Below are 57,671 nucleotides of genomic sequence, written 5' to 3'. Positions count from 1 at the left end.
GAAGAAATCGTAATCGCTTCACCGCTGTCGAGCACAGTGCCACTGATTTTGAGTGTACCGCCATTCTTAAGTTTGCCGATCATGTCGGCATTGAACTGAACTGGCACGACGCAGCCTTGCGGCACACAGGTCGAAAAACCGAACGTCGCGTCTGCTGGAGCATCGTCAATGCTGATTGAAATCCCTTTGGCCAAGGCAAGACCAAATGGCATCAGTACAATGCCCTGTAGACCATTTGCATTCGGTGCTGTGAGCTCAACGGACATCACGCGTTGACCAGAGTCCTTTGAGACCTGATTTTGCAGCATGGAACAGCGATCCGTTTCACCATCGCTCACACAAGCAACGCGCCAGTCCTGATATGTCTCATTCAAAGAGTTAGCACCGTCCGGCAATGCGGAAAACGCATTCGAAACGGGCATGACACTCAATAATGTGGCAAATGCGATTGCGACTGCATGACGCGACTTCATTATGTATCCCTCCAGGTAAAGCAGATGAGATGCACCACCCAGCGGTGCGAATCCGGCTTTCATCTTGCGTGGATTTATGCCACGACCAGTAACGAAACAAAACATGCTCTCGTAAAATTGCAATAACATATTTCTGCAACGCTGAGTTTTATTGAGGCTCTTTCAGACAGGACCTGTGAGATTATGTCCACGAATTCGGACAGCCATAATAAAGGTATTGGCGAAGAGGGAGCGCAGCGCCCTGCTCCGCAAATGCCCGATATCAATGCGATTCTGGGCAATAACAAGCCGCCGCGCAAACCAGTGAATTTTCCCTGGCGCTGGTTGTTGGTGGTTGTTGTGGCGGGCTTTATCATTTTTGCCGGCTATCGGTTCTGGCCTGCCGATCTGGCCGTCGGCAGTCCAGCACAGCAATACGCAACCGAAGACGTGATTCGCGGCAGCATGACGGTTACAGTCACGGCGACCGGTTCCATTGAACCGACCGATCAGGTTGATATCTCCAGTGAGCTTTCCGGTACTGTACGCGATGTCTACGCGGATTTTAACGACACTATCAGCGCCGGAGATGTGCTGCTTCAGCTTGAAACAGACGAACTTGAAGCCGATATCCAAAGTGCCCGCGCCCGCGTTTCCGCCGCTCAGGCCGATATAGCGGCCAGCAGCTCGGATCTTGAGGCCGCAAAGGCTGATATGGAGCGCACAGGAAAGCTTGTGGAGCGCGATGTCGCACCGCGACAGGATCTTGAGGATGCCGAGTTCAAGCTGAAAGCGATGCAGGCCGCCAAAGATAGTGCCGAAGCGCAATTATCCGTTGCGCGAAGCGATCTGGAGCGCGCCCAGCTGCGCTTGACGAAAGCGGAAATCCGGTCCCCGATTGATGGTGTGGTTCTCGAGCGCAATGTCGATGTTGGTCAGACAGTGGCCGCATCGCTGGAAGCCCCGACACTGTTCGTGATCGCGGGCAACTTGAAACAGATGGAGTTGCGTGTTGATGTCGATGAAGCCGACGTTGGCCGGGTTAAGGTCGGGCAGACCGCCAGCTTCACCGTTGAGGCGTTTCCGGATATGAGCTTTCCGGCCGAGATCAAATCCATCCGTTATGCTTCTGAGATTAACAATGACGTGGTTACATACAAGGCGGTGCTGGGCGTCGATAATGAAGACCTGCTTCTGCGTCAGGGTATGACCGCAACGGCTGAAATCGTCGCTGACGACGTGGAAAACGCACTTCTGGTGCCAAATTCCGCCTTGCGTTTCCAGCTGTCACCAGAAAGCAATCAGCCCAAGGCCGGTCAAAGCTCAGGCCCCGGCAAGGGAAGAACAGTCTGGCTCATGCGCAATGGTGAGGCCCAACCTGTCGAAATTGTCACAGGGGCAACAGACGGACGCTACACACAGGTGGTCGAGGGCGATCTCAGGGTTGGTGACAGACTGATTACCGGCACTGCCGGCTAACAGGGGGATGTGTCCATGAATAACGCTCCGCTCATTGCGTTTAAAGATGTCTTCAAGACATATGGCAGCGGCGAAGCGACCGTGGATGCGCTTGCCGGTGTAAATTTTGAGATTGAAGCCGGTGAATTCGTTGCCATTCGCGGCCCTTCCGGCTCGGGCAAATCCACCGCGATGAATATCATGGGTTGGCTTGATGCGCCGTCCAGCGGCGAATACCTGTTCCAGGGTGTGCCGACAGGTGAACTCCCCTCCTCCAAGCTCACCCTTCTCCGGCGATATCTTCTGGGCTTCGTGTTTCAGGGTTTTAATCTTTTGCCGCGCACCTCCGCGCTCGATAATGTTGAGCTACCGCTCATTTATCGTGGCATTAAGCGCAGACAACGCCGGGAGCTTGCCGAACAGGCGCTCATCCAGGTCGGTCTCGCTGACCGTATGCATTACAGTGCCCAATCGCTCTCCGGCGGCCAGCAGCAGCGCGTCGCAATTGCAAGGGCGATTGTTACAAAGCCCGGCGTGCTGCTGGCTGATGAGCCAACCGGTAATCTTGATACACGCACCAGCGAATCCGTGATGGACCTGATCACCGGCCTGAACCGCTCCAACGGCATTACAGTGATCGTCGTCACCCATGATGATATGGTCGCGGCCTATGCTGACCGGACGATCCGCTTCCTTGATGGCCACCTTGAAAGCGACCTGCGCACCCGTGCGGCCAGGGAGACAAGCCATGTTTCTTGAAACTGTAAAGCTAGCGCTGCGGGCCGTTCGCAAGAACTTTCTGAGATCTTTTCTGACGGTTATGGGCGTTGTGATCGGCGTATCGGCTGTGATCGCAATGGCAACAATCGCCGAGGGTACAAGTCAACAGGTAAAAACCGAAGTATCCGAATTGGGAACAGATCTGTTGTTTATCCGGCCCGGTCAGCGCAGCCCCGGTGGCCCGGCAGAAGCGGCAAAAGGCTTTTCGGAAAGTGACGTTGCCGCCATCCGCAACCAGATCGCCGGTCTGCGCGCTGTCGCGCCGCAAAATACGGCCAGTGTTACGGTAGTTTCCGGTGGGCAGAACAGAAAAACCACGGTGGTTGGATCGACCAATTCCTATCTCGATGCTCAGGACTGGCGCATCATATCAGGCCGCGCTTTTTCTGACGCCGAAAATGAGGGAAGGGAAACAGCCTGCATTCTCGGCAATACGGTCTCCAATGCGCTGTTTGGTGAAGCAGAGCCTGTCGGGCAGTCGATCCGTGTCGGAAATATCGCCTGCAATGTTGTCGGCGTTCTGGGCGCCCGTGGCGAAAGCGGCATGGGGCAGGACCGGGACGATATTGTCCTAATGCCGATCAAAACGTTCCAGCGGCGTGTTGGCGGCGAAAGCTATATCGACAGCATCATACTTTCCGCACGCGATACCGCCTCAAAGGCACAGGTTGAGAAGGACGTGTCAGCATTACTGCGTGAGCGGCGCAATCTCGCCTCCGGTCGCGACAGCGACTTCGTGGTGAACGACATGACGCAGATTGCGGACACAATGGACGGCACTACACGGCTTTTGGCGGGCCTTCTCGGCGCGGTGGCTGTAGTCAGCCTGATCGTCGGTGGCATTGGTATCATGAACATCATGCTGGTGTCGGTGACCGAGCGAACGCGTGAAATCGGTCTTCGGCTGGCGATTGGTGCTTTCCGGCGGCAAGTCCTCATGCAGTTTCTGGTCGAAGCCGTCGTTCTTTCGGTGCTCGGCGGGATTGGCGGTATCGCTCTCGGCCTGGGCGTCGGATATGCCGGTGTTCAGTATCTTGGTGTCCCTTTTGCACCCAATCCATACCTCATCATCGTGGCATTTCTTGTCTCCGCCCTGATTGGCATTGTCTTCGGTTATTTCCCTGCCCGGCGCGCTTCGCGGCTGCAACCGATTGATGCCCTCAGACATGAATAACCAAGGCAGCGACAGCATTCACTGAGCATGAAAAAGGGGAGCCTGTGCTCCCCTTTTTCATTATCTTATTGTCGGAATAATTCAGCCCACAAACGCACGTTCGATTACGAATTCGGACGGCTTATTGTTCGCGCCTTCTGTCATTCCGGCCTGTTCAAGCAGCGCCTTTGTATCCTTCAGCATCTCGGTCGAACCACAGATCATACCGCGATCTGTTACCGGATCCAGCGGCGGCACTCCAAGATCGCTGAACAGTTTGCCACTGGCAATCAGATCGGTGATACGACCGCTGCGCTCGAACGGTTCGCGTGTAACAGTTGCGTAATGCGTAAGCTTATCGCCAACGAACTCGCTCAATAGCTCGTCATTGCGGATTTCGCTGACCAGATCGAAGCCATACTGAAGCTCGGCAACCTCCCGGCAGGTATGTGTCAGGATCACTTCATCAAACTTTTCATACGTTTCCGGATCACGGATCAGACTTGCAAACGGAGCAATGCCTGTGCCCGTCGAAAACATATAAAGGCGCTTCCCCGGCGTCAGCGCGTCCAGAACCAGTGTTCCGGTCGGTTTCTTGCGCATCAAGACGGTGTCACCAGTTTCAATTTTCTGCAAATGCTGCGTCAAAGGGCCATTGGGCACCTTGATCGAAAAGAACTCCAGTTCGTCAGCCCATGAGGGGCTTGCAATCGAATAAGCACGGTAAACCGGCTTGCCTTCAACCATCAGGCCGATCATTGCGAATTCACCGGAGCGAAAACGAAACCCTGCTGGCCGCGTCATCGAAAAACGAAACAGGCGGTCCGTGTAGTGATTCACGCTGAGCACCTTTTCAGCGTAGACGCCTGCGGGCAGCGTCTCTGCAAATTCCGCGGTCTTGGCTTGCACGTTCATGCGGATTGTCGTCCTGTTTTCATCGTTTAGCGGTGGGATGACCGCCTTATCTAAATTCCAGCGTTCAATACTACCGTGAGAGACAGAATGCAAAGTACGATCATAAAACTTGGGGCATAAAGTCATATTTTTGCAGCATGACGCCAGCTATAGCGACCGGCAGATGGGGTTTTCCGGGTCGCAGGCTGATAGTATCGGTTCACCTCTGGCAACCGCCCTTCCCTCAAACGCCTGATCGCAGTCTCGTTCTCAATAGCGAAGCTGGAAATCCCACAACGCAGCATAAAGACCAAAGGATCAATCAGAACATCGCCAACCGCACGGAGCTCGCCAGTATAACCAAGGCGGTCGCGTATATATGTCGACTGAGAGAAGGCACGCCCATCACTGAAGGCCGGAAAAGTCAGCGCGATCAGATCAATACGCTCAAGGTAAGGTCTTAATGCTTCCGGGTCATCATCCGGTGTAAGCAAAATGCCTAGGCCTTCATTACCGGTTTCGCCGGTTTCTGCGATATCGTTGAGCGGAACCAGTACACGCTCGCCCTCGCCTGCTATACGGTCATCGGTTTCGATGACCCACGGATCGTTTTCAACAAAGCCGGTTTCACGCCAGATTGTGGTCAAAGCTCTGGCCTCCTTATGCCGCTTTGGATTTTTCGGGGTAGAGCGCATCCTTGAACGGCTGCGCCCCCAGACGCCGATATGCATTGATGAATGTTTCATCGGAACTGTTTCTCAGCCGCAGGTACGTATCAACAATCGTCTCGACGGCATCGGTCACTTTTTCTGGCTCGAAGCCTCGTCCAACAATCTCGCCAATCGAGGTGTTTTCATCCGCCGAACCGCCGAGCGTGATCTGATAGAGTTCGGCCCCCTTTTTCTCTACCCCCAAAAGCCCGATATGGCCGACATGGTGATGGCCACAGGCATTGATGCACCCTGAAATCTTGATCTCGAGTTCGCCGATCTCTGCCTGCCGTTCCGGGTTGCCGAAGCGCGCAGACAAAGACTGAGCGACCGGGATCGAGCGGGCATTGGCAAGCGCGCAATAGTCCAGTCCGGGACAGGCAATAATATCCGTGATCAGACCGGCATTACCGGTTTCAAGCCCGGCGTCCTTGAGAGCCCGGTAGACTTCAGGCAACTCGGCGCGCGCAACATGTGGCAGGACAAGGTTCTGCTCATGGCTGACCCGGATTTCGTCAAAGGCGAAGCACTCTGCGATATCGGCGACGGCTTCCATCTGCTTGTCTGTCGCATCGCCGGGGATGCCGCCAATCGGCTTGAGCGAAATTGTCACCATCGCATAATCGTTTCGCTTGTGCGGAGCCGTATTGCGGGAAAGCCACTCCTCGTAACCGCTCTCATCTCGCAATTCCGTCGCACTTTCATCCGCTGCGCATATTGGCAGACTGGGGACCGCAAAATAGTCAGATATTGCCGCGATATCGGAGTCCGGAAGCTTGAGTTCGGTATCTCTGAGTGCCTCGAACTCATGTTCAATCTGGGCCTTGAGCACATCAAGGCCGGTTTCGTGTACCAGTATCTTGATGCGTGCCTTATACTTGTTGTCACGACGGCCATGGAGATTATAGACGCGCAAGATCGCTGTCGTATAGGCAAGCAAGTCCTGTTCAGGCAGGAAATCGCGCACCTTTTTGGCGATCATCGGCGTTCTGCCCTGCCCGCCTCCGATATAGACAGCAAATCCCAGATCCCCGGCGTCATTTCGCTTCAGATGAAGGCCGATATCATGCACCTGAATTGCGGCCCTGTCTTTCTCTGCACCGGTGACAGATATTTTGAACTTTCGCGGCAGGAACGAAAATTCAGGGTGCAATGACGACCACTGCCGCAGAATTTCGGCATAGGGACGCGGGTCGGCGACTTCATCAGCAGCTGCACCCGAAAAATGGTCAGCCGTTACATTCCGAATGCAGTTTCCAGACGTCTGGATCGCGTGCATTTCCACCGTAGCCAACTCACGTAGTATCGCCGGAATGTCGGCGAGCCGCGGCCAGTTAAACTGGATATTCTGCCGGGTTGTAAAGTGACCATATCCCCGGTCATAGGTGCGGGCGATGTGCGCGAGCTTTCGCATCTGGGCAGAATTCATTGTCCCATAGGGCACCGCGATACGCAGCATATAGGCGTGAAGCTGAAGGTAAACACCATTCATCAGCCGAAGCGGCTTGAACTGATCTTCCGTGATTTCACCGGAGAGCCGCCTTTCGACCTGATCGGTAAACTGGTCAACCCGCTGGGCAACGAAATCATGGTCAAATTCATCATAGCGATACATAATCTCAAGCCTCCACGCGTTCGGGGCTAGCCGCAGAAAAGCCGGCTGCATAGGGTATGGTTGGCCCTTCAGCGCGAATGCGTTCGCGCAGCCTCAGCGGCCAGATTCGCCCGTCAGCCCGCTCCTCGACATCAATCAGATTGACATCAACAACCTTGTTGGCCGAGAAGTCGCGCTTGCCGATATCATCGAGGCTGTCGACGGCTGCGTCATGCCTGGCGACAAGAGCCTGCTGCAGATTTTCTGTCCAGCGACCATTGGCATCAAGCCAGATTGAAAGGCCATCTTTCAGCCTGTTTGCCGTCAGCACTTTTGCAACATGTTTAGCGGGCATGAGCGACTCCCATAAAGTGTTTGGTGGCGACATTGCTGTTGGTCGCGATGGTGCTCGAATGTTCAAGGTTAGCCCCGGCGACGGCATCTCCGATGATCACCATAACCGGACCTGAAAGGTCATCACGCCCCTCAAGAAGCGGCAGCTCTGCCAGAACACCATGCAGCAAGCGCCGGTTGGTGCGGCTGGCATTTTCGATGACCGCGATCGTGGTGTCGGGTGAAACACCTGCTTCCTCCAGCCGGGAACCAAGTCTGGCAGCGACAGAACGGCCCATATAGACAGCAATCGTGGTACCCTGAACCGCCAATCCGGCCCAGTCCGGCAAGGTTTCACCATTGAGGTCGTGGCCGGTCGTAAAAACCAGCGTTGAAGCGACACCGCGCAGTGTCAGCGGTAATTCGAAATCAGCAGCTGCGGCAGTGGCAGAGGTCACGCCGGGAACGACTTCATATGAAATACCGGCGGACCTCAGTGCCGCCATTTCTTCGCCGGCGCGTCCAAAAACCAGGGGATCACCAGATTTCAATCGAACGACACGCTTACCTTCTTTGGCAAGATCGATCATCAGTCCATTGATTTCATTTTGAGATTTAGAATGGCAATTCTTGCGCTTACCAACGGCTATCCGCTCTGCATCACGCCGTCCCATATCAATAACGGCCTGGGGCACGAGCGCATCATGGGCAATCACATCAGCTTCCATAAGAAGACGGTGCGCACGAATGGTGAGCAAGTCTTCTGCTCCCGGACCTGCACCAACAAGGGCAACATGGCCGCTGATATCAGCCCCATCCGCCAGTATTTCGTCTGCCAGGCATTCGGCCTCAATCATTCGTCCGCGCTCGACCGCCTCTGCCACCGACCCATTGAAAAAACGGGACCAGAATGCGCGCCGCGGGCTTCCTCTGGGGATCCGCGCATCAACCTTATCTCTCAGGCTGTTTGCCAATCGTGCCAGTGGACCAAGGGAACGTGGCAGCATGGTATCAATTTTGGTTCGGATCATCTGAGCCAGAACCGGACCGGCGCCTTCTGTGCCAATGGCGACGGCGACCGGCGGACGAGCAACCAGCGCAGGCGTATAAAAATCGCAGTCTTCTTTCTGGTCGACGGCATTTACAGGAATTCGAAGTGAGCGCGCAGCCCCGGCAATATGATGGTCAACCTCTTCAACGCCTGAAGCTGCGAACACCAGGCTGGCGTCTTCCAGCTGGGCCATGCAAAAAGGTTCGCGGATGAGCATATGCCCGTTTTCCAGCAGAAATTCTGTGTAGTCTGTTTCCGGATTATCGGCATAAGCAACGATCCGTGCGCTGGTTTTGGCAACCAGCCGGGCCTTTGCAAAGGCCTCATCACCATTGCCAAAAATAGCGACCTTCTTCCCATCAACCCGGAAAAACGCCGGGAACGTCGTCAGCAATTCTTCTTTCGCGACCATTTGCAACCAGTCCTTTTCAAGCTGGTGAAATGATCGTTGTTTCGTGCCCGTAGTTGAAGAAACGAAAATGCGTAACCGGCGCGCTCATGCACATTTCGTTCCTCAAATTTCTGAGGCTTGCAGCAAATTTAACCGGTATCGGGAGACGGCGGTGTCTTGCATACAGGTGATGAACTCATTTTACTCGCTGATGAACAGCATCGAACGGGGAACAAAGATGGACGATATAAAACTGACCAACCGACTCCTGAGCGTCATTGAGAACGATATCCTGCCGCTGACCATGCGCGGGGTCGATCGGGGCAACAAGGTCTTCGGAGCGGCGATACTCAGAAAGTCAGATCTGTCTCTGGTCATCGCGGGAACCAATGACGAGACATCCAACCCACTCTGGCATGGCGAGGTTCACACACTGAAGCAATTCTATGAATTGTCCGAGCGCCCGGACACGAAGGACCTGCTGTTCCTTACAACGCACGAACCCTGCACGATGTGCATGTCGGCAATCACCTGGGCCGGTTTCGACAATTACTTCTACTTCTTCAGCCACGAGGATTCGCGTGATCGTTTTGCGATTCCGCATGACCTGAAAATCATGAAAGAGCTATATGGTTTAGAGCCGGGCGGATATCACAGAAAGAATGCCTTCTTTACGTCCCGCTCCATACCGGAAATGGCATCTTTGGCAAACGAGCCTGAGCGCAGCGACTTTGAAAATCGTATCGCTGAGATCAAAGCAACATATGCGCTTGCCTCACAGACCTACCAGTCGCATAAAGGCGAAACCGGTATCCCGCTCGACTAGCGCATCGTGCTTTGTGCGTCCGAATGGACGCACGGCGCTATAGGCTGCTTCTCAAGTCTTATGCAAACCGGCACTGCGCCTCGATTTTGACCTGACCGACCGAACTCAGGAGCCCTTTCCCATGGAACCTTCGCCCGACATCAACCGCCTTCTCGAAATTATGGCCGCACTTCGCGATCCTGAAACGGGTTGCCCCTGGGACATCAAACAATCGTTCGAAACGATCAAACCCTATACCATCGAAGAAGCCTATGAAGTCGCAGACGCGATCGAGCGCAATGATCTCGATGATCTTTGTGACGAGCTCGGTGACCTGCTTTTGCAGGTGGTATTTCACGCGCGCATGGCTGAAGAAGCCGGTGAGTTTTCGTTCGGTGACGTTGTCCACGCAGTCACATCAAAAATGATCCGCCGCCATCCGCATGTCTTTGGCTCCTATGATGCTGAAACCGCCGAAGCCGTGAAGCAGAAATGGGATGATATCAAGCGTGAAGAAAAGGCAGAGCGCGCAGAACGGCGCGCCCGACGTGGCCTTACGGAAGACTTCAAGGCCGGTCATCTTGGTGGTGTACAGCGCTCATTCCCGGCCCTGACCGAAGCTCTCAAGCTACAGGAACATGCAGCCCGTGTCGGTTTCGACTGGTCTGAGCCTGAGCCAATCCTCGATAAATTTGAGGAAGAAATTCATGAGCTGAGACAGGCCCTGCTTTCAGGGAACAAAGCGGCAGTGTCGGACGAGCTCGGTGATATGATTTTTGCCGCAGTCAACCTGGCGCGCCACACCAAAACCGACCCGGAACAGGCATTGCGTGGTACCAACACGAAATTCCGACGTCGTTTCAGTCATATTGAAAAGACGCTGGAAAAAGACGGAAAAACACTTGATGAGGCCACGCTGGAGCGCATGGAAGCCCTCTGGCAGGACGCAAAGTCCATTGAAAGACAACTTGTTTGAAGACAGCGGTCGTAACCCGCCCTATTCCGACAGCATACTCTCAAGTCTTTGCGATTCCGCTTCCGGTAAACGGATATCAAGACTGACGGAGCCATCTTCTTCATCACGACGTTCATCAACAAGAGCGTGTTCATAAATCCACGGCAGAAACTGAAGCTGGGCGGGTGAAAGCACGATTGTCGTTTCGGTTAAAACACCAGCAAGCCGTGCAGCGATAACATCCATAAGCTCGGACACGCCCTCGCCGGTAACCGCAGAAACGCCCATCACCTTTTCATTCGCGTTAGCCCGATCCATAAGCGCGTCATGTTCATCAGGAGACAGAAGGTCAAGCTTGTTCCAGACCTCGATGATACGCTCATCCTGCGTTTTCTCGTCGATACCGAGCTCGTTCAAAATCCGCAAAACATCGTCAGACTGGGCATCGCGCGCCGGGTCTGACATATCGCGCACATGAAGAATGAGATCAGCTTCAAGAACTTCTTCCAACGTTGCCCTGAACGCTGCCACCAGATGGGTCGGCAGATCAGAAATGAAGCCAACCGTGTCAGACAGAATAACTGTGCGGCCATGCGGCAATTTCATCCGCCTGAGCGTTGGATCCAGCGTCGCGAACAGCATGTCTTCTGCCAGAACGCCTGCCCCGGTTATCCGGTTAAACAGTGTCGATTTACCGGCATTGGTATAGCCGACGAGCGCGACGATGGGATGCGGCACTTTTTTCCGCTTTGAACGGTGCAGCTGGCGGGTGCGGACGACCTGTTCCAGCTCACGCTCAAGCTTGACGATTCGCTCACGCAACATTCGCCTGTCGGCTTCAATCTGTGTTTCACCCGGACCACCCATAAAACCGCCGCCGCCACGCTGACGCTCCAGGTGAGTCCAGCTCCGCACGAGCCGCCCGCGCTGATAATTCAGATGCGCCAGCTCGACCTGAAGACGGCCTTCTTTCGTCGAAGCGCGGTCACCAAATATCTCGAGGATAAGGCCGGTTCTGTCGATGACCTTTGCGACCCAGGCTTTTTCCAGATTGCGCTGCTGCACCGGCGTCAGCGGGTGATCGACAATTACCAGCCCGATATTCTTCTCATCAAGCTGATGGTCAATTTCCTCAATCTTCCCGCCACCGATCAGGGTCGCAGGGCGCGGATCATTCACCGGTACGATCTGGGCCTCAACCACACTCAACCCGATAGCGCGGGCAAGACCATCAGCTTCCTGAAGGCGGCTCTCCGCCGGGCGTGTGCTCACAACATTGTCCGCGCCGCGATCCCCACGTGCTGCTTTCAGCACAGGCACGATCACAAGCGCGCGGGAGGCATCCCGGTTTTCGTATTGGCTCTCGAAAGAGTTGTTATCGTCAGAAATGGAAGTTCACCAATCAGGATGCGCTGTCTTCGGTTTCAAACATCTGAACCGGCTGACTTGGCATGATGGTTGAAATCGCGTGCTTATAGACAAGCTGGGAATGTCCGTCGCGTCGCAGCAATACGCAGAAATTATCAAAAGATGTGACCACACCTGTCAGCTTCACACCATTGATCAGGAAGATGGTCAGTGAAATTTTCTGCTTACGAACGCAATTGAGAAAGACATCCTGAAGGTTTTGAGAACGTTCCGCCATGGCGCCGATTCTTTCTTAATTTTGCCGACCTCAGCCGGTTTCCATTTATTATGCGCTGTACTGATACTTCAGTTGCAGCTCTTCATTTTAGGTTGGTAGCAAATCGTCAGCACTTCCGCAACGGCGAAAAGATACCATCTTTGATAGTAAAAACAGTCTGAAACATCACTACACTAGAAATACTGGATCGATACCCGGAACAATTGTTCGACATGCCGGACTGCGGAAGCGACAGCAAACAGAATAACCCGATCATTTGCTTTGATTTTCATATCACCGGTTGGCCTTAAAACCTTATCACCGCGATAGACTGCACCGATCCGGATCCCTTCAGGCAGGTCAAGATCACGAAAAGGCGTCCCGACAAGCGGTGAGGTCGTCAAAGCCTCAGCTTCAATCACTTCAGCCGCGCCCTTCTGGACCGCATAGACGGAACGGATGCGCCCCTTGCGGACGTGTTGCAGCACACGGGAGATCGTGACGGCACGTGGATTGATATAAGCATCAATGCCCAGAGACTTGGTCACGTCATGAAATGAGGGATTATTGAGAAGAGCCAGATTGGACTGACAACCAAGCTGCTTGGCAATGACCGAGGAAAGGATATTTGTCTGGTCGTTATTGGTGAGTGAAACCATCAGATGCGCATCAGGCACATCCGCCTGAACCATGATGTTCTGATCGAGCGCCGACCCCTGCAACACGATCACATTGCGAAGCGCATCAGAGACCGCAACCGCCTTTTCGCGATCATTCTCGATCATCTTCAGTCTTGTCTTCGGCTGCAGTTCTTCAATCGACTTTGCCACGTAAAAGCCGATATTGCCGCCCCCGGCGATAACGATACGGCGGGCTTCCTGCTCTTCATGCCCAAAAAGGGCAAGCGTGCGCCGTATATGCTCCTGCTCGCAAACAACATAGACAAGATCACCGGCGACGATCTGATCGTTCGAATGTGGAATGATGACTTTTTCATCCCGGTAAATGCCCGTGACAGTGGCCCCGAGATCCGGAAACAGCTGGCTGAGCTGGATAAGCGGCGTATTGAGCACCGGGCAATCATCGTTGCACTCAACAGCCAGCATGGTGATACGCTCATCTGCGAAACGCACGATGTCTGTTGCTCCGGGAAACGAGATCCGCCGCAAGACGAGCTTACCGACCTCAACCTCTGGCGAAATTGTCACATCGATCGGCATGTGGTCACGCGAGAAGAGGTCAGAATAGTGAGACTGAAGATAGCTCTGCGAGCGAATACGCGCGATCTTGGTGGGAACATTGAACAACGAATGTGCAACCTGGCAGGCCACCATATTGATCTCGTCATGCAGCGTCACAGCGATGATCATATCGGCCTGATCGGCCCCTGCCTGAGCCAGCGTATCAGGATGCGCGCCATGTCCAACATATCCACGGACATCAAGAAGCTCTGTGATCGTGCTGATCAGCGACGCGGATGTATCGATAACGGAAACATCGTTATATTCCTGTGACAGGCGCTCCGCGATACCAAAGCCAACCTGCCCTGCGCCACAAATAATGATCTTCATACAATCTTTTCAGCCTGAAAGGCCGTTCCCGAGTTTGAAATTCGGTGAGCGAACACGACGGCATGCCGTCCTGTGCTGAGCGTATTTTCAGCGCCCAATCTGACCGAGTTTCACTTAAATGCCAAGAGATTTGAGCTTCCGATGAAGCGCTGAACGCTCCATGCCTACAAACTCGGCTGTACGGGAGATGTTCCCACCGAACCGGTTTATCTGCGCCATAAGATAGTCACGTTCAAAACGCTCTCTGGCCTCGCGCAAGGGCAATGTCATGATGTGCGCATCGCCACTGGTCTGTATCTGCGGCAGCACATCGGAGAGATCAGCCGGCAACAGATCCGCACTAATCGGTGTCTTCGGGTCTTCTTCCCTTGATAATATCAACAAGCGCTCAAGGTTGTTGCGCAGCTGTCTGATGTTACCCGGCCAGTCATGCGCCTGCAGAATAGCCATTGCATCATCAGCAATGCGCCTCTGGCGTATGCCAGCCTGCTCGCATAGCTGTCGCATAATGAAATCAACGAGGAAGGGAATATCTTCCCGCCGTTCCGCCAGTGCCGGAATGCGCACAGGAACAACAGCAAGACGGTGATAAAGATCCTGCCGGAAAGAACTGTCCTGGATACGTTCCTGCAGATCAAGCGCTGTCGACGATATGATCCGGACATCCACGCTCACCCGGCGATTGCCCCCAACACGCTCAAACTGCTGATCAACGAGAACCCGCAATATCTTTTTCTGCGTCTCAAGCGGCATTTCGCCCACTTCATCAAGATAAAGCGTACCGCGATGCGCCCTTTCAAGGGCACCGGTTTTGCGGGTACGCCCACCGCCGCCTTCGACGCCAAAAAGTTCAATTTCCATATTTTCCGGTGTGATAGCAGCAGCATTCAAAGCAACGAAAGGGCCTTCTGCACGCTGACTTTTTTGATGCATCAGGCGTGCGACAACCTCTTTGCCACTACCGGAACCACCGAAAATCATAACCCGGCTGTTGGTCGGACCGACTTTCTCAAGCGTCTGACGCAATTGCGACACAAGAAGCGAAGAACCAACCAGTTCTTCCGGATCGCCTGTTTTGCGTTTCAGCTCCATAACCTCACGTTTCAGACGCGAATTTTCGAGCGCTCGCTCGGCAATCAGCACCAGCCGGTCAGCCTTAAACGGCTTTTCAATAAAGTCGAAAGCACCCCGCTTGATGGATGAGACAGCCGTTTCGATATTCCCGTGACCGGAAATCATGACCACCGGCAGATCGGCGTAACGCTGCTTGATTTCATCAAGAAGAGCCAGACCATCCAATCGGCTGCCCTGCATCCAGATATCCAGAAAAATCAAGCGCGGAACACGATTTGCAATGGCGGCCAAAGCGCTATCACTGTCATGCGCGACCCGCGTTTCGTGCCCTTCATCCGAGAGAATACCCGATACGATGTCCCGGATATCCGCTTCATCGTCTACGACTAGAATATCAGAGGCCATCAATATCTTCCCTATCTTTGTCTTCGCGCATGCTTTCTGCGTCATGCACGTGCGGCAGTTCCACGCGGATCATCGCGCCATGCCCTTCAGCAAAATCTTCCGGTGCGTCATGCAGTTCCAGCTTACCACCGTGCTCTTCGATGATTTTACGCACGATAGCCAGACCAAGCCCCGTCCCCTTCTCACGCATGGTAATATAGGGCTCCAGGATCATATGGCGATTTTCCACGGGTAAGCCTTTGCCGCTGTCGATAAAGTCAACAATATAGCGGTCACGAACCTTGTCGTGGCTGGCGGAGACAAGCACTTTTCTCTCCCCGGAAAAATCAGAATGAGGAACAGCATCAATAGCTTCAACTGCGTTCTTAATCAAATTTGCAAACGCCTGTCCAAGCATGCGCTCGTCAAATGATCCCACGAGTGGCTCATCTCCGAGTTCACGCAAGAAGCTGATATCTGTGCGCCCCATCTCACGCAGGAAAATAGCATCAGTTATGATACTGCGCAGATCGCCCTGTGATTTCGAGGGCTTAGGCATGCGGGCAAAGGCGGAGAATTCATCCACCATCCGCCCGATGTCACCAACCTGACGGACAATCGTATCCGTGCACTGATCAAATACAGCGCGATCCTCTTCGCTATCGATTTTGCGGCCAAACCGCCGCTTGATCCTTTCGGCAGACAACTGGATTGGCGTAAGAGGATTTTTGATCTCATGCGCGATGCGTCTGGCAACATCCGCCCATGCCGATGAGCGCTGCGCAATGATAAGATCTGTAATGTCATCCAGAGTGATCACATAGGCTTCCGTCCCATCCCGCGAATCTTCCTTTGTGACCTGAACGGAAAGAGTCCGCTCTTTTCCAAGACGCATCAGATTGATCTGCCGGCGGAAATTTTTCCGGCTTCTGCGCATTGCTGCCGTCATCACGACATCAATCTCTGGCGCAATGTTTTCCAGTTTCTGCCCCAGCAAATCGTCAGCATGAACAGCAAGCAACTGTTCCGCTGAAAGGTTCACAATCGTAATCGTGCGATCCGCATCGACACCGATTACAGCAGCCGTCACACCGGAAAGCACGGCTTCAATAAACCGCCTGCGGTCGTCTACCTCGTCCTTGGCAAGCAGCACTTCGCGCTGCTGCGCACGAATTTCCGCAACCATCTTGTTAAACGTCTTGGACAACCGGCCAACGTCGCCGTCAATGGTTCGAACCGGAACTGCGACCTTCAGATCCCCCGTCGCAACCTGGTCAGCAGCACCAATCAAAAGCCGGATAGGCAGAACAATCCTGTCAGCCACCGCAATCCCGGTCCAGATCGCAGCCAGAAGAACGATGAGCGCAAAACCGAGATAAAGGACAGCAAAGGCCACCTGAATGGAAAACCGGCCGGTTTCCATCGATTTATACTCTGAGAAGTTGTCCTCGATCATGCGCATTGCGCCCATGACACTGGGATCAACGGAACGGACTGTATAAAGATATGTGTCCGGCAAAGCCTCCAGCGCAATGATAGCCCCGACGAGGTTCGTTTCCCCCGGCGGAATCAGTGTGGGCGTCCCGGCTGCTGCCTTTTCAAGCGCATCCTCAGGAATATCGGGTAAAGGCGCGTCATCGCTAACATCGGCCTGTGCGATGATGCTGCCATCGTCACGCACAAGAAATGCCCCAAGCATGCCACGTCCGCGCGCCTGACGGGTCATGAGGTCAGTAAAGCCTGTGCGATCGAGATAGAAGAGCGACCGGTTGCGCTCCAGATCATTGCCCATAGAAAGCGTCTGGCCCTGCAGGTAGCTGGCATTCTCCATCATGTAGGCCTGCGCAACATTGAGCGAAGACTGCACGATCGATTGTGTGCGCATGGCAAACCAGCGATCAAGACCGGCATTCAGTGTCAGAGTGGCGAAAATTGCGACAATAATCGCAGGCGTGACAGCCACAATGGCAAAAAGAAGAACGATCCGAATATGAAGCTGGGCCGCAGCCCGCCCGCGGTGCCTGGCCTTCAAAAGCTGCCGCACCTCGCGCCCGATGAGGAAAATCAGCGTCAGCACGAAAAGAGAGTTGGCCGCAACAAGACCTGCAACGACACGGCCAGTCGGCTTGAAGGGCGTCAGCCCCAGAAGGATGAACAACGAGAGAAATGCTGTCAGCAGCGCTCCGGCCACGATAAACATTCCCGGAGAACGGAGAATCGCACGCATACCGCCACGGCCATAAGCGCCGCTGACCGTAGCACCATCCTCATCCGGGTCATGCCGGAAAAACTCCGGATTTCTTTCCGTATCCGCCGTCATACTCTGCGATCTGTTTGATGTTTGTTTTCCCGCAGTGTCTTCACGGCCTGCTTTTCCAACCGGCGAATCCAAATACGAGATGATAGTTTATGCAACAGATTGTGGCACAAATGCAACGGAAAGCATTGTGCCATTTGATTGTGACGGAACAGAAAACAACCCTAAGAGGACGATGCTGTGCCCCTTGAACTGCGGTAGACAGACACACCAAGCTCACGAATTTTCTTTCGAAGCGTGTTGCGATTGAGACCAAGAAGATCGGCAGCACGGATCTGGTTCCCCCGAGTTGCCGTCAATGCAGCGAGTATCAAGGGATATTCGACCTCATTTAAAACGCGCTCATAAAGCCCGGAGGGCGGAAGACTTTCACCAAAACTGGCAAAATAGCTCCGCATGTTTTCTTCCACGGCCTGCGCAATTGTCGGCGTTCCACTGCGTGTAGCCGCCGTTTCTGCCGGCGCCTCCGGTTGATCGGCCCTGAGCTCCTGCTCCACAATCTCACGGGTCATGACATCCTGAGGGTAAAGCGCCATCAGCCGTCGAACCAGATTTTCGAGTTCGCGCACATTGCCCGGCCACGGATATGACTTCATTACATCCAAAGCACCCTGCTCAAAGCGCTTGCCGCCAAGCCCCTCTGTTTCCCCCTCCTGCACGAAGTGACGCACGAGATCGCCGATATCCTCGGCACGTTCACGCAGAGGCGGCAGCCGCAGAGGCACGACATTCAGCCGGTAAAACAGGTCTTCACGGAAGAGTCCTTGGTGGATGGATTGCTTGAGATCTTTATTGGTCGCGGCGACGATCCGCACATCGGTTCGAATGGGCGTGCGCCCGCCAACGGTGGTGTATTCCCCCTGCTGAAGCACGCGCAGGAGACGGGTCTGCGCATCCATTGGCATATCACCGATCTCATCAAGGAAAAGCGTGCCGCCTTCAGCCTGCTCGAAACGACCGGTTGAGCGGGTCTGCGCCCCGGTAAAGGCGCCCTTTTCGTGTCCGAAAAGCTCCGACTCAATCAGATCCCGTGGAATAGCGGCCATATTGATCGCCACAAACGGCCCGTTGCGGCGCTTGCCGTAATCATGCAAAGCGCGGGCGACCAGCTCCTTGCCCGTACCCGATTCCCCGGTGATCATCAGCGTCAGATCCGTCTGCATCAAACGGGCGAGAACGCGGTAAATCTCCTGCATTGCAGCCGAACGCCCCACCAGGGGCATGCCGTCCTGCATATCGTCACCGAGCTGCGCAGGCTTGCGCTTCGGCTCGGAAAGTGCACGCCCGACAATGCCGATCAGCTCTGTCAGATCGAAGGGCTTTGGAAGATAGTCGTAAGCACCCTTCTCCGAGGCCTTAACCGCCGTCATAAACGTATTCTGCGCACTCATAACGATAACCGGCAGATCCGGGCGAGATTTCTTTATACGCGGCAGAAGATCGAAAGCGTTTTCATCAGGCATGACGACATCGGTCAGCACAAGATCGCCATCACCGGAGGAAACCCAGCGCCAGAGTGTAGCTGCATTGGCGGTGATACGGACATCGTAGCCTGCGCGGCTGAGTGCCTGATTGAGCACTGTACGGATTGCTGCATCATCGTCGGCGACAAGAATGGTGGCTGTCATTGTTCTTTTCCTGACTTTTCATCCATCTGCGCGGAAGGCATAGCCGCGACATCTTTCGAGACCGGCATGAGAATTCTGAACGTTGTGCGGCCACTGGCACTGTCACATTCGACAATACCGCCATGTCCACCAATGATCTTGGCAACAAGCGCAAGCCCAAGACCGGTTCCGTTCGGCTTTGTCGTGATAAAGGGGTCAAAAAGATGCGACATCAGGTCCTGAGGCACGCCCGGCCCATTGTCGTGGACGCAAAATTCAAGCGGCAGAGAAATTTTCTCCTGACTGCCGGCAACAGACATGCGCATGCCGGGCCGGTATGCCGAGGTCAGCACAATCTCTCCGTCGGGCCGGTCGGAAACCGCCTCCGAGGCATTTTTGATCAGGTTGAGAAACACCTGCACAAGCTGATCGCGATTGGCGAAAATCAGCGGCAGTGAAGGGTCATATTCTTCCGAAATCCTGATATTTCGTGCAAACCCGGCCTTCGCAACCGCCTTAACGTGGTCGAGAACCGAATGGATATTAAGTGGAACGCGGTCAATCGGCCGTTCATCGGAGAAGACTTCCATACGATCCACAAGCGACACGATCCGGTCCGACTCATCGCAGATCAGACGTGTAAGCGCCCGATCCTCATCACTGGCATTGGTTTCAAGAAGCTGCGCTGCACCACGAATGCCGGAGAGCGGATTTTTAATTTCATGCGCGAGCATCGAGGCCAGCCCGGTGACGGAGCGCGCAGCCGCCCTGTGAACGAGCTGGCGGTCAATCTTGTCGGCCATGGAACGGACCTGAAGAACAAGCACGACAGAGCCTTCATCACCAACAGGTGCGACATAGATATCGACCAGCTTTTCCTGGCCCAGTTTTGGCGACGACAAGTCGACCCTGTATTCATTCACAGGTGCGCGACGTTTGCGAACCTGATCGATCAGCGAAAGCAGAGGGCTGTCATAAGGAATGAACTGTTCAAGGGTTTTGCGCGCGAGATGCGCAGCACTTGAACCGAAGAAAACTTCGGCCTCCCAGTTTGAATAGGAAATCAGCCCTTCATGATCGATGAGAACCACCGGATTCTGAATGGCGTTCAATACCTCGAGCGCTACCGATTCGGCAGGCAAGCGCGCCTGACCGATCCCTTTTGGCGTTTTCATGCCGCTTCTTTCTCTGTTTTATATAATGCGCGTTGAAGGATAGCTGAAAAGCGTCTCAGTGCTTCATTTGGAACGGTTTCGGTCATCAGAGCCGCTCTTGCATCTGGCTCTGCATTGGGAGCAAGTTCCTCCATATACCAACCGAGATGTTTTCTTGCATGCCGCACACCAACTTCCGCACCATAAAAAGACAAAATCATTTCATAGTGTTCCAGAGCAATATTGATCTTCTCGGCACTAGTGGGCTCTATCGCCCCTGCCAGCACACCGACATGCCACGGTCGCCCCTGACAGGCTCTGCCAACCATTACCGCGTCAATACCGCTTTTCCCCAGCAAAGTGCTCACATCCTGATTACGCGCAATATCGCCATTGGCAATGAAAGGAACCGTAATTTTCTCCGCCACGCGATGAACAGCATCCCAGTTCGCTCTGCCCTTGTAAAACTGCATTCGTGTCCGGCCATGAACCGTTATGGCCTGCGCGCCGGCCTCCTGAGCGGCGAAGGCCAGTTCGGCTGCGTTGAGGGACTGCTCATCCCAACCGAGTCGCATTTTTACCGTAACCGGAATGTCGACCGCCTTCACAGTCGCCTCAATAATCGCAAGTGCGCGTTCCGGCTCGCGCATGAGCGCGGACCCCGTATAGCCGCCAACAACCTTCTTGGCCGGGCATCCCATATTGATATCGATGATATCCGCACCATTATCTGCCGCAATGCGCGCTGCATCTGCCATAACCTCAGGATCACGTCCGGCAAGCTGAACCATGTGCGGCTTCAAACCGGCTCCTTTCAGGCGCGACCAGCTTTCCGCAACATTAAATGTCAACTCACGACTGGCGATCATTTCAGTCACAACAAGACCAGCACCATGGCGCCACGCCAGTTGCCTGAACGGCAAATCCGTGACACCTGACATAGGCGCAAGAATAACACGATTCCGGATTGCCATCTCGCCGATGCAAAACGAATCCGATGATTTGAAAAGAGGCAAATGACTATCTTTCACGCAGCCCAGTACTTTGCCGTATTTTTAGACAAGTCCGTACGCGTTGCCAAGCAATTTCAGCCTGACGTTATAAAAATTAGGCAGATGCTGGAATTTTGGCAGAAACTGCGTAACGTCCCGCCACCCCTGAATCAAAAGACGAGACCTTGATCAGTCATGTATCAGAGCAAAAGCTTCAAGCCTGCAATCGTGATTGTCGCCGCCGGTCGGGGCGAGCGCGCGGGCGCACCGGAGGAAGGCCCGAAGCAGTACCGTCTGATTGGCGGAAAGCCTGTTATCACACATACAATCGCCCAGTTTTCTCGCTGGTCGGCGCCTGATGTCGTGGTTGTCATCCATCCCGATGATGAAAACCTTTTCGGCGAAGCTCTTGCGAAAGTTCCTGATGCAAAGAATATCCGTTTTGTTCACGGCGGGGCAACGCGCCAGCAATCTGTTCTCGCCGGCCTGTCGGCACTCGAAGACACCCACCCCAGCCACGTTCTCATCCATGATGCCGTCAGACCGTTCTTCGATCTCGCGCTCCTGGATCGGATTGCTGACGCCCTTAAGGCCGGTGCTCAGGCGGTACTCCCGGCTATCGCTGTAGCTGATACTCTAAAAAAGGCAGACACAAACCAGTTCGTAGCCGATACTGTATCGCGAACTGGGCTCTATGCTGCGCAAACACCGCAGGCTTTCGCATTTGAACCGATCATCACAGCGCATCGAAAAGCGGTTGAAGAAGGCCGGACGGACTTCACCGACGATGCCGGCATTGCCGAATGGGCTGGCATGCCAGTCAGACTGGTTGAAGGGCTCGCGGACAATGTCAAACTGACCTTGAAACGGGACATCGCCATGGCCGACGAAAAACTCTCCAGAAACCTCGTAGCGGATATCAGAACCGGTAACGGCTATGATGTGCATAAGCTTGTACCGGGCGATGGCGTCACGCTGTGCGGCGTTTTCATTCCGCATAACATGATGCTTTCAGGCCATTCAGACGCCGACGTAGCCATGCATGCGCTGACAGACGCCCTGCTGGCGACGTGTGGCGAAGGCGACATTGGCGACCATTTCCCGCCATCCGATCCACAATGGCGCGGCGCGGCCTCGAACATATTTCTGGCCCATGCAGCCGCCATTGTCCGCGAAAAAGGCGGCGTCATTCTCAATGCCGATGTCAGCCTGATCGCAGAAGCCCCCAAAATTGGGCCTCATCGCCTCGCGATGCGCGAAAGCCTGTCACATTGTCTGAAAATCGACATGGCGCGATGCTCTGTAAAAGCGACAACGAATGAAACAATCGGCTTCGTCGGACGGGGCGAAGGTATAGCCGCCATTGCAACCGCGACGGTCAGTTATGGAGTTATTTCATGAGCATTCTTGATCCCGATCTCGAAGAACGTTCACGCACGCTCGTTGAATATTGCACGCGCACCGGCCAATCGATCGTTACCGCGGAATCGTGCACTGGTGGCCTGATAGCAGCAGCACTGACGGAAATTGCCGGTGCCTCCGCCGTTGTCGACCGGGGCTTCGTCACTTACTCGAATGAAGCAAAAATGGAAATGCTGGGCGTTCGGCCCGACACGCTTGAAGATTTCGGTGCGGTCTCGCGAGAAACGGCCTTGCAGATGGCTTCCGGCGCATTGTGGCGTTCAAATGCCCACCTTTCTGTCGCCGTCACCGGTATCGCAGGTCCATCCGGCGGATCAGAGGAAAAACCAATTGGTCTGGTTCATCTTGTCGCCCGTAATCGGGCCGGAAAGGTTCATCATATAGAGAGTCGGTATGGCGATATCGGTCGCGCTGCAATCCGCAGGGCAACAGTCAGAACCGCACTTGGCATGCTGGAAGGTCTGGCTCAGGCGTAAATACTGTCGGCGCGGGCTTCAAATGCCTCGGCAAATTTGCGAAATGCACGATCAAACATCGATCCCATCATCGCCCCCAGAATGCGATTTTTGAACTCGTAGTTGATATAAAAAGCAACATCGCAGGCGCCCTCGCCTGCCGGGTCAAAACGCCAGTGGTTTTCGAGGAAGCGGAACGGACCATCGACATATTTGACGTCGATTTTCCGCTCCTCGCGGTTCAGAAGAACCTGTGTGGTAAAACTCTCGCGAATACCTTTATAGCCAACAGTCATGTCGGCGATCAGCAGTGTCTTGCCATTTTGTTCACGACTGGAACGGACAGACAGGGCTTCGCAGAGCGGGAGAAAATCCGGATACTGCTCGATATCGGCAACGAGATCGAACATGCGCTCGGCAGAATGGTTCACGTGGCGGGTTGTCTTAAACTCAGGCATAATTGTCAGCTAATAGTCCCGCTCGAGAAGTGCAAGCAATTCATTGTTCTCGGCATAGGATTTCAACACGCAAACGGGAATGTCATTGCCGGATTGCATCAGCAGCTGCTCAACGCGCGGCGCTTCCTTTTGCTCAAACGTCCACACGTAGCGCAGGAAGTTCAGATTGAGACGTTCCGGACATCCTTCCGCCATTTCCGGTCGGGACGTGCCTGCATAGCGGAAACGACGTTTCACGATCCCGGCGAGCGAAATCCGGCGCGGCGGACGCGGCCACAAGACGAGTTCGGCCTGCGCCAGCCGGATCGGCAGGGTGCCGGGACTGGTGCCATCGATCATCCATGCAGGGCGCTTTACCGCCTCTTCCATGAGTCTTACGATTTCGGTCCGGTCGCGCATTTTCCAGCCCGGCAACCAGAAGAAATCGCGATCCATCGAAATATAGGGAATATCACGGCGTGTGGCGATTGCGCGGGCGAGCGTCGACTTGCCGCTGCCTGAGCAGCCGATGACAAGAATGCGCCGCGCCGTTTTCAGCCGCGTGGCCGCGTCGGCGATATCGATCATATTCATGGAACATCCCCCGTTCGAAAGGACGGGGGATATAACCTGCCGGCTTTCAGTCAGGCAAGCCTTATTCTGCGGCAATCTGTGCCAGTTTCTTGGCGCGGTTTTCCTGCAGTTTCGCAAAGTCATCGCCAGCATGGTGTGATGAACGCGTCAGAGGGCTGGACGAAACCATCAGGAAGCCCTTGGTATAGGCGACCGTCTCATAGGATTTGAATTCGTCTGGCGTAACAAACTTCACCACCCGGTGATGCTTGCGGGTCGGCTGCAGATACTGGCCAATCGTCAGGAAATCGACGTCAGCCGTTCTCAGATCATCCATCAGCTGAAGAACTTCGTTCCGCTCCTCGCCGAGGCCGACCATGATGCCGGACTTGGTGAACATGTTCGGATCAAGTTCCTTCACGCGCTGAAGAAGCCGGATGGAGTGGAAATAACGCGCACCGGGACGAACCGTCAGATAGTTCGACGGCACAGTCTCAAGGTTATGGTTGAACACATCCGGCCGAGCGGCAACCACACGTTCCAGTGCACCGGGTTTGCGCAGAAAGTCAGGGGTCAACACCTCGATTGTGGTCGAGGGTGATGCTGCGCGAATCGCAAAGATCACTTTCTCGAAGTGCTCTGCACCGCCATCTGCCAGATCGTCACGGTCAACCGACGTAATGACGACATGCTGCAACCCCATCTGGCTGACAGCCTTGCCGATATTTTCAGGCTCATTCGGGTCCAGCGCTCCGGGCTTGCCGGTCGCGACATTACAGAAGGCACAGGCGCGGGTGCAGATCTCACCCATAATCATGAACGAGGCGTGCTTCTTGTCCCAGCATTCGCCGACATTCGGACAACCCGCTTCCTCACAAACCGTGACCAGCTTGTTTTCTTTAACAATGCCGCGCGTCTCCTGATATCCCCTGGAGGTTGGCGCCTTGACGCGAATCCAGTCGGGCTTACGCATCACCTCGGTATCGGGCCTGTGTGCCTTCTCCGGGTGGCGAACGCGCTTGGCGGGCTGATTGGTGGTATCGAGAAGCGTAACCATGTTGCTTTCCTGAAAATGTGGCCGGACACAACGCCCGACCAGCGATTTCAATAACCGTTTACCGGCGGACTAAACGACCGACAAAAATCAGGATGACCGCACCGATGAAGCCGGTGATCAGATAGGCGAGCCAACCGCCACTGACATAGACGCCAAATACGTTGAGAATGGCATTTGCGACAATCGAGCCGACAATGCCGAGAATGATGTTCATGATAATTCCCATATTGGACTTCATGAACTGCTCTGCCAGCCAGCCGGCGACACCACCGACGATGATCGCCGTAATCCAACCTACACCCATTTCAACGTCTCCCTTGTTGAAGCAATATCGTGCGGACCCTCTCAGCCCGCACGCTGCATTCTAGAGCAATCAGGCGTTCAGTGCACGTCCATAGGCATCAAGCACACTTTCCTTCATCATTTCGGAAAGGGTAGGATGCGGGAAGATGGTGTGCATCAGCTCTTCTTCGGTGGTCTCCAGATTCATGGCAACCACAAAACCTTCAATCAGCTCGGTCACTTCGGCACCCACCATATGAGCACCGAGCAGTTCACCGGTCTTCTTGTCGAAGATCGTCTTGACCATGCCCTGATCATCGCCCAGAGCCACGGCCTTGCCATTTGCGGCATAGGAGAAACGGCCGACGCGGATATCGCGCCCGGCTTCTTTCGCCTTCGCCTCAGTCAGGCCGACAGAAGCCACCTGCGGGTGACAATAGGTGCAGCCAGGCACTTTGCTCTTATCGAGTGGATGAACGTTCGGCTGACCGGCAATCTTTTCGACGCAGATGACAGCTTCATGCTCAGCCTTATGCGCCAGCATCGGCGGTCCGGCGACATCACCGATGGCATAGATGCCCTCAACATTCGTACGGCAGTATTCGTCGATGACAATGCAGCCGCGATCGGTTTTGATGCCAAGGTTCTCAAGGCCGATATTCTCGATATTCCCCTGAACCCCGACAGCCGAGATCATCCGGTCAGCCGTGATCTTCTCGACCTTTCCGTCTTTCTTCTCGACATGCGCTGTAATCGAGTCCGATCCCTTCTCGACCTTGGCGACCTTGGACTCCAGCATGATCTTGATGCCACGCTTTTCCAGACGCTTCTGGGCGAATTTCGAGATCTCAGCATCCTCGACAGGCATAACCTGTTTCATGACCTCAACAACCGTTACATCGACGCCGAGGGAACGGTAGAAGGATGCAAACTCAATTCCAATTGCACCGGATCCCATGACAAGCAGCGACTTGGGCAGCTTTGCCGGTTTCAGTGCTTCGAAATAGGTCCATATCAATTTGCCATCCGGCTCTATACCCGGCAGGGCACGCGGGCGTGCACCGGTTGCCACGATGATGTGCTTGGCCTTGTATGCCCCTGCACCCAGAGCATTCTTCGGTTTCGGGCCCTGCGGCTCAACGATCTTCTTTTTGGTCTCAGCGACTGAAATCTCACCGGGTTTGGTCAGCGTCGCCTCGCCCCAGATAATGTCGACCTTGTTTTTCTTCATCAAAAAGCTCACGCCGCCGTTCATGCGCTCGGCAATGCCGCGCGAACGCTTGACGATTGCATCAAGGTCAGCCTTGATCTGACCTTCAATCGAAAGACCGAAATCCTTGGCATTTTCCGCGAAATCCATAATCTCTGCGGAGCGCAGCAGAGCTTTGGTCGGAATACAGCCCCAGTTGGAGCAGATGCCGGCCATGTGCTCACGCTCGACCACAGCCGTTTTATAACCCAGCTGCGCGGCACGAATGGCGGCAATATAACCACCGGGGCCAGCACCAACGACAATTACATCATAATTCTGAGACACGGGACTTATCTCCTTCGCAAGGTGCCGGTCACTTTCCGGCTTCAGGGGTACGCTGATGAAAGCGTTTCACACCCCGCAAATTTCAACCTCAAGCCACCCAACTACAGCACGGATTTTCCCGGTACAGTAAATTGGCTGACACAATAAAAAGCGCAGGCTTCAAAGCCCGAGCATCATTCTGGCAACAGGCTCCATTCCGCGGCCAAGCGCGCGGGTCTGTTCAGCATCCAGATGAACACCGTCAACCGGACTGGCATGTGAAACCGAGGCGGCGTCAAAAAAGCCACAGCCCGATTGGTCGGCAAGTTCACTGTAAAACACCGACAACATCCGCGACTGTTCCACCACGCCCGGCATAAATGCCATGCTGCTGTCATCAGCCGTCTCGACGATATGCGGTGGCGAGACCACCAGGATTTCAGGAGCTTCATGGTCAAACGGCCATGGATGATGTTTCACGATTTCAACCAGGCGTTTGAGACCCCGGCTGGCGGCGAACGCGTCGCCGCCGGTCCAGGGCTTCAGATCATTTGTGCCAAGCATGACAATCAACAAATCAACCGGCGTATGCGAATCCAGCAATGTCGGCAGTATACGCACACCATTGCGGTCTGACACAGAAGTATGATCGTCATAAGCCGTCGTCCGGCCACTCAGTCCTTCAGCGACCACATGAACATCCGGCCCGAGTGCTTTCTGCAATGCCATGGGCCAGCGATCCCCATGAGCATGCCGGCCGTTGCCGGCCGGGTCATGCCCAAAGGTGAGAGAATCGCCAAAGCAAAGCACTGTTTTCATGACATCGCTCCGACGCTGATACTACACCAGCATAGACATCGGGTTTTCGATATAACCCTTGAAGGCTGCCAGAACCTGAGCCGCCAGCGCACCGTCGACGCAACGATGGTCCGTTGAAAGCGTCACCGACATCATTGTGGCAATCGTCAGCTCATCATTCTTCACAACCGGACGCTTCTCACCTGCCCCAACGGCAAGGATCGAGGCATGCGGCGGGTTCACGACGGCTGCGAAGTCCTTGACACCCATCATGCCCATATTGGAAACGGCTGTCGTACCGCCCTGATATTCCTCAGGCTTGAGCTTCTTTTCCTTCGCACGCTTGCCCATGTCCTTCATCTCATTGGAGATGACGGAAAGCGGCTTTTCTTCGGCCTTACGGATAATCGGAGTGATCAGTCCACCAGGAATAGACACGGCAACGCCGACATCAACATGGTGATGAACGACCATATTGCTGTCTGTCCAGGAAACGTTTGCTTCCGGAACATCACGCAGCGCAAGCGCCATTGCCTTGATCACCATGTCGTTGACAGAGAGCTTGTAGGCAGGCTTGTCATCACGCACGGGAGCCGCCTTGTTGAGCTGCGAACGCAACCCCAGGAGTGCATCCAGCTCGACATCAACGGTGACGTAGAAGTGCGGAATGCTCTGCTTGGATTCCTGCAGCCGCTTGGCAATCGTCTTGCGCATACCGTCATGCGGCACGAGGTCATACGATCCTTCCTCAAACAGCTTGAGAACGGCGTCGTCCGATGCGGCCTTTTGCGGAGCCGCAGCAGCCTCAGGCGTTGCAGCTTCTGCCTGCGATCCGGCTTTACCCACACCTTCGGACTGGGCCTTTTCGATGTCGCGCTTGACGATACGGCCATGCGGACCCGAACCGGAAAGCGCGGTCAGATCCAGACCAGCCTCCTTGGCCAGACGCCGTGCCAGTGGCGACGCGAAGACACGACCGCCCTTGGCTTCAGGTGCTGCCGGAGCAGATGGCTGCGGCACGGGCTTGTCAGACGATGGCACAGGAGCCTTGGCTGGCTCCTCCGCCTTGGCCTCATCCTTTGCAGGCGCACTTTCTTCTGCTGCAGGTGCATCGCCACCATCAGCCGCCTTGGCAGCCTCAGCCACATCTTCGCCCTCTTCAGCGAGAACGGCAATCAAAGCATTGACCTTAACCGCCTGCGTTCCATCCGGAACAACGATCTTGGCGACTGTGCCCTCATCGACCGCTTCAACTTCCATCGTCGCTTTATCGGTCTCGATTTCGGCAATAACATCACCGGCGGAAACGGAATCACCTTCCTTTACCAGCCATTTGGATAGATTGCCCTCTTCCATGGTCGGCGACAGCGCCGGCATCGTGATCTTGATCGGCATGGATCGCCTCCCTTACTTGTAGCAAACGGCTTTAACCGCATCGATGACTTCATCGACGTTCGGCAGAGCCAGCTTTTCGAGGTTCGCGGCGTAAGGCATCGGAACATCCTTACCAGCGATCGTCAGGATCGGGGCATCGAGATAATCGAATGCCTGCTGCATGACGCGCGTTGCAATCTCGGTACCGACGGAGGACTGCGGGAAGCCTTCCTCGACAGTGACCAGACGTCCGGTCTTCTTCACCGATTCAATAACGGTGGGGATATCCATCGGGCGGATCGTGCGCAGATCGATAACCTCAACGTCAATGCCTTCGCCAGCCAGCTTTTCAGCAGCTTCGACAGCGTAGGTCATACCAATGCCGAACGAAACGATGGTGGCATCGTTACCCGTCTTGTGAACGCGAGCCTTGCCGATTGGCAGAACGAAATCGTCCATTTTCGGCACATCGAATTTGTGACCGTAAAGGATTTCGTTTTCGAGGAAAATCACCGGGTTCGGGTCACGAATAGCGGCCTTCAGAAGGCCTTTTGCGTCAGCAGCCGTATAAGGCATGACAACTTTAAGGCCGGGCACATGGCTGTACCAAGCAGCATAGCACTGCGAATGCTGGGCTGCCACGCGGGCTGCGGCACCATTGGGGCCACGGAACACAATCGACGATTCCATTTGTCCGCCGGACATATAGTGCGTCTTGGCAGCCGAGTTGATGATCTGGTCCATCGCCTGCATGGCGAAGTTGAAGGTCATGAACTCTACGACCGGCTTCAGACCGGCAAGCGCAGCACCAACGGCAACGCCGGTGAAGCCATGTTCAGTAATCGGCGTATCTACGACACGCTTCGGACCGAATTCCTTCAGAAGACCCTGCGTGATTTTGTAGGCGCCCTCATATTCGGCAACCTCTTCACCCATAACGAAGACGTCGTTGTCTGAACGCATTTCTTCGGCCATAGCATCCCGAAGCGCTTCACGCACCGTGGTGGAAACCATCTCGGTTCCTTCCGGGATATCCGGATCAGATGCAGGCTCTACGGCCTTTGGCTGGGCAGGCGCTGCTTCAGGAGATGCCTGAGGCTTTTCTTCCTGAGCCACTTCCGGCGCTGGTGTCTCTTTCGGCGCTTTCGTGGCTGAAGCGTCTATGTCGTCAGCGCTCTCGCCTTCTTCAAGAAGCACAGCAATCGGCGTATTAACCTTCACGCCCTGTGCACCTTCTTCAACAAGAATCTTGCCGAGCGTACCTTCGTCAACGGCTTCGACTTCCATCGTCGCCTTATCGGTCTCGATCTCGGCCAGGACGTCACCGGCAGATACGGTATCGCCTTCTTTTTTGAGCCACTTGGAAAGATTGCCCTCTTCCATGGTCGGAGAGAGAGCCGGCATAAGGATATTGGTAGGCATGTATGTCCCTCCCCGTCTTAGCGCAGAATGTCAGTGTAAAGTTCGGACGGATCCGGCTCCGGATCGGTCTGGGCGAAATCGGCAGCGTCGGAGATAATGCTACGAACATCCTTGTCGATGGTCTTCAGCTCATCTTCGCTGGCCCATTTCTTGTCCAGAATCCGTTTACGGACCTGCTCAATCGGGTCATGCTCGGAGCGCATCTTCTGCACCTCGTCCTTGCTGCGATATTTCGCCGGGTCGGACATGGAGTGGCCGCGATAGCGATAGGTCTGCATTTCGAGAATGATCGGGCCCTTGCCAGATCGAGCGTGCTCTTCGGCTTCTTCTGCAGCAGCCTTGACCGCACGAACATCCATACCGTCGACCTGAAAGCCGGGAATACCGAATGAACTGCCGCGCTTGGAGAAGTCCGTCTCAGCGGACGAACGGGCAACCGACGTACCCATGGCATAGCGGTTATTTTCAACAACATAGACAACCGGCAGCTTCCAGAGCTGGGCCATATTGAAGCTTTCGTAAACCTGACCCTGGTTGGCTGCGCCATCGCCATAATAAACGACAGACACCTTGTCGTCACCGCGATACTGGTTGGCAAAAGCCAGACCTGTGCCAAGTGGCACCTGAGCGCCCACAATGCCATGACCGCCATAAAAGGCTTTCTCTTTCGAGAACATGTGCATTGAGCCGCCCTTGCCCTTGGAATAGCCGGACTGACGACCGGTAAGCTCAGCCATCACACCTTTGGAATCCATGCCCGTGGCAAGCATATGGCCATGGTCGCGGTAGCTGGTGATGATCTGGTCACCATCTTTCAGCGCCATTTGCATGCCAACGACGACGGCTTCCTGACCGATGTAAAGGTGACAGAAACCGCCGATGAAACCCATGCCGTAGAGTTGGCCCGCCTTCTCTTCAAATCGGCGAATCATGAGCATCTCGCGGAGCGCATGCATCTCCTGATCGCGATCAAACTCAACGATCCGGTTGTTATCTTCTTTTTTGGGTGATTTCCGTGAAGCGGACGCTTGCGACGCCATTCAAGTACCTCCTGTGGAAGGAAAGACGTTGATATGGCGGTCACAATAAGGAGTTTTATGTTACACGGCAATGCTAGATTTAACGCAAATATTACCACTCTAAGAGTCTGAAATTAATACGTAATATCGATATTACCGTGATTTCAGTTAATTAGAGATTTCTATCAAAAATCACGATTTCATCCGGCCTCAGAAGATTCAAGGCATACCGCGCCTGCTCATCAACAGCGTCCTTCATCAGGGACCCGTCGCTCAGCCGCTCAACCTTTTTTTCAAGCGCCTGACGCTCGCTCACAAGCTTTTCAAGCTTCCGTTCATTGATTTGGCGATGCTGTTCGAAATTCTTTGAGGCAATAAGACCGTAGTCGCCGTGAATCGAATGATAAATAAAGTAGCTCATGAAACACGCAGTGATAACCGGAACGACAAGTCGTCCGTAAATCCGCGATTTATGATGACGGGTCCACATGAAGCGATCCGATTAAATGACGCAATACCAATAAGAACGCAGAGTAACCGGATAACCTTAACCAAGGCTAAACCAAAAAAAGCCCGCGGCCATAAAGACCGCGGGCTCATAAAAAAGTCAGAAAATAACCTCAAGCCATTGAGGTTAAACCGTTATCAGACTTTGAGGATCGATTTACCAGCGTAAACCGCCTGCGCACCCAGCTCTTCCTCAATACGGATCAGCTGATTGTACTTGGCAAGACGGTCGGAGCGCGACAACGATCCGGTTTTGATCTGGCCGCAATTGGTCGCAACAGCAAGATCAGCGATCGTGGAATCTTCGGTTTCGCCGGATCGGTGCGACATAACGTTGGTGTAACCGGCCTTATGCGCAGTTTCGACCGCGTCGAGAGTTTCGGTCAGCGAGCCGATCTGGTTGACCTTGACCAGCAGCGAGTTGGCAACGCCCATCTTGATGCCATCTTTCAGGCGCTGTGTATTGGTCACGAAAAGATCATCACCGACGAGTTGGCATTTGTTGCCGATCGTGGCGGTCAGCTCTTTCCAGCCTTCCCAATCGTCTTCAGCCAGACCATCTTCGATGGAGAAGATCGGGTATTTGCTGATCAGGTCTGCAAGATAGGCAACCATACCGGAAGAATCGAGCGTCTTACCTTCGCCTTCCATGACGTATTTGCCATCCTTGTAGAATTCCGTCGAAGCAGCGTCCATCGCCAGATAGATGTCCTCACCCGGACGATAACCAGCCTTTTCAATCGACTTCATAACAAAATCGAGTGCCGAGATCGTGCTGTCGAGCGCAGGCGCAAAGCCGCCTTCATCGCCGATTGCGGTGTTAAAGCCGGCAGCCGAAAGCTCTTTCTTGAGCGTGTGGAAAATCTCAGAGCCCATGCGAACCGCGTCGCGCATGGTTTCTGCGCCCATCGGCATGATCATGAACTCCTGAAAGTCGATCGGATTGTCCGCGTGCTCACCACCATTCACGATGTTCATCATCGGAACAGGCAGGAGGTGGGCGAACGTGCCGCCAACATAACGGTAAAGCGGAAGACCGCTGGCCGAGGCTGCAGCTTTGGCGGAGGCAAGCGAAACACCGAGGATGGCGTTGGCGCCAAGACGTCCTTTGTTCGGCGTACCGTCCAGTTCCAGCATGGCCTTGTCGATTTCCATCTGGTTTTCGACATCCATACCAACGATTGTTTCCATGATTTCGGTGTTGACTGCATTCACAGCCTTCTCAACACCCTTGCCGAGATAGCGCTCTCCGCCGTCGCGAAGCTCGACAGCTTCATGCGCGCCCGTCGAAGCGCCCGATGGTACAGCGGCGCGGCCAATGCTTCCGTCTTCCAGGTACACATCGACTTCGACCGTAGGATTACCACGGCTGTCAAGAATTTCACGGGCGAGAATATCGGTGATTGTCGTCATATTTGTTTACCTGTCGACTTTTTTCTTAATCAGAGGAACCGCGTCAAAGCGGTGAAACTGTGATTGCGCAATAGTGGCTTGGGTAACACTAAAGCACTGCGAAGAAACGCATAATGCACATTATCCACCAGTACTATGACGAATGAAAGATTTTTGTCTGTCCTGGGCGAAAATCCCCCGTTATCGCCGTCCAATTGAAGCATTTTGAACTTATCCGGCCTTTGCGACTGCGTCAAAAGCCATCAGCTTGTCGAGCAGACGCGGCATCTCAGAAAGAGGCACCATATTCGGCCCATCCGACGGCGCATTGTCCGGATCTTCATGCGTTTCAATAAACACCCCGGCAACACCGACTGCAACCGCAGCACGCGCCAGCGTTTCAACAAACTCCCTCTGACCGCCTGAAGAGCCACCCTGCCCTCCGGGCTGCTGAACCGAATGAGTGGCATCGAAAATCACAGGGGCACCCGTTCCAGCCATAATCGGCAGCGAACGCATATCGGAGACCAGCGTATTATACCCGAAAGAGGCCCCTCGCTCACAAAGCAGAACATTTGGGTTGCCACTATCAACAATCTTGGCGAGGACGTTCTTCATATCCCATGGTGCCAGAAACTGCCCCTTCTTTACGTTGATGACGCGACCGGTTCTGGCTGCCGCAATGAGAAGATCCGTCTGACGGCACAAAAATGCCGGAATCTGCAGAACATCCACGACATCTGCCACCTCCGCACACTGCTTTTCGTTATGGACGTCAGTCAGAACAGGAAATCCAAACGCTTTCTTCAGATCCGAAAAGACCTCCATGGCCTTATCAAGCCCCATACCGCGCTGGGCATTGAGTGAGGTCCGGTTCGCCTTGTCGAAGGAGGATTTGTAGACAAGAGACACACCAGCCTGCTCGCAGATCTCCTTAAGTCTGCCAGCCACCATAAAGGCATGATCCCGGCTTTCCATCTGGCAGGGTCCGGCAATCAGCGACAGTTTTGCGGTATTGGCAAAGCTGACGCGGCCAGTGCCTTCACCAGCAATCACAGTTTGGTTCGTCATTTCATTCTTCCTTGAAAACAAAGGCCACACCCTGACCTGACGCGGGCGAAACGCTTACGCCGTTTTCAAGGGTGGAATAAGGCAGGTCATTGTGCTGGAGGATATCCTTCACGTTTAAAAGATCAGGGGCAGCAAATACGACGCCACTTGCAAAAAGCCCTCGCTGAGAAGCAACGGCATCAACCCCGTAAGCCTGCTTCAGATGATCCGGCGTATAAACCGACAGCCGCGAAGAGCCCACTTCGACCGAAAACCCATGCGGGTGGATATCAATATCGTGGCTGTTCGAAAGCACCTGAAGCAATGGCTCGAATTCCATGGGATCCTCTTCAGTCAGCAACACTTCAGCAATGCCTGTAACACCGTTCGCATGTGCCAGAAGTGAGGCTGCCGGAGAAAGCGGCGTCAGCCTCTCACAAACAAAGAAGAAGATATCCGGCGCACGCAGATCCGCAGCGAAAGCCAGCTTAAAGCCAGCAGTCGTTTTCGTTCCGTCGTCCAGCTCGAAGGGCCGTGAAAACTCAAACAGGTCATTTTCAACAATACCGGCTTTCGAAAAGGCGGCATGATCGGCTTCTGCATCTTCGGCCTTAAAGACGACGGCTGACAGGCCATCTTCGCCTACGCGAAACCGATAGGCTCGGTCACGGCGAACGAATTCGGTCCGCTCGGCGATCTTCGCTTCATAGGTCCGCAAATCCCTGATCGCCAGTGGCTCCAGATAGGTCGAGTCTGAAAAATAGACACAGGCATTGCCCGTGCCAAAGGGGTGACTGGCATCCGGTGCAACTGTAAAGCCGAGAGAGACAAGCCGCAGCCTCGACGTCGCAAGATCAACGACCGGCAAGACAAGATGATCGAGAGACCGCGCTGTGCGGGACGAAAGAGACATGGACTCCTCCTTTGCTCACTCACTGATGGCATGAAAGCGTATCAGCGATCAAGGCGCTCTGCCTAAAGCACGATATGACCATCACCACACGTAGCGAAGCTTGGCAGAAGCAATCAGAGCCGCATAACCATCCGCCCACTCCCCATAGGCATTAAAGGAGAGATCAGTCTGCGTCGAAAGCTGGACACGGGCACCGACATTGGCTGAGACAGCACTGCCCGTGGGGGCGTTGCTGGTGATATTGAAACCATATCCCGGCAGAGAGACGAACTGTGCATTTGTATCGCGATCAGGCCCATAGCGGTAAACGTAGGCAACACGACCGTTCAAAGAGAAGCGTCGGGCAGCATTTCCGGCAGCGGTATCGAACCCAATACCAGCCTCTACCGTGCCTCTGAACATATCATTATCCGAGTAGGTCAAAGCGGACTGACCGGAACCTGACAGCACCTCCTCCCGATACCCAGGAACACTGGAATAAACAGCACTGGCTGCGGCGAAGGGAATAAGTGCCACACCATCATTTACAATACGGCCACCGGCTTCCAAGCGCCCGCCAACCGTCGTGGCCGAAAATGAACCGCGCAACCGATCCGTGACACCGGAAAAACTGACCGTTCGCTCTGTCTCTATGCGATCAACGCCGACGCCCAGCGAAGCCGTGCCGTAAAGACCTGCTTTTGTTTGACCGGCAGCACTGACAGCAGCCCGGAAACTGCTGTCGTCAGCCGTTCCGTCCTGATCCGTCTGATCATAGCGCGTTGAACCTCCGCCCATGACCAGTCCGAGAGAGGTCGTATCATCAATGGCGGCAAGATAGCCGCCTTCGACGGTGTTACCCGACAGATCTGCACCCGAATTCCCGACGGCATAGTCAGTATCGATACTGCCGCTTTGTCCGTTATATTCCAGCCAGATCGCATTATCAGGGTTAAAGGGGCCATAAGCCCGCGCACGGCTGGAGGCCATCCAGTCCCAGCGCGCCTGCCCTGCGCCGAGTGCTGAACCATAGCCGCCATCATTGCCAACCGACCAGTATGCAAGAGCGGGGGACGGCGCATTACCTTCCTCATCTTCATTTTTCTCGATGGAGCGCCAGCCGGCAAGCAATCTTGACGGATTGGAGGAGCGCCGCAGAAAATCCTGCATTCCAAGCGTCGCAACCACTGCGCCATTCACGCCAAGTTCACCGCCAAGTGTGGTCATTGCATTTTCATAGCCCACGCCGCTCAAGAGCATTGCAGCCGAAAGTGTTCCTTTCAAAGGCTCTCCATCATTAAAGGCTCTGACCAGCTGGGAATTCACGCTCCTTCCAAGCTCGGAAAACCGATAATCGCCTCCGACATAAGCAAGCCCCAGTGAAAGTGTTTTACCATCATCGTCAAAGGTACCGCGAAAATGGGGAGGAAGCGCATCCGCTGATGCTTCATATGTGCCCGTTATTGATCCTGCAGAAAGCAGATTATAATTTTGCTGAAGCGCGCCACCCGGCACGAAGGCGAGATCGACAACGGTGTCATCAAAGCGAACATCACCTGTGACACTGGTCGTTTCGAAATTCTCGGTGATCAGTGCGCGATAAGTTGCGTCCCGATCGAATGAAAGGTCACCATCCACAGCAAGCGCACCATTGCGATCTCCCGACTGGAAAATGCCGCCCGTCGCGACATCGGTTGTGCCGATTGTTCCCGAACCGCCAATCAACGCGCCTGATGCAACGCTGACGGAGGTCTTTCGAAGATCACCATCGACCAGAAGCTGACCATGATTAACCTGCGCTGGGCCGGAAAATTCGGCGCTGTCTGCACTCAGCCGCACCGCACCCTGGCCGTCCTGAATGAGCGTGCCGCTACCGCTGAATGTGCCCCTGAAATCCAGTTCATCTGCGCGATCGAAAGCAAGGCGCCCATCACTTGAAAGTTCAATGTCTCCGTTGAGGCTTCCGTTTTCACCGCCGTCCCCGAGACGCAGCTCAGCACCTGCGAGAATGCGCGTCGAGCCGGAATTATTATTGTCTGCGGTGAGGATTGTTGTTCCGCTTTCCACGCTGATTTCGACGGGACCGTTTATCTGCGGTTCGAACAGATAGTCGCCGTCGGTATGGTTAAACACCAATCGGCCATCACCGGAGCCGAAAGATATCTGAGCCACATCCAGTGTCCCTGCAGAAGAAGGCGTTGCCCCTGATCCGGCACCAATGTTCAAAGACCCTGCTGAACCTTGAGAACTGGCGACCCGAATGGATGATGCCGAGACAGTGCCACCGCCCGAAAGTGTCAACGCGCCCCGCCCTTTGTCAGCCACGATAAGATCGCCATTGACGGTCCATGTGCCACCAGCAATGCTTGCGATGCCCACCGAGCCGGCTCCTGCACCGATCACACTTCTGGTACCTTTAACTGAGCCACCATCTTCAATGACGAGCAATCCGTATCCGCTTTGGCCGATGGTCATATCGCCGGAAAGCTGAAACGAGGATCCGGCACCTCCGACAGTGACAGACCCCTCGCCTGAGGCATTCTGACCTATGATTGTCGTCGACGAAGTCGCAACCGCCCCGTCGGTGACAGAAAGCGTAGCCTGGCCTGAACCCCCAACGGTTGTCGTGGCCTGGTTCGTCCACCGGGCGCCGCTGGAAACGGCCATTTCTCCGACACTTCCGGCATTCTGACCGATCACCGTATCCTTGGTTTCAAGACTTGCACCGTCTGAAATGGTGACTTCACCTTCACCGGATGCGCCGGAGGTCAAACCGTTGGTCACGGTCAGTTCGCTGTCCGCACCTGAAACTGTGATCGCACCATCGCCGGTCTGGTTCACGCCGACCACAGCATTGTCGATGGCCACTTTCCCGCCGCCGGTAACAGCCAGTTCGCCTCTGCCGGAAACGCCCGATCGCAATCCTGCGGAAACAGTCAGCTTCGAACTGTTGTCAACATTGATCACACCGTCACTGTTTTCGACATTTCCGATCAGAACGTTGCTGGCGGTCATCTCAGCCCCGTCCCGCACCGACAGAGCACCAAACCCTCCGGTGCCCTCACCAGTGATATCACCGCCAATGGAGACCGAATTGTAGACGGTCCACCGGGACGACGCACCGCTGACTTCTGCGTTATTCAAAACCGATGTGTTGTTTTTTCCGATACTTACGGAGCCGCTGACGATCTGCGCTCCATCACGGGCAGACACGTCACCGCGCCCGGAAAGCCCGATATAAAGATCGCCATATCCGTTCCACTCCGAACCTGCGCCGGTTAATTCAACAGTGCCACTCGACCCGACTTCAGACCCGAGAACACTGAGGTTTGATTCGATCTTGCCGCCATCGGACACCGTAATACGGCCAGTGCCTTCATCTCCGATACGCAGACCATTGCCTGACGCCGAAGACGTCCTGAGAAGCGAACCTGCCCCGCTTATCGTCACGGTGCCGACAGAGCCTGAAGCCTGACCGATTGTAATCGCATTGGTTGAAAACGCGCGCGCACCAGCTGAAAGTTCCAGCAAACCGGAACCTTCGCCGCCGACCACCAGATAGTCGTTGGAGTTGAAATACGCAGCCGCTCCCGTCAGCGACAAACTACCCGAACCGGCTGCATTTTTGCCGAATATCGCACGATCAACTGTGACGGCTCCCTCGGCTGTCATCGCGCCAGCGGAAGAATCGCCAATAATGAATGTACCGAGCTGTTCCGTTCCACTGCCTGCCGGTATAGCCGGATCATTTGCAGCAGCACCAATGGTAACATTATCACCGTTGCCCGGAGTATCGGTGGCTGGCGCACCGCCCTCGTTCCAGTTTCCGGATTGATACCATTCATCGGAAACAGCACCCGTCCAGTCGAAATCGGCAGAAACCGCGGCGCCGGATATAAAAACAGACAGAGCCGAGGAACACAGTAAAAGCTTTCTACGAAGCGTTGATTGCCTGTGAATACGCATAACTCTCTGTCCATCCTGAATTTCACGCAGCCAGAATGAGCTCTATGCTGACTGCACCACCGTCAGCTTTCTAGCCCGAATAGCCTTAACAATGGGTTGAGAATCGGGGCTGAAGCATCACTCTTTCCTTTGTGACCAGATGCCCGATTCGTGCCCTCCAGGCGGCTCCGGATTGCCAACCATTCAGAACTTCGAAACAGTCGGCCATTCCTTCAAAGCCCCAAAGTCCGTTGCTCCAACAAGCACTTTCCGAACGAGAGACATTCCGGTCTCTTCAATTCCGGTTCATCTTGGTCTAAGAAGCGACGATTAAACCGACGGTCCCGCAAACAGGATTTGCTGAATAATGCTCGAAACACTGCGGAAAGGCGCCCAGACCTGGGTCGCAAAACTCCTGATCATCCTCCTCATTATTTCCTTTGGTGTTTGGGGAGCCTCAAGCGCACTGCTTTCAGGCAATTCAGATGTTGTTGTCCAGGTTGGAAACCAGTCGGTCGACGTCAATGAGTTCCGGCTTGCCTATCAGCGCCAACTGAACAACCTGAATCAGCAGTATGGGCAGCGTCTGACCTCTGAGCAGGCGCGCATGCTGGGCGTTGACCAGCAGGTTTACGCACAGCTTGTTGCTGGCGCTGCACTGGATCAGCTCGCTGACAACATGAACCTCGGTCTTTCCGAAAAGCGGCTGGCTTCACTCATTGCGCAGGATCCGGCATTCCAGAATGCCAACGGTCAGTTCGATCGCCAGCGCTTCAGTTCGCTTCTGCGAAGTGTGGGCATGAATGAAGATGATTATGTTGCAGAGCGCAGCAAGGTGGCCGTTCGCGGCCAGATTGTCGATGGTCTTGCAGACGGATTCGATGCCCCTAAAACACTGACGGATGCCATTCGCGAATACAGAAACCAGACCCGGACCGCCGATTATATCGAACTGACCAACGCGTTTATCGACCCGATCAAAACGCCCAGCGATGATGTTCTGAAGCCCTGGTTTGAAAAACGCCAGGCCGCTTACCGCGCTCCGGAATACCGGACGATCGAATATGTCGCTCTGCGCCCGGCAGATATTGCCGACCCGGATTCAGTCACGGATGAGGCCGTTCAGCAGGATTATGAAGCGCGTCAGGCCTCTTATACAACGCCGGAAACCCGCTCGATCCAGCAACTGACCTTTGCAGACCAGGCAGCCGCCGAACAGGCAGCCCAGCAGCTTGCAGATGGCGAAAAGACATTTGATCAACTCGTAACCGAGAGCGGCAAGACAATCGCTGACGTTTCGCTCGGAACGTATGAGAAAGGCGACTTTCCGGACAGCAACATTGATGAGGCTGCTTTCGCAATTACGGAAGAAAACGGAACAAGCGGCGTCGTTCAGGGAAATTTCGGGCCCGTCATTCTGCGCGTGCCCCAGATTACGCCAGAGGCCGTCACACCGCTTTCGGAAGTGGAGGACACAATCCGGCAGGCGCTGGCGCAGCAGCAGGCCGCAAACGACATCCTTAATGTTGAAGACCAGTATGACGATCTGCGCGCTGGTGGCTCAACGATGGAAGAGGCTGCAAAAAGCCTCGGGCTTACACCTCAGACCATCCAGTCTGTCGCCGCCAACGGGACTGATGAGGGCGGTAATCCGGTTGAAGATATTCCTCTGGGCACTGAGCTGATTACATCGGCTTTCGATTCAGACGTCGATGTCGAAAACCTGCCTCTTACTCTGAGCAATGGTGGCGTCGTCTGGTACGAGGTCAAAGCGATCACACCAGCGCGGGACCGGACCTTTGAAGAAGTGCGCAGCCAGGTGGAAGCCGACTGGGCCGCAGAACAGCAAGCGAATGCTCTTGCCGCAAAGGCGGAAGAGTTCAGACAGCAGATCGAAGACGGCGCTTCACTGCAACAGCTCGCTGAAGATCTGGCAATTGATGTTCAGCAGACTCAGCCATTCACCCGCATGGCGCAAAACACCGCTCTTGGACCTCAAGGTGTTGCAGCCGCTTTCAGCGGCCCGCTCGGCACTGTCGCCACAGCGCCAAAGGATGGCGGCGACGAACAGATTGTTCTGAAAGTGACCTCAGTGAACAATGCCGGAGACAACGCCGTAGCCGCCAATGACAATCAGGCCGTAACAGCCATTGCATCATCTGCCGGTGACGATATTCTCGATGAGATGATCAAAAAGCTGCAGAGTGAATATGGCGTCTCAATCAACCAGACACTCGCACAGCAGGCGATCAATCTGCAGTAAACGAAAGTCATGAAATGTCCGCACTAAAACCCTTCATCGCCAAAATCGCCAATCGCGAGTCGCTTTCCAACACAGAAGCGCGTGCGGCATTCGATATATTGATGTCGGGTGAAGCGACCCCGTCCCAGATCGGCGGTTTTTTGATGGCGCTGCGGGTGAAGGGTGAGACGGTTGATGAAATCGTCGGAGCGGTAACCACAATGCGGGACAAGATGCTCCGCGTTAAGGCTCCGGAGGATGCCGTCGATATCGTCGGGACAGGCGGTGACGGCTCCGGAACCTATAATATTTCAACGCTGGCCGCTCTGATTGCCGCCGGTGCAGGGGTCACGGTTGCAAAGCATGGCAATCGTGCGCTCAGCTCCAAATCAGGCGCAGCTGACAGCCTCTCAGAACTTGGTGTTCAGCTTGAAATCGGTCCCGACATTATCGCGCGCTGCATTCAGGATGCCGGGATCGGCTTCATGTTCGCACAGACACATCATTCAGCCATGCGTCATGTCGGACCGACACGCGTGGAACTGGGAACGCGGACAATCTTCAACATTCTGGGTCCGCTTGCGAACCCTGCCGGTGTCAGGCGCCAGTTGCTCGGTGTTTACGCTCCGGAATGGCTGAGGCCGATTGCCGAAGTTCTGCGTGACCTTGAGGCGGAACACATCTGGGTCGTCCATGGTTGCGGGCTCGATGAAATCACGACAACCGGCGAGACACAGGTAGCAGAGCTTTCCGGGGGCCAGATCCGCGAATACACGCTGAAACCTGCAGATTTCGGTGTCGAGACGGTCGATATCAGCGCCCTGAAGGGTGGCGACGGCAAGGTCAATGCGGCAGCGCTGCGCGCTGTTCTGTCCGGCGAAAAAAATGCCTATCGCGATGTCGCTCTTTGTAATGCAGCAGCTGCATTGATGATTGCCGGCAAAGGCGAAACGCTTTCTGGCGCGATGCAACTGGCCACAGATGCTCTGGACAGCGGCAAGGCCGCCCTCGCCCTGGATCGCCTGATTGCGGTTTCAAATGAAGGACAGGTCGCAGCTGATGACTGACATTCTCAAGAAGATTGAAGCCTACAAGCGTGAAGAAATCGCGGCAGCCAAACTTGAAACGCCTCTGCAAGACCTGAAGGCGATGATCAGCGATCAGATGCCACCGCGCGGTTTTCTTAATGCATTGCGCACAAAGAAAGAGAATGGCGACTTCGGACTGATTGCCGAAATCAAGAAAGCCAGTCCGTCGAAAGGTCTGATACGTCCAGACTTTGACCCACCTGCTTTTGCAAAGGCTTATGAGCAGGGAGGAGCGGCCTGCCTCTCCGTCCTGACCGACACACCGAGCTTTCAGGGCGCGCCTGAGTTCCTGTCTGCCGCACGTAATGCCTGTTCGCTTCCGGCATTGCGCAAAGATTTCATGTTTGAGGAATACCAGATCTATGAGGCCCGGGCCTGGGGTGCTGATTGCATTCTCATCATCATGGCCAGCCTTTCGGACGATGAAGCCAGACGGCTTCAGGATAAAGCCTTTGAACTTGGTATGGACGCTCTTGTTGAAGTGCACGACGCAGAAGAATGTGCTCGCGCTCTGAAACTGTCGTCACCGCTGATCGGCATTAACAATCGCAATCTTCGCAATTTTGAAGTTTCACTTGAGACAAGCGAACGCCTCTCGGGCATGATTGGTGACGACCGCCTGATCGTCGGAGAAAGCGGTATTTTCGTTCACGATGATTGCCTTCGCCTTTCCAAGAGCGGAATTTCGACTTTTCTGGTCGGCGAAAGCCTGATGCGCAAGGGCGATATCGCCGCGGCAACACGGGAGTTGCTGACCGGAAGGCAGGCGAAAGACGCAGCCGAATGAGCACACAGCACTCTGACGGACTAACGCATATTTCCTCCAGTGGTGAAGCCCGCATGGTCGATGTCGGCGCCAAGGACGAAACACAGCGCTCGGCAACGGCTGAAGGTTGCGTGGTCATGAAGAAAGAGACGCTTGATCTTATTCAGGCTGGCAACGCCAAAAAAGGTGATGTGATTGCCACGGCCCGGCTGGCTGGAATCATGGGCGCGAAGCAGACCGCCAATCTTATTCCGCTTTGCCATCCACTGATGCTGACGAAGATTTCGGTCGATATTTCTGCCGATGACGAGCTGCCAGGGCTGCGGGTCATAGCAACGGCATCACTCAGCGGCCGCACCGGCGTTGAAATGGAGGCACTGACGGCCGTCTCGGTCGCGTGCCTTACAATTTACGATATGGCGAAAGCTGCTGACCGGGAAATGGAGATCGGCGCCATCCATCTCGTCAAGAAATCGGGCGGCGTAAGCGGCGATTACGTGCGGAAATAGGAATTGATATGGCACTGTCTCTGCTACAAGTCGGCGAAGCAAAAGAACGCATTTCTGCTGCTCACAAACCCATCTCAGAAACAGAAAATTTAAATTTAAATCAGCTACTTGGTCGCATTATTTCACGTGATATATTATCCCGTGTCACGCAGCCTCCTTTTGATGCATCGGCTATGGATGGGTACGCCATTCATGAGCGGGACTGCGGAAAAGAAGGCATTTCGCTTGAAGTCATCGGTGAAGTATCAGCCGGACAAGTCGCCGGTCAGACGATTACCGCAGGACAGGCGCTTCGGATCTTTACCGGAGCGCCAGTTCCCGATGGGGCCTCCGCTGTTATTATTCAGGAAAACACCGAACAGATCGACGGTCGTCATATCCGCATAACGTCCGCAGCTTCTGAAGGCGCCAATATCCGGCGCAGCGGGCAGGACTTTTCAAACGGCCAGCCCCTCCTCAAAGCTGGAACCCAGCTGAATGCGAGGTCATTATCTCTGGCCGCAGCGGCAGGACATGGGACGCTTGATGTGTACCGCCGCCCACGCATTGCCATTCTCGCGACCGGCAACGAACTGGTGCCGCTTGGTACACTGCCGGGTCCGGGCCAGATTTCAGCCTCCGGAGGGATTGCTATTGCCGCGCTTGCTCAAGAGAACGGGGCAGAAATCATCGATCTGGGGATCGCGCGAGACACAAGGGCCGAAATCCAGGATTCCGTTAAACGCGCCATAGCTGAAAAAGCAGACGTGCTGCTGACAATCGGCGGCGCATCTGTCGGCGACCATGATTTGATTCGTCCGGTTCTGGGCGGTATGGGCATGGAGCTGGACTTCTGGAAAGTCGCCATGCGTCCGGGCAAGCCCCTGATGGTTGGCAGGTTGGGTGAAATGCTGGTTCTTGGGTTGCCCGGCAATCCGGTTTCAAGCTTTGTATGTGCTCTGCTTTTTGCTGAGCCGCTTCTCAGAAAGCTTGGGCATTTACCCCCGCGCAACCGGGAAGCTTCAGTTCTACTGGAGGAAAGCATGCCAACCAACGGGCCACGCCAGCATTTCATGCGCGGCGTTTTCACGGATGTTTCGCAGACCAGTGTTCGCGCTCTGAGCAGTCAGGATTCTTCACTGCTGCAGGCTTTGACACAGGCAGATTGCCTGATTGTGCGACCTTCATACGCCTCCGAGGCCAAAGCTGGCGACAGCGTGCAGATCATTCGCCTCGCCTGAGCCGCGGGGCCTTAAGCGTCATCCCCACCCTGCATGCAGACTGACGTCTGGCTTCATAAGCCTGCAATTCCACTCGTTATTCAACGTCAACCTGTTGGCTGGCAGCTTGCATGAGTGCATGCATTTTCATGCGAAGCGCTTCTTCCTCGATGGAAATTCCTGCGTGCTCGAAATCACGCATCAGCTTTCGCAACACATCTTCCTCACCGGCTTTCGAAAAATCCGCAGCAATAACTTCGGAGGCAAAGACATCTTCGTCCTCGCGTCCGAGAAGATCAGCCGCCCAGGCTGCCAGCATTCTGTTCCGCCGCGCCACAGTCCTGAAGCGCGCTGCCTCTTGCCGCACGAAAGCCGCTTCAAATGCTTTCTCACGGTCGGAAAAGCTGAGTGATGCCATCGATGCCTCCTCCTAAGCATGAAATTTGCAAAGAATTTTGAGGCCAGAATTATCAAAAGCAAAGTACCTGGATTTCATTTCTTTAAATTTATTCGATTAAAATTTAATTGAGATATGGTGATTCTTGTTGGCAGACGCAAAATTGCTGTCTTTATCAGTGAAAACCCCAAAGGCTGATTGAGAAGTTCGCCCGTATTCGCTATGCGGTGATATAGTATGAGGCCGCGCACCCTTTTAAGGTGCCCCCATTTTATGAGTACAACAATGAATCGTCGCCGCCGCGTCTTCGAAGGCAAAGGCAAAATAATGTATGAGGGGCCGGAGCCCGGCACACTTATACAGTTTTTCAAAGATGATGCTTTTTCAGCTGACAGTGCTGCAACTGGTATCATTGACGGCAAGGGTGTGCTCAACAACCGGATCTCCGAATATGTTTTCGGCCATCTGAACACGATTGGCATACCGACACACTTCATCCGGCGTCTGAACATGCGCGAACAGCTCGTCCGTGAGGTCGAGATGATACCGCTGATCATCTCGGTTCGCAATGTTGCAGCCGGGTCACTGGCGCGCCGCCTGGGACTGGAAGAGGGCACGCCCCTGCCCCGTTCAATTGTTGAATTCTTCCTCAATGCTGAAGAGCTGGGCAATCCATTGGTGACAGAAGAACACATCACCGCCTTTGGCTGGGCAACGCCGCCGGAGCTAGATGACATCATGGCACTTGCCATCCGGATCAACGACTTTTTGACCGGCCTGTTTCTCGGCGCAGGCATTCAGCTTGTTGATTTCAAGATTGAATGCGGCAGGCTTTACGAAGGGGACATGATGCGCATCATCCTGGCCGATGAGATCTCACCTGATTCTTGTCGCCTCGCCGATCTATCGACACATGAACGGCTGGACCGGGATGCGTCTGCTGCAAACCCCGGCGACCTTTTCCGTGCTTACTCTGAAGTGGCCCGGAGACTTGGAATCATGAATGAAAACGAACCGGCGCGCGCTGCCGGACCGGTACTCGTGAAATAACGGAAGGACTGGATCAGTGATCAACGCACGCGTGATTGTGACTTTGAAGAATGGTGTTCTCGACCCGCAGGGAAAGGCGATTGAAGGTGCTCTTGCCGGGCTTGGCTTTGATGGCATTTCCGGTGCGCGGCAGGGTAAAGTTTTTGATCTGAAGCTTGATACCGATGATCATGAGAAAGCCAGAGCCGATGCAGCAGCTATGTGCGAAAAGCTTTTGGCGAACATGGTGATCGAAGACTATACAGTCGAGCTTTCCTAAGCGTTGCAGAAGGTAGCAGGAATTATGAAGACCGCTCTCATTCAGCTTCCCGGCCTGAACCGCGACCGCGATATGCAGGCCGCGATTTCTCTGATTTCAGGTGCTCCGCCTGTCACAGTCTGGCAGACAGAAACAGAGATACCGGATGTGGACCTGATTGTGATCCCCGGCGGCTTCTCTTACGGTGACTATCTGCGTTGCGGCGCGATCGCAGCACGCATGTCGGTGATGCGTGCGGTTGCTGAAAAGGCAGCGCAAGGCGTCAGGGTTATCGGCGTCTGCAATGGTTTTCAGATCCTTCTTGAAACAGGGCTCCTTCCCGGCGCGTTGATGCGCAACGCATCGCTGAAGTTCGTGTGTCGAGAAGTGCGCCTCAGCGTGACGAACAACCAGACCGCTTTCACGCGCGCTTATGGCGCTGGAGAAATTATCCGCTGCCCCGTCGCGCATCACGATGGCAATTATTTTGCCGATGCTGAGACACTGAGGCAGATCGAAGATAAAGGTCAGGTCGTCTTTCGATATGCCGATGGAACCAATCCGAATGGATCGGTCAATGACATAGCAGGACTGGTTAACGAAGCGGGTAACGTTCTTGGAATGATGCCGCATCCCGAAAACCTGATTGAACCAGCACATGGCGGAACTGACGGACGCCGATTGTTCGAAGCTGCTCTCAATCAGCTCGAAACTGCCTGAAAACTGAAAGCCTGTAATCAATTGTGCATCCGAATGGATGCATGGCGCTCTAAAATCCCGGTTGCCTCACGCAGCCGGGATTTTTTCATGTGATATTTACTTACGCAGGTTTATGCGCAAACTCTGATATAAAAAACCGAGTCGAGCACTCAGATCGCGTTCGGTTTACCTCGCAAACAGGCTCCAGGCATTTTTTCAATGGCAACAACAAAGTTCGCGATCATTCTGACGACACTCGCGCTCGCTGGATTCCCGGTGCTCCAAACCGCTTCTGCAGGTGAAAAACCGATACAAAGTGCAAAGCCGATCAACAACAGCCAGTACAAAGTGTTCGACGAAGTCCGGTTTGAAATTTCCACATCGATCCAGGTGGATGACGATCACGAAAATGGTGTGTTTCTGACCCCATCACTCTTTCTGGACCCTTTTGAGAGTCGCGGCCGGCAGGGACTGGACAAGCTTTTTCATCCGCGCTTTTTTCTGGCTGCGAATATAAGTACAGCCGGAGCTGCAAGCCAGTTGATGGCAGGCGCAAGCTGGAAGTTTCCGGTTTACCGCAAACTATTCCTCGACCTCGGATTTGGCGGTGCACTCAACAATGCCGAACGGACCGGTTCAACCGACAGCCCGAATGTCGGCTCCCACATACTGTTTCATGAATATGCCACCATAGGCTATTCCCTCAAAAACAATGGAACGTTACCGCAACGGTACGCCACTCCTCAAATGCCAATCTGGCAGAGAAAAATAGCGGCCTGACCTATACCGGCATCGGCATCGGCATTGGACATGCGTTCTGAAGCCCCTCGTTCTATTCCATAGCAAAAAGCCGGGACAGTGCCCCGGCTTTTTACATCTGATCTGATAACTGCCCTCTTAAGAACTTGCCTCAGACTTACGGCCTTTCTTTCCGCCTGCAGGCTTTTTACCTGTCTTACCAGCAGCCTTGGGCGCGTCCGATTTCAGCTCTGACTCTTTCACCGGCGTTGAATCCGGGATCGCTTCAAGCGTCAGCTCAGCTTTACCCTCGTTTACGGTTTTGACACCGACGCGAACAACCCCGCCCTTACGCAGATCCCCGAAGAGTATCTCATTGGCGAGCGGCTTCTTGATGTGTTCCTGAATGACGCGACCCAGCGGACGCGCACCCATTTTCTCATCATATCCACGCTCAGAAAGCCAGGCGACCGCCTCATCAGACAATTCAAAGGTCACATTCCGTTCAGACAACTGAGACTCCAGCTGCATGACGAATTTCTGAACAACCTGATGGATGACTTCAGTTGGCAGCGGAGCAAACTGAATGATTGCATCAAGACGGTTGCGGAATTCCGGTGTAAAGGTGCTGTTGAGCGCCTCCTCAGCATCACCGGTCCGCCGCGAAGAACCGAACCCGATTGCCGATTTCGACATTTCAGCCGCACCGGCATTCGTCGTCATAATCAGGATAACATTGCGGAAGTCGATCTTCTTGCCGTTGTGATCCGTCAGCGTGCCATGATCCATCACCTGCAGCAGGATATTGTAGATATCGGGGTGCGCCTTTTCGATCTCATCCAGCAGAACCACGCAATGCGGATGCTGATCGACACCATCGGTCAGCAACCCACCCTGGTCGAAGCCGACATAACCGGGCGGTGCGCCAAGAAGCCGGGAAACCGTATGACGCTCACCATACTCCGACATATCAAAGCGTAGAAGTTCGACCCCCAGAGACGATGCAAGCTGCTTGGAGACCTCCGTCTTACCAACACCGGTCGGGCCGGAGAAGATATAAGAACCAATCGGCTTGTTTGGTTCACGCAAACCTGCACGAGACAGCTTGATCGCGGTCGCGAGCGCATCGATAGCCGCATCCTGCCCGTAAACAACCGAACGCAGTTCCTGTTCCAGATTGGCCAGAACCTGCTCATCATCCTTCGATACGGTTTTTGGCGGAATCCGGGCCATGGTCGCGATCGTGGCTTCGATCTCTTTCTCCGTGATCATCTTGCGGCGCCGGGATACCGGAACCAGCATCTGCGCAGCACCCGTTTCGTCGATCACATCGATGGCCTTGTCGGGCAACTTGCGGTCCGTGATGTAACGTGCCGAAAGCTCGACAGCCGCCTTGATGGCCTCATTGGTATAGCGCAGGTGATGATACTCTTCGAAATACGGCTTCAGGCCACGCATGATGTCGATGGCATCATCAACACTCGGTTCGTTGACGTCGATCTTCTGAAAACGGCGTACAAGCGCCCGGTCCTTTTCAAAGAACTGACGATATTCCTTATACGTGGTCGAGCCAATGCAGCGAATTGTGCCTGAAGACAGGGCAGGTTTCAGCAGGTTCGAAGCATCCATGGCGCCACCGGATGTTGCACCAGCGCCGATCACCGTATGGATCTCATCAATGAAAAGGACAGCGCCTTCATACTCTTCGAGTTCCTTGACGACCTGCTTCAGGCGCTCTTCGAAATCACCACGATAGCGGGTTCCGGCCAGAAGCGTACCCATGTCGAGCGAGAAAATCGTGGCATCCATCAACGCTTCAGGCACTTTGCCTTCAACGATGCGCTTGGCCAGGCCTTCTGCAATTGCTGTTTTCCCGACGCCGGGATCACCAACGTAGAGTGGATTATTTTTCGAGCGGCGGCACAAAACCTGAATCGTCCGATTGACCTCTGAATCGCGACCGATCAGAGGGTCGATCTTCCCATTCTGGGCCTTCTCATTCAGGTTCACACAATATGCCTTGAGGGCGTCCGGCTGCTTGCGGCTGCCATCTTCGGTTTCGCGCGGATTGATGTTTTCCGCATCTTCTGCATCGCCTGGCGCTCCGCGCGGCGAACGCGTTTCAGAGGCGCCGGGCCGCTTGCCGATCCCGTGCGAAATATAGTTCACAGCGTCGTAGCGCGTCATCTCCTGCTGCTGCAGGAAATAGGCGGCATGGCTCTCGCGCTCTGCGAAGATTGCGACGAGTACGTTTGCGCCGGTCACTTCTTCGCGGCCAGAGGACTGAACATGGATTACCGCGCGCTGAATCACCCGCTGGAAACCAGATGTCGGCTTGGAGTCTTCGTCATAACCGGTCACCAGATTGGCAAGCTCGGTATCGACATATTCGGTTACAGTTTTGCGCAGAACGTCGAGATCGACGTTGCAGGCCCCCATCACTGCGGCCGCGTCACTATCGTCGATCAGCGCCAGAAGCAGATGCTCCAGCGTTGCGTATTCGTGATGCCGGTCATTTGCATAGGTTAGAGCCTGATGCAGCGCCTTTTCAAGACTGGGAGAGAATGTTGGCACGATCAGATCCTCACTTCTTTTCCATGACACATTGCAATGGATGCTGATGTTGACGGGCAAAATCCATAACCTGGCTGACCTTGGTCTCAGCCACTTCATAGGTAAAAACACCGCACTCACCGACGCCATTATTATGAACGTTCAGCATGATGCGGGTTGCCGCCTCACGGTCCTTCTGGAAGAAACGTTCCAGTATATGGATCACAAACTCCATTGGTGTGTAGTCATCATTCAACAGGAGAACCCGGTATAAGCTGGGTTTCTTTGTCTTGGGCTTGGTGCGCGCGATCACCGCTGTCCCGCGGTTTGGATTATCCCCGTTCTTCGAGGGGTCGTTCTGCATCCGGATCGACATCGCGATCATTTCATTACTCCGTTGGTCCTTCCGCTCATCCGACGCGTCCATCAGGCCCTTTTGTTGGTACTCATATCTGTCTGTACCGAGTTCGTTTCAAGCTCCCTTCGACTAATGCAATCTTAATGCCGTTATTTAGGGCTTGTCATTAAGAAAATCGCAAAGCCCCCAGCCCGTTTAAAGTCAGACTTTCAAACACCGACGCCTGTCGTAAAAATCAAACAGCAAAAAGCGAACATTTTCGAACATTGTCATGATTTTCGATCGGCCGCAAAACAGATCAATCTTTAATATAAGAGCACGAAACGTTTCGCATCCAAATACGAAACGTTTCGTTCCGTCGTTCTGAAACAGATCCGCACCGGAGACCCTGTCCGGAACAAATCTGAGCGGTATTAAGATGAAAGGGCATCGAAGACGGCGTCCGTCGTTCCGGCTGCCAGTATGGCCTAGTGGAATGAATTTGACATTTGAATCCCGCCTGCCGCCAGCGATAGTTTCAAATGTCAAATTCGAAAATTCCACTAGAAACATAAACTTGGCTAGTGGTTCTTTTGATTCCGGCATTTGGATAAGCACGTGCGGAAAAGGGAACCAAATGCCGGAATCGAACCGCTAGCTGCAGTATGCCCGTCCGGAAGAACGCTGCTTCAAATCAAAGTGAAAGTGATCATCATGTTTTGGATAGCCCGGCCCAAGCACCGTACTGAAATAACCGCAGCTGCTGGCACGGATGGACTTCAGCAGCCCCCTCTCCCGAAATGCAAACAGCCCTTTCGGCGAGACGTCGATTTCGCGACCATTGTTGAGTCGGAAGCCACCGACATCAATGGCATTGCCAGTAGCATGCTCCGACCAATCGGTGTTGCGCTTGCCGTTATTCATGCGCCTGCAAGAGTAGCCACCCATCGTCTGAACGCTGTCGAGGCCCGTCAGATAGCGAACCCGCACCGCCGGCGCGACCTCATTCTGCACCCATTGCGCAAATGACAATGCTGTCTGACAATTCACAACGACCTCAGGCGAGACTTTCACATCCCCAGACAGCGACTGAACCTCAACGGGATAATCAATACCACAGTGCTTTCCGTTGGCGATCGCCGAAACTTCTGAGAATTTTACGCCCATATCACTGAGCTGGCTCCTGCACTGCCGCTCAGACAAAGGCATGACGCCCGGTATGCGTTTTTGCTTTCCTGTCGCACTGCCGCCAGTTCCACCGGGATCGACATGCGGCAGAAGCGAGGCTGTTTCGATCGGGTCGATACCCGGGTCAGAAGCACCGCCTTTGGCAACATCAGCACCTTGGCCACGCGCGGCAATCATAGCTTTTCCCGCAGAACCCGGACCGGCTTCACCAGAGGCGCCGGCCCCTTCTTCGGCAACGCCCAGCCAGCCGTCAATCGATGTGCCCGCGGTGTCAGGCTCCTGAAGCTTCTGTGTTTGGGCAATCACCTGCTCGATACTCTGAGAGGCTGGCTTCGAAGCATCGATTGCTGAGGCATCTTCTGATGCGTTCGCGACCTGCTGCCCGTTGGCCGGTTGTGCGTTGGCGCCAGTCGTGTTCTCCGCCGTGCGGGTGACGGGAGGCTGCGACTTGCTACTTGTATCCACGGAAAATGAGGTCATCAGACCGCCAATGGAACACCCGGACATGGCCAGGGAAAGAGCCGTTATTGAAGCCGCCGACCGCAGGAGCGAAGAAAACGCCATACTAGAAAACGCCCTGTTTGTTGAAACACCCCTTAAGTTTAATCAGACAAGGGTAAACAAATGCTTTTTTCAACGCCGAACAGGACCGCGCTCTGGTTGCATGGCTGCCGTGCAGCAAACTGAATTGCGGCCATCAAATCTGCGGCCTAATAAACGCTTTCTAGCGACAACACGGGAGAAAACGATGAACGCGAACGGCTCACCGAAGGGCGAACTCACAATGCGGACTGTTGCCATGCCGGCGAATGCGAACCCGGCAGGCGATATCTTCGGTGGCTGGGTGATGTCTCAGATGGACCTCGCAGCTTTTGTCGCAGCCTCCGAGCGCGCAGGGAACCGGACGGTGACTGCAGCTGTGAATTCCATGTCGTTTGCCAAACCGGTCAAGATTGGCGATACGCTTTGCGTCTATACGCATTTTGACCGCATTGGCCGCACATCCATGACCGTTGATGTGGAAGCATGGGTGCACCGCCATGATCGCCCAAAGCGCGAACTCGTCACCCAGGCGCAGTTCATCATGGTTGCGATGGATTCCAGCGGAAACCCGACGCCCGTGCCCCCGCAGCATTGACGGAAACACCGGAGCACGCTGCACCAATTGTTTTTTTCGGTTGAAACAAGGGGAAAACCAGCCCAGAACGGACCTCATACAAGAGGACCTTAACGCATGATCGAAATCGCATCAGAGACCCCAAAGCCGCCGCGTTTTTTTCTGCGCCGTTTCGCGGCTCTGATCGTCGATCTTCTCGCCTACTCTGTGCTGTTTACATTTCTTGTCGCAGCCCTCGCCCTCGCCCTCCCTTCCCTCAAACCGGGCCTGAGCAGTTCGTTCCTGTACTCGCGGACCTGCTCAGACGAAGGTGCCGGTCTTCCGGTTTTTGCCGAGATCGAGCGCTACTGGCCATCTTCAGAGGCCGTTTCTCTGCCACTGAAGCGACAACTCTGCACCGTTGACAGCTTCTTCCTGCCCCAAAAACGCATGGCAGTTGTCAGCGAAGAACGCGCCGGAGAAAATGAAGAAACGCTGAGGCGCTTCGTCTCTGTTCAGATTGATGAAAACAACCAGCCAATTTTTCCCTCCCCGCTGATTTCGCGGGGCGTCGCCACTGTTCAGCTTTTGCTACTGCCACTCGCATTTGGTATTTTTAGTGCACTTTTCGGTCGCACACCGGGAAAGCAGCTTCTTGGCCTCACAGCAACGCGCGAGCCGTATGAAAAACACCCGCTGCCACTCGAACCAACATCAGCGATCCTGCGCGAATATCTGAAATTCTGGCCGGTTTGGGTGAATGGCTGCTTCCAGTTTGCCATTGCGCTTCAGGCACCATCAATCACCTCGGTTGCAGGCGCAGTCTCCGCAATGGAAACCGCTGGCGCAGACCAGCGTATGCTTGTTCATATGCTTGTTCTGAACGCTGCAACACTGCTGGTTATCTTCGTCTGGTGGGTCTGGCCGTTTGCATTGTGGCGCGGACGCAGCCTTTATGATGCAATGATGCGCTGCTGGGTTGTACAACGCAGCTAAGTCCAGCACGCCAATTCCGTTCTTTTTATGTTCCGGACCACCTCTGCCCCTTTTCTTTTCAGATTAGAGGCTCCATATTCCGTTTCATGGCCAGATCATCGAAAAAATCCGACAAGAAACCGGGCTTTGAAGAAGCCCCGCAGGCACCGTTTCAGGGAGAACCCGTGGGGGACTCCATGAGCGACTGGCTCGAAAGCCTTGAGCGTGAAGCTGAGGCTGAAACAGTCGAATCGCAACGATCGCTGGCGTCTAAAGCCGGCAAGCATCGCAAAAAAGCGTCTGAACGTAAGGACGCTGAAGAGCGCGACACAGCCAAAACCGGTAAATCGAAGGCGACTGCGGCGCGGACATCGCGCGGCGTTTCCATCGGCGCTTCGTCGGATCCGAAAACCAGAGCAGCGGCCGGCCTTAATCCGGTTGCAGGGGTGGATGTTTCGCTTGAAGAGGCCAAAACCCTTGCCCCCGGAGGCGTCACGGCAACCGTTGACGCTCTTTCCAAGCTGATTGAAAGCGGCAATCCGCTGTTCAAGGACGGCAAGATATGGACACCACACCGGCCTGAACGCCCGGAGAAGTCCGAGGGCGGCGTGCCGATCAAGATGGTCACGGAATACGAGCCATCCGGCGACCAGCCCACGGCAATCAAAGATCTTGTGGAAGGCCTGAATACCGGTGAACGCTCTCAGGTCCTTCTTGGTGTCACGGGTTCCGGCAAAACCTTCACCATGGCCAAGGTGATTGAGGAAACGCAGCGTCCCGCCGTCATTCTGGCGCCGAACAAGACACTGGCGGCGCAGCTTTATTCGGAATTCAAGAACTTCTTTCCGGATAACGCGGTCGAATATTTCGTTTCCTACTATGACTATTATCAGCCGGAAGCCTATGTGCCGCGCTCGGACACGTATATTGAAAAAGAAAGCTCGATCAACGAGCAGATTGACCGTATGCGCCACGCTGCAACCCGCGCCATTCTCGAGCGTGATGACTGCATCATTATCGCTTCGGTCTCATGTATTTACGGTATCGGCTCGGTGGAGACCTATACCGCCATGACCTTCCAGATGGCGGTCGGCGATGTGCTGGACCAGCGCCAGCTTCTTGCCGACCTTGTCGCACAGCAATACAAGCGACGCGATATGGACTTCCAGCGCGGCTCGTTCCGGGTTCGCGGCGATACTATCGAGATCTTTCCGGCTCACCTTGAGGATGCCGCCTGGCGTATTTCAATGTTTGGTGACGAGATCGACTCCATCACCGAGTTTGATCCCCTCACCGGCCATAAAACCGGCGATCTCAAATCCGTTAAGATCTACGCCAACTCGCACTATGTAACGCCGCGGCCAACCCTGAATGGCGCCATAAAGGCAATCAAAGAAGAGTTAAAACAACGCCTGCAAGAACTTGAAAATGCAGGACGACTTCTGGAAGCGCAAAGACTGGAACAGCGCACACGCTTCGATATCGAGATGATGGAAGCAACCGGCGCCTGCCCCGGCATTGAAAACTATTCGCGCTATCTGACAGGCCGCAAACCCGGCGAACCACCGCCCACCCTGTTTGAGTACATTCCGGACGATGCGCTGATTTTCATCGATGAGAGCCATGTCACGATCCCGCAGATTGGTGGAATGTATCGCGGCGACTTCCGTCGCAAGGCCACGCTGGCCGAATATGGCTTCCGTTTGCCTTCTTGCATGGACAACCGACCGCTGCGATTTGAGGAATGGGATGCGATGCGACCCGACACGATTGCCGTTTCGGCAACACCGGGCGGCTGGGAAATGGATCAGTCAGGCGGCGTCTTCGCCGAACAGGTCATCCGCCCGACAGGCCTGATCGATCCTCCGGTTGAAGTGCGCCCAGCCAAAACGCAGGTCGACGATGTTCTGAGCGAGATTCGCGAGGTGACGGCCAAGGGCTACCGCACGCTGGTCACCGTTTTGACGAAACGCATGGCTGAAGACCTCACGGAGTATCTGCACGAACAAGGCATCCGTGTGCGCTACATGCACTCAGATGTAGATACGCTGGAACGCATCGAAATCATACGTGATCTGCGGCTTGGTGCATTCGACGTTCTCGTCGGTATCAACCTGCTGCGTGAAGGGCTCGATATTCCTGAATGCGGTTTTGTCGCAATCCTCGACGCAGACAAGGAAGGCTTTCTTCGCTCGGAAACGTCGCTCATACAGACCATTGGCCGCGCCGCACGTAATGTCGACGGTCAGGTCGTCCTTTATGCTGACCAGATTACCGGCTCAATGCAGCGCGCGATGGACGAAACATCCCGGCGCCGGGAAAAGCAGGTTGCTTACAATGAAGAACACGGCATCACACCTGCGTCTGTCAAAGCCAAGATTTCCGACATTCTCGACAGCGTTTATGAGAAAGACCATGTCCGCGCGGATATCGGCACGAAAGGCGGCAAAGGTTTTGCTGAAGACGGTCACCTTGTTGGCAACAATCTGCAAACGCATCTTGAAGCACTTGAAAAGCAGATGCGTGACGCAGCGGCTGATCTCGACTTCGAAACCGCTGCGCGGCTGCGTGATGAAATCAAACGACTGAAAGCGGCAGAGCTTGCAGGCATGGATGACAAGCTTGAACGGCAGGAGTCGAAAGACGCTGAAAACGCGACAAAAAGTGATGACAGCGGGCAGGCATCCTATTTCGCAAAACCGTCACTGGACGATATGGGACCGGGGACTGATATGGCCCGTCCAATGTTCAGAAAAAACACATTGGATGAGATGACCGTCGGGCGCACTGAAAAGCCGCTTGGCAATGATGCGAAGCCGATCAAACGTGGAAAGATTGGTGCCGGTTCCTACGAAGACCCGTCAGAAACCAAAAAACGCGGTCGCCGAAACAGCAAATCCGGAAAGCCCGGTTCCTGAGAGCGGATATGCACCCCTTTGACGCCTTGCCAGGCAGATGTGGTATGGGGCAGCAAATTCACCTCGCCATTGCATCTTTCGTCCGGCTACCGGTGGCTTAGAGCGTCAGGCGCGATGAATGAATCGTATGGGATTCCGTTTTTGTGTGATTTGTGATTCCTTGTGTCAAAGGAGATTTCCGATGACCCGAGCTCTTTCCGTTGACCTCCGCCGTCGTGTGACGGATGCAATCGCACAA

50 protein-coding genes and 1 pseudogene (1 of these 51 running past the window's edge) are annotated in these 57,671 nt (G+C 54.5%); 19 read left to right on the top strand and 32 right to left on the bottom strand.

What is annotated here, in order from left to right; all coding sequences use genetic code 11:
• Positions 1–596, bottom strand: the 5' portion of a protein-coding gene (locus tag EDC90_RS10345; RefSeq protein WP_165972802.1) for an invasion associated locus B family protein. 52 nt of this gene lie to the left of the window's left edge; only the first 596 of its 648 coding nucleotides appear in the window; its start codon is at positions 594–596; its stop codon lies off the left edge, out of view.
• A gap of 60 nt (positions 597–656) precedes the next feature.
• On the opposite strand from EDC90_RS10345, the gene EDC90_RS10340 reads away from it, so the two are divergent.
• Genes EDC90_RS10340 through EDC90_RS10330 form a run of 3 tightly spaced genes read left to right on the top strand, consistent with a single transcriptional unit; the run spans position 657 to position 3,864 of the window.
• Entirely contained in the window at positions 657–1,931 is a 1,275-nt protein-coding gene (locus EDC90_RS10340) for an efflux RND transporter periplasmic adaptor subunit (protein ID WP_132311224.1), read from the top strand.
• A gap of 15 nt (positions 1,932–1,946) precedes the next feature.
• Complete coding sequence (locus EDC90_RS10335) at positions 1,947–2,669, top strand: ABC transporter ATP-binding protein (protein WP_132311222.1); 723 nt, start codon at positions 1,947–1,949, stop codon at positions 2,667–2,669.
• Complete coding sequence (locus tag EDC90_RS10330; protein ID WP_132311220.1) at positions 2,659–3,864, top strand: ABC transporter permease; 1,206 nt, start codon at positions 2,659–2,661, stop codon at positions 3,862–3,864. Before EDC90_RS10335 ends, EDC90_RS10330 begins: the two co-directional genes overlap by 11 nt.
• Before the next feature lie 81 nt (positions 3,865–3,945).
• Here the strand turns inward: EDC90_RS10330 and EDC90_RS10325 are convergent, their stop codons facing one another.
• The 5 genes from EDC90_RS10325 to cysG form a co-directional block, all read right to left on the bottom strand.
• A complete protein-coding gene (locus tag EDC90_RS10325; RefSeq protein WP_132311218.1) occupies positions 3,946–4,758 on the bottom strand; it encodes a ferredoxin--NADP reductase in 813 nt (270 codons plus the stop codon).
• Positions 4,759–4,880: 122 nt separating this feature from the next.
• On the bottom strand, positions 4,881–5,384 hold the full coding sequence (locus EDC90_RS10320; protein ID WP_132311216.1) for a DUF934 domain-containing protein: 504 nt from the start codon (positions 5,382–5,384) through the stop codon (positions 4,881–4,883).
• A 13-nt stretch (positions 5,385–5,397) separates the two neighbouring features.
• Positions 5,398–7,062, bottom strand: coding sequence for a nitrite/sulfite reductase (locus EDC90_RS10315; RefSeq protein WP_132311214.1), 1,665 nt, complete (start codon positions 7,060–7,062; stop codon positions 5,398–5,400).
• Positions 7,063–7,066: 4 nt separating this feature from the next.
• Positions 7,067–7,396, bottom strand: coding sequence for a DUF2849 domain-containing protein (locus EDC90_RS10310; RefSeq protein WP_132311212.1), 330 nt, complete (start codon positions 7,394–7,396; stop codon positions 7,067–7,069).
• Complete coding sequence (gene cysG, locus EDC90_RS10305) at positions 7,386–8,837, bottom strand: siroheme synthase CysG (protein WP_132311210.1); 1,452 nt, start codon at positions 8,835–8,837, stop codon at positions 7,386–7,388. The genes EDC90_RS10310 and cysG overlap by 11 nt, the downstream gene beginning before the upstream one ends.
• Before the next feature lie 217 nt (positions 8,838–9,054).
• Here cysG and EDC90_RS10300 point away from each other — a divergent pair, with 217 nt between their 5' ends.
• Entirely contained in the window at positions 9,055–9,642 is a 588-nt protein-coding gene (locus EDC90_RS10300) for a deaminase (protein WP_132311208.1), read from the top strand.
• Between the two features lie 121 nt (positions 9,643–9,763).
• Positions 9,764–10,597 carry a nucleoside triphosphate pyrophosphohydrolase gene (mazG, locus tag EDC90_RS10295; RefSeq protein WP_132311206.1) on the top strand — a complete coding sequence of 278 codons (834 nt, stop codon included), beginning with the start codon at positions 9,764–9,766 and terminating at the stop codon, positions 10,595–10,597.
• Between the two features lie 21 nt (positions 10,598–10,618).
• On the opposite strand, the gene hflX is transcribed toward mazG, so the two are convergent.
• The 8 genes from hflX to dusB form a co-directional block, all read right to left on the bottom strand.
• Positions 10,619–11,965: a GTPase HflX gene (gene hflX, locus EDC90_RS10290; RefSeq protein ID WP_132311204.1), complete on the bottom strand. Its 1,347-nt coding sequence runs from the start codon at positions 11,963–11,965 to the stop codon at positions 10,619–10,621.
• Positions 11,966–11,978: 13 nt separating this feature from the next.
• Positions 11,979–12,221, bottom strand: a complete 243-nt coding sequence (hfq, locus tag EDC90_RS10285; RefSeq protein ID WP_132311202.1) for an RNA chaperone Hfq — start codon at positions 12,219–12,221, stop codon at positions 11,979–11,981.
• Positions 12,222–12,394: 173 nt separating this feature from the next.
• On the bottom strand, positions 12,395–13,771 hold the full coding sequence (gene trkA / locus EDC90_RS10280) for a Trk system potassium transporter TrkA (protein WP_132311200.1): 1,377 nt from the start codon (positions 13,769–13,771) through the stop codon (positions 12,395–12,397).
• Between the two features lie 114 nt (positions 13,772–13,885).
• Positions 13,886–15,250, bottom strand: coding sequence for a sigma-54-dependent transcriptional regulator (locus EDC90_RS10275; RefSeq protein ID WP_132311198.1), 1,365 nt, complete (start codon positions 15,248–15,250; stop codon positions 13,886–13,888).
• Positions 15,240–17,456 carry a sensor histidine kinase NtrY-like gene (locus tag EDC90_RS10270; RefSeq protein ID WP_132311291.1) on the bottom strand — a complete coding sequence of 739 codons (2,217 nt, stop codon included), beginning with the start codon at positions 17,454–17,456 and terminating at the stop codon, positions 15,240–15,242. Before EDC90_RS10270 ends, EDC90_RS10275 begins: the two co-directional genes overlap by 11 nt.
• 254 nt (positions 17,457–17,710) lie before the next feature.
• Positions 17,711–19,174, bottom strand: coding sequence for a nitrogen regulation protein NR(I) (gene ntrC / locus EDC90_RS10265; RefSeq protein WP_132311196.1), 1,464 nt, complete (start codon positions 19,172–19,174; stop codon positions 17,711–17,713).
• Positions 19,171–20,328 (bottom strand): two-component system sensor histidine kinase NtrB, encoded by a 1,158-nt coding sequence (locus EDC90_RS10260; protein ID WP_132311194.1) that lies wholly within the window; start codon positions 20,326–20,328, stop codon positions 19,171–19,173. The genes ntrC and EDC90_RS10260 overlap by 4 nt, the downstream gene beginning before the upstream one ends.
• A complete protein-coding gene (gene dusB, locus EDC90_RS10255) occupies positions 20,325–21,281 on the bottom strand; it encodes a tRNA dihydrouridine synthase DusB (RefSeq protein ID WP_132311192.1) in 957 nt (318 codons plus the stop codon). Before dusB ends, EDC90_RS10260 begins: the two co-directional genes overlap by 4 nt.
• Positions 21,282–21,494: 213 nt before the next feature.
• Here dusB and EDC90_RS10250 point away from each other — a divergent pair, with 213 nt between their 5' ends.
• A complete protein-coding gene (locus EDC90_RS10250) occupies positions 21,495–22,700 on the top strand; it encodes a bifunctional 2-C-methyl-D-erythritol 4-phosphate cytidylyltransferase/2-C-methyl-D-erythritol 2,4-cyclodiphosphate synthase (RefSeq protein WP_132311190.1) in 1,206 nt (401 codons plus the stop codon).
• Positions 22,697–23,197 (top strand): CinA family protein, encoded by a 501-nt coding sequence (locus EDC90_RS10245; protein WP_132311188.1) that lies wholly within the window; start codon positions 22,697–22,699, stop codon positions 23,195–23,197. Before EDC90_RS10250 ends, EDC90_RS10245 begins: the two co-directional genes overlap by 4 nt.
• Here EDC90_RS10245 and EDC90_RS10240 read toward each other — a convergent pair.
• The 14 genes from EDC90_RS10240 to EDC90_RS10175 form a co-directional block, all read right to left on the bottom strand.
• Complete coding sequence (locus EDC90_RS10240) at positions 23,188–23,634, bottom strand: type II toxin-antitoxin system RatA family toxin (RefSeq protein WP_132311186.1); 447 nt, start codon at positions 23,632–23,634, stop codon at positions 23,188–23,190. The two genes, EDC90_RS10245 and EDC90_RS10240, sit on opposite strands and share 10 nt — an antisense overlap.
• Positions 23,635–23,643: 9 nt before the next feature.
• Entirely contained in the window at positions 23,644–24,207 is a 564-nt protein-coding gene (locus EDC90_RS10235) for an AAA family ATPase (RefSeq protein ID WP_132311184.1), read from the bottom strand.
• A 61-nt stretch (positions 24,208–24,268) separates the two neighbouring features.
• Positions 24,269–25,243: a lipoyl synthase gene (lipA, locus tag EDC90_RS10230; RefSeq protein ID WP_132311182.1), complete on the bottom strand. Its 975-nt coding sequence runs from the start codon at positions 25,241–25,243 to the stop codon at positions 24,269–24,271.
• A gap of 58 nt (positions 25,244–25,301) precedes the next feature.
• The gene (locus EDC90_RS10225; RefSeq protein ID WP_132311180.1) at positions 25,302–25,547 is read right to left on the bottom strand and encodes a GlsB/YeaQ/YmgE family stress response membrane protein; all 246 of its coding nucleotides are present in this window, start codon (positions 25,545–25,547) and stop codon (positions 25,302–25,304) included.
• A gap of 69 nt (positions 25,548–25,616) precedes the next feature.
• The gene (gene lpdA / locus EDC90_RS10220; protein ID WP_132311178.1) at positions 25,617–27,062 is read right to left on the bottom strand and encodes a dihydrolipoyl dehydrogenase; all 1,446 of its coding nucleotides are present in this window, start codon (positions 27,060–27,062) and stop codon (positions 25,617–25,619) included.
• A 159-nt stretch (positions 27,063–27,221) separates the two neighbouring features.
• Complete coding sequence (locus EDC90_RS10215) at positions 27,222–27,860, bottom strand: SGNH/GDSL hydrolase family protein (RefSeq protein ID WP_132311176.1); 639 nt, start codon at positions 27,858–27,860, stop codon at positions 27,222–27,224.
• 21 nt (positions 27,861–27,881) lie between these two features.
• Complete coding sequence (locus tag EDC90_RS10210) at positions 27,882–29,234, bottom strand: pyruvate dehydrogenase complex dihydrolipoamide acetyltransferase (protein WP_132311174.1); 1,353 nt, start codon at positions 29,232–29,234, stop codon at positions 27,882–27,884.
• A 12-nt stretch (positions 29,235–29,246) separates the two neighbouring features.
• Positions 29,247–30,635, bottom strand: coding sequence for a pyruvate dehydrogenase complex E1 component subunit beta (locus EDC90_RS10205; RefSeq protein WP_132311172.1), 1,389 nt, complete (start codon positions 30,633–30,635; stop codon positions 29,247–29,249).
• Positions 30,636–30,652: 17 nt separating this feature from the next.
• Positions 30,653–31,675: a pyruvate dehydrogenase (acetyl-transferring) E1 component subunit alpha gene (gene pdhA / locus EDC90_RS10200; protein ID WP_132311170.1), complete on the bottom strand. Its 1,023-nt coding sequence runs from the start codon at positions 31,673–31,675 to the stop codon at positions 30,653–30,655.
• Between the two features lie 151 nt (positions 31,676–31,826).
• On the bottom strand, positions 31,827–32,144 hold the full coding sequence (locus EDC90_RS10195; protein WP_132311168.1) for an FtsB family cell division protein: 318 nt from the start codon (positions 32,142–32,144) through the stop codon (positions 31,827–31,829).
• 155 nt (positions 32,145–32,299) lie between these two features.
• Positions 32,300–33,574: a phosphopyruvate hydratase gene (gene eno, locus EDC90_RS10190; RefSeq protein ID WP_132311166.1), complete on the bottom strand. Its 1,275-nt coding sequence runs from the start codon at positions 33,572–33,574 to the stop codon at positions 32,300–32,302.
• A gap of 210 nt (positions 33,575–33,784) precedes the next feature.
• Positions 33,785–34,624: a 3-deoxy-8-phosphooctulonate synthase gene (kdsA, locus tag EDC90_RS10185; RefSeq protein WP_132311164.1), complete on the bottom strand. Its 840-nt coding sequence runs from the start codon at positions 34,622–34,624 to the stop codon at positions 33,785–33,787.
• A gap of 1 nt (position 34,625) precedes the next feature.
• Positions 34,626–35,516, bottom strand: coding sequence for a VOC family protein (locus tag EDC90_RS10180; protein ID WP_132311162.1), 891 nt, complete (start codon positions 35,514–35,516; stop codon positions 34,626–34,628).
• Positions 35,517–35,597: 81 nt separating this feature from the next.
• Complete coding sequence (locus EDC90_RS10175; protein WP_132311160.1) at positions 35,598–39,461, bottom strand: autotransporter domain-containing protein; 3,864 nt, start codon at positions 39,459–39,461, stop codon at positions 35,598–35,600.
• Positions 39,462–39,807: 346 nt separating this feature from the next.
• On the opposite strand from EDC90_RS10175, the gene EDC90_RS10170 reads away from it, so the two are divergent.
• Genes EDC90_RS10170 through EDC90_RS10150 form a run of 5 tightly spaced genes read left to right on the top strand, consistent with a single transcriptional unit; the run spans position 39,808 to position 45,265 of the window.
• Positions 39,808–41,703, top strand: coding sequence for a peptidylprolyl isomerase (locus tag EDC90_RS10170; RefSeq protein WP_132311158.1), 1,896 nt, complete (start codon positions 39,808–39,810; stop codon positions 41,701–41,703).
• A 14-nt stretch (positions 41,704–41,717) separates the two neighbouring features.
• Positions 41,718–42,749, top strand: a complete 1,032-nt coding sequence (gene trpD / locus EDC90_RS10165) for an anthranilate phosphoribosyltransferase (RefSeq protein WP_132311156.1) — start codon at positions 41,718–41,720, stop codon at positions 42,747–42,749.
• Positions 42,742–43,557, top strand: a complete 816-nt coding sequence (gene trpC / locus EDC90_RS10160) for an indole-3-glycerol phosphate synthase TrpC (RefSeq protein WP_132311154.1) — start codon at positions 42,742–42,744, stop codon at positions 43,555–43,557. The genes trpD and trpC overlap by 8 nt, the downstream gene beginning before the upstream one ends.
• A complete protein-coding gene (moaC, locus tag EDC90_RS10155; RefSeq protein ID WP_132311152.1) occupies positions 43,554–44,045 on the top strand; it encodes a cyclic pyranopterin monophosphate synthase MoaC in 492 nt (163 codons plus the stop codon). Before trpC ends, moaC begins: the two co-directional genes overlap by 4 nt.
• Before the next feature lie 14 nt (positions 44,046–44,059).
• Complete coding sequence (locus EDC90_RS10150) at positions 44,060–45,265, top strand: molybdopterin molybdotransferase MoeA (RefSeq protein ID WP_165972804.1); 1,206 nt, start codon at positions 44,060–44,062, stop codon at positions 45,263–45,265.
• A 76-nt stretch (positions 45,266–45,341) separates the two neighbouring features.
• Here the strand turns inward: EDC90_RS10150 and EDC90_RS10145 are convergent, their stop codons facing one another.
• Positions 45,342–45,662 (bottom strand): DUF1476 domain-containing protein, encoded by a 321-nt coding sequence (locus EDC90_RS10145; protein ID WP_132311148.1) that lies wholly within the window; start codon positions 45,660–45,662, stop codon positions 45,342–45,344.
• 264 nt (positions 45,663–45,926) lie between these two features.
• Between EDC90_RS10145 and EDC90_RS10140 the strand changes: the two genes are divergently transcribed.
• The 4 genes and pseudogenes from EDC90_RS10140 (at position 45,927) to EDC90_RS10125 (ending at position 48,449) form a co-directional block, all read left to right on the top strand.
• Positions 45,927–46,691: a phosphoribosylaminoimidazolesuccinocarboxamide synthase gene (locus EDC90_RS10140; RefSeq protein WP_132311146.1), complete on the top strand. Its 765-nt coding sequence runs from the start codon at positions 45,927–45,929 to the stop codon at positions 46,689–46,691.
• Positions 46,692–46,707: 16 nt separating this feature from the next.
• Positions 46,708–46,950, top strand: coding sequence for a phosphoribosylformylglycinamidine synthase subunit PurS (gene purS, locus EDC90_RS10135; RefSeq protein WP_132311144.1), 243 nt, complete (start codon positions 46,708–46,710; stop codon positions 46,948–46,950).
• A gap of 24 nt (positions 46,951–46,974) precedes the next feature.
• Complete coding sequence (purQ, locus tag EDC90_RS10130; RefSeq protein WP_132311142.1) at positions 46,975–47,649, top strand: phosphoribosylformylglycinamidine synthase subunit PurQ; 675 nt, start codon at positions 46,975–46,977, stop codon at positions 47,647–47,649.
• 198 nt (positions 47,650–47,847) lie between these two features.
• Positions 47,848–48,449: pseudogene (locus EDC90_RS10125) on the top strand (acyloxyacyl hydrolase).
• Positions 48,450–48,525: 76 nt separating this feature from the next.
• Here EDC90_RS10125 and clpA read toward each other — a convergent pair.
• From clpA to EDC90_RS10105, 3 genes are all read right to left on the bottom strand, one after another.
• Positions 48,526–50,940 (bottom strand): ATP-dependent Clp protease ATP-binding subunit ClpA, encoded by a 2,415-nt coding sequence (clpA, locus tag EDC90_RS10115; protein ID WP_132311138.1) that lies wholly within the window; start codon positions 50,938–50,940, stop codon positions 48,526–48,528.
• Positions 50,941–50,950: 10 nt separating this feature from the next.
• On the bottom strand, positions 50,951–51,304 hold the full coding sequence (gene clpS, locus EDC90_RS10110) for an ATP-dependent Clp protease adapter ClpS (protein WP_132311136.1): 354 nt from the start codon (positions 51,302–51,304) through the stop codon (positions 50,951–50,953).
• Positions 51,305–51,910: 606 nt separating this feature from the next.
• Positions 51,911–52,924 (bottom strand): extensin-like domain-containing protein, encoded by a 1,014-nt coding sequence (locus EDC90_RS10105; protein WP_165972801.1) that lies wholly within the window; start codon positions 52,922–52,924, stop codon positions 51,911–51,913.
• A 268-nt stretch (positions 52,925–53,192) separates the two neighbouring features.
• Between EDC90_RS10105 and EDC90_RS10100 the strand changes: the two genes are divergently transcribed.
• The 3 genes from EDC90_RS10100 to uvrB all read left to right on the top strand — a co-directional run bounded on the left by EDC90_RS10100 (position 53,193) and on the right by uvrB (position 57,433).
• Positions 53,193–53,582, top strand: coding sequence for an acyl-CoA thioesterase (locus EDC90_RS10100; protein WP_132311132.1), 390 nt, complete (start codon positions 53,193–53,195; stop codon positions 53,580–53,582).
• A gap of 96 nt (positions 53,583–53,678) precedes the next feature.
• Positions 53,679–54,536: an RDD family protein gene (locus EDC90_RS10095; RefSeq protein ID WP_132311130.1), complete on the top strand. Its 858-nt coding sequence runs from the start codon at positions 53,679–53,681 to the stop codon at positions 54,534–54,536.
• Positions 54,537–54,622: 86 nt separating this feature from the next.
• The gene (uvrB, locus tag EDC90_RS10090) at positions 54,623–57,433 is read left to right on the top strand and encodes an excinuclease ABC subunit UvrB (RefSeq protein ID WP_132311128.1); all 2,811 of its coding nucleotides are present in this window, start codon (positions 54,623–54,625) and stop codon (positions 57,431–57,433) included.
• The last annotated feature ends 238 nt before the right edge of the window (positions 57,434–57,671 follow it).

This window comes from Martelella mediterranea (assembly GCF_004342225.1).
GTDB classification, from domain to species: Bacteria; Pseudomonadota; Alphaproteobacteria; order Rhizobiales; family Rhizobiaceae; genus Martelella; species Martelella mediterranea_B.
The sequence above is the reverse complement of the archived record's forward strand: the minus strand, read 5'-3'. Positions and strand labels throughout refer to the sequence as shown.

What these genes read in the sequence shown, in the direction of transcription:
- EDC90_RS10330 (WP_132311220.1), top strand. Translation starts at nt 2,659, where the DNA reads ATGTTTCTTGAAACTGTAAAGCTAGCGCTGCGGGCCGTTCGCAAGAAC.
- EDC90_RS10105 (WP_165972801.1), bottom strand. Translation starts at nt 52,924, where the DNA reads ATGACCTCATTTTCCGTGGATACAAGTAGCAAGTCGCAGCCTCCCGTC.
- EDC90_RS10215 (WP_132311176.1), bottom strand. Translation starts at nt 27,860, where the DNA reads ATGAAAACAGTGCTTTGCTTTGGCGATTCTCTCACCTTTGGGCATGAC.
- trkA (WP_132311200.1), bottom strand. Translation starts at nt 13,771, where the DNA reads ATGAAGATCATTATTTGTGGCGCAGGGCAGGTTGGCTTTGGTATCGCG.
- EDC90_RS10275 (WP_132311198.1), bottom strand. Translation starts at nt 15,250, where the DNA reads ATGGCCTCTGATATTCTAGTCGTAGACGATGAAGCGGATATCCGGGAC.
- EDC90_RS10175 (WP_132311160.1), bottom strand. Translation starts at nt 39,461, where the DNA reads ATGCGTATTCACAGGCAATCAACGCTTCGTAGAAAGCTTTTACTGTGT.
- EDC90_RS10270 (WP_132311291.1), bottom strand. Translation starts at nt 17,456, where the DNA reads ATGCGTGCGATTCTCCGTTCTCCGGGAATGTTTATCGTGGCCGGAGCG.
- EDC90_RS10095 (WP_132311130.1), top strand. Translation starts at nt 53,679, where the DNA reads ATGATCGAAATCGCATCAGAGACCCCAAAGCCGCCGCGTTTTTTTCTG.
- EDC90_RS10170 (WP_132311158.1), top strand. Translation starts at nt 39,808, where the DNA reads ATGCTCGAAACACTGCGGAAAGGCGCCCAGACCTGGGTCGCAAAACTC.
- EDC90_RS10145 (WP_132311148.1), bottom strand. Translation starts at nt 45,662, where the DNA reads ATGGCATCACTCAGCTTTTCCGACCGTGAGAAAGCATTTGAAGCGGCT.
- purQ (WP_132311142.1), top strand. Translation starts at nt 46,975, where the DNA reads ATGAAGACCGCTCTCATTCAGCTTCCCGGCCTGAACCGCGACCGCGAT.
- EDC90_RS10325 (WP_132311218.1), bottom strand. Translation starts at nt 4,758, where the DNA reads ATGAACGTGCAAGCCAAGACCGCGGAATTTGCAGAGACGCTGCCCGCA.
- EDC90_RS10205 (WP_132311172.1), bottom strand. Translation starts at nt 30,635, where the DNA reads ATGCCTACCAATATCCTTATGCCGGCTCTCTCTCCGACCATGGAAGAG.
- hfq (WP_132311202.1), bottom strand. Translation starts at nt 12,221, where the DNA reads ATGGCGGAACGTTCTCAAAACCTTCAGGATGTCTTTCTCAATTGCGTT.
- EDC90_RS10225 (WP_132311180.1), bottom strand. Translation starts at nt 25,547, where the DNA reads ATGGGTGTAGGTTGGATTACGGCGATCATCGTCGGTGGTGTCGCCGGC.
- uvrB (WP_132311128.1), top strand. Translation starts at nt 54,623, where the DNA reads ATGGCCAGATCATCGAAAAAATCCGACAAGAAACCGGGCTTTGAAGAA.
- EDC90_RS10300 (WP_132311208.1), top strand. Translation starts at nt 9,055, where the DNA reads ATGGACGATATAAAACTGACCAACCGACTCCTGAGCGTCATTGAGAAC.
- lipA (WP_132311182.1), bottom strand. Translation starts at nt 25,243, where the DNA reads ATGGTTACGCTTCTCGATACCACCAATCAGCCCGCCAAGCGCGTTCGC.
- ntrC (WP_132311196.1), bottom strand. Translation starts at nt 19,174, where the DNA reads ATGACAGCCACCATTCTTGTCGCCGACGATGATGCAGCAATCCGTACA.
- moaC (WP_132311152.1), top strand. Translation starts at nt 43,554, where the DNA reads ATGAGCACACAGCACTCTGACGGACTAACGCATATTTCCTCCAGTGGT.
- trpC (WP_132311154.1), top strand. Translation starts at nt 42,742, where the DNA reads ATGACTGACATTCTCAAGAAGATTGAAGCCTACAAGCGTGAAGAAATC.
- EDC90_RS10260 (WP_132311194.1), bottom strand. Translation starts at nt 20,328, where the DNA reads ATGAAAACGCCAAAAGGGATCGGTCAGGCGCGCTTGCCTGCCGAATCG.
- EDC90_RS10340 (WP_132311224.1), top strand. Translation starts at nt 657, where the DNA reads ATGTCCACGAATTCGGACAGCCATAATAAAGGTATTGGCGAAGAGGGA.
- eno (WP_132311166.1), bottom strand. Translation starts at nt 33,574, where the DNA reads ATGACGACAATCACCGATATTCTCGCCCGTGAAATTCTTGACAGCCGT.
- dusB (WP_132311192.1), bottom strand. Translation starts at nt 21,281, where the DNA reads ATGGCAATCCGGAATCGTGTTATTCTTGCGCCTATGTCAGGTGTCACG.
- EDC90_RS10140 (WP_132311146.1), top strand. Translation starts at nt 45,927, where the DNA reads ATGAATCGTCGCCGCCGCGTCTTCGAAGGCAAAGGCAAAATAATGTAT.
- trpD (WP_132311156.1), top strand. Translation starts at nt 41,718, where the DNA reads ATGTCCGCACTAAAACCCTTCATCGCCAAAATCGCCAATCGCGAGTCG.
- pdhA (WP_132311170.1), bottom strand. Translation starts at nt 31,675, where the DNA reads ATGGCGTCGCAAGCGTCCGCTTCACGGAAATCACCCAAAAAAGAAGAT.
- EDC90_RS10250 (WP_132311190.1), top strand. Translation starts at nt 21,495, where the DNA reads ATGTATCAGAGCAAAAGCTTCAAGCCTGCAATCGTGATTGTCGCCGCC.
- EDC90_RS10210 (WP_132311174.1), bottom strand. Translation starts at nt 29,234, where the DNA reads ATGCCGATCAAGATCACGATGCCGGCGCTGTCGCCGACCATGGAAGAG.
- EDC90_RS10235 (WP_132311184.1), bottom strand. Translation starts at nt 24,207, where the DNA reads ATGAATATGATCGATATCGCCGACGCGGCCACGCGGCTGAAAACGGCG.
- EDC90_RS10310 (WP_132311212.1), bottom strand. Translation starts at nt 7,396, where the DNA reads ATGCCCGCTAAACATGTTGCAAAAGTGCTGACGGCAAACAGGCTGAAA.
- cysG (WP_132311210.1), bottom strand. Translation starts at nt 8,837, where the DNA reads ATGGTCGCGAAAGAAGAATTGCTGACGACGTTCCCGGCGTTTTTCCGG.
- EDC90_RS10240 (WP_132311186.1), bottom strand. Translation starts at nt 23,634, where the DNA reads ATGCCTGAGTTTAAGACAACCCGCCACGTGAACCATTCTGCCGAGCGC.
- mazG (WP_132311206.1), top strand. Translation starts at nt 9,764, where the DNA reads ATGGAACCTTCGCCCGACATCAACCGCCTTCTCGAAATTATGGCCGCA.
- kdsA (WP_132311164.1), bottom strand. Translation starts at nt 34,624, where the DNA reads ATGACGAACCAAACTGTGATTGCTGGTGAAGGCACTGGCCGCGTCAGC.
- EDC90_RS10180 (WP_132311162.1), bottom strand. Translation starts at nt 35,516, where the DNA reads ATGTCTCTTTCGTCCCGCACAGCGCGGTCTCTCGATCATCTTGTCTTG.
- EDC90_RS10335 (WP_132311222.1), top strand. Translation starts at nt 1,947, where the DNA reads ATGAATAACGCTCCGCTCATTGCGTTTAAAGATGTCTTCAAGACATAT.
- EDC90_RS10315 (WP_132311214.1), bottom strand. Translation starts at nt 7,062, where the DNA reads ATGTATCGCTATGATGAATTTGACCATGATTTCGTTGCCCAGCGGGTT.
- EDC90_RS10245 (WP_132311188.1), top strand. Translation starts at nt 22,697, where the DNA reads ATGAGCATTCTTGATCCCGATCTCGAAGAACGTTCACGCACGCTCGTT.
- EDC90_RS10100 (WP_132311132.1), top strand. Translation starts at nt 53,193, where the DNA reads ATGAACGCGAACGGCTCACCGAAGGGCGAACTCACAATGCGGACTGTT.
- clpS (WP_132311136.1), bottom strand. Translation starts at nt 51,304, where the DNA reads ATGATCGCGATGTCGATCCGGATGCAGAACGACCCCTCGAAGAACGGG.
- EDC90_RS10195 (WP_132311168.1), bottom strand. Translation starts at nt 32,144, where the DNA reads ATGTGGACCCGTCATCATAAATCGCGGATTTACGGACGACTTGTCGTT.